The organism is Aequorivita sinensis, from assembly GCF_006346335.1.
GTDB lineage: Bacteria > Bacteroidota > Bacteroidia > Flavobacteriales > Flavobacteriaceae > Aequorivita > Aequorivita sinensis.
In genome coordinates this window covers 1-57,671 of record NZ_VDMC01000014.1, presented here as the reverse complement: position 1 = coordinate 57,671, position 57,671 = coordinate 1, and the positions used below count along the sequence as shown (strand labels likewise).

The following is a 57,671-nucleotide window of genomic DNA, read 5'->3' as shown; positions in this document are numbered from 1 at the left end:
CCTAAAGCAATCGCTCCACCATTTACGTTTACAATTTCCTTGTCTAAATCTAATCCGCGTATTACTGCTAATGACTGTGAAGCAAAGGCTTCGTTTAATTCGATTAGCGCTAACTGATCTTGTTTTAGCCCCGCTTGTTTCAGTGCTTTTGGGATAGCGTATAATGGCCCGATACCCATAATACTAGGTTCTACACCAACAGCCGCATAGCTTACCATTCTTGCAATTGGCTCAAGGTTTAATTCTTTCACCATTTCTTCGCTCATAACTACTGCAAAAGCAGCACCATCACTCATCTGCGATGAGTTACCAGCTGTTACACTACCGCCATTGGCAAATACAGGACGTAGTTTTGATAGAGCTTCTATATTAGTTCCTTTTCTAGGTCCTTCATCTTTATTTACAGTATACGATTCAGTAACTTTTTTCCCGTTTTCGTTTACATAAGTGTGTTCTACTTCAATAGGAACAATCTGATCTTGAAAACGATTTTCATCTTGTGCTTTTAAAGCACGCATCTGACTCGTGTATGCAAATTCATCTTGGTCTTCGCGCGAAACGTTGTATTTTTTAGCCACAGCTTCTGCTGTTAGTCCCATATTCCAGTAATAGTCTTCCTTACCTTCTTTCGCAACTTGATAATCTGGAACAGGCTTATATCCTCCCATTGGGATATAGCTCATGCTTTCTGCACCACCAGCGATGATACAATCTGCCATTCCATTCTGGATTTTAGCAGCGGCAATAGAGATAGTTTCTAATCCCGAGGCGCAGTATCTGTTTACTGTCATTCCAGGAATGTCCACTATATCCAATCCCATTAACGAAACTAACCGACCTACGTTAAGGCCTTGTTCGGCTTCTGGCATTGCGTTACCAACAATTACGTCGTCAATTCGCTTTTTGTCGAGTTGCGGTAATTCGTTCATAATATACTTAATGGTCTCCGCCGCCAATTCGTCTGGACGCTTAAAGCGGAATACCCCACGAGGCGCTTTCCCCACCGCGGTTCTGTATGCTTTTACTATATATGCTGTTTTCATAATAGATTTTAGATTTTAGACATGAGATATAAGAATCTTTAAATTTTCTTTGAAAATTTCTTTATCAAAGTATAATTCATTTTTTGTATCTCAATTAATTCATTTAAAATAGGTTTTACTGTATTTTCTGAAACTAATTCAAGCCGGTGGGAAAGAACTAGTTGTGTAAACAATTCATTTGATGATCCATTTGCAATACCCAAAAAGTTTTTAAACTCTCCATCAGTATTTCTTCCTGCTCCTTCAGCTATATTGGATGGTACGGAAATCGCACTTCGTCTAACTTGACTTGTTAAGCCATATTTCTCTTCTTTAGGAAATTTAGTTGTTATCCGATAAGTTTGTTCCGCTATATCCATCGATTTTTGCCAGATTTTTAACTCTTGAAAATTGTGCATGACACTTAGATTTGAAGATTAGACATGTGATTTAAGATTCTAATAAAAATAACTATTTAGTTGATATTTAATTACTTTGTCTCAAGTCTCAAGTCTCAAGTCTCAAGTCTCAAGTCTCACATCTCACTTCTCAAGTCTAGTTTCTAATTTCTAAGCGGCTTCCCCTTCTGAATCATGTGCTGCAATCTTTCTAGGGTTTTTCTTTCTCCGGTTAAACTTAAGAATGCTTCTCTTTCAAGGTCTAGTAAGTATTGCTCGCTTACATAGCTCGCTTCACTTAAATCGCCACCTGCCATAACGTATGCCAATTTGTTTGCAATCTTCTTATCGTGCTCACTAATGTATTTTCCAGCGTACATTTGGTCGGTTCCAACAAGGAACATTCCCATGGCTTGCTTTCCGAGTACTTTAATATCTGTTCTTGGAATTGGCTTAGTATATCCTTGATCAGCCATAAAACGTGCCGTTGCTTTTGCTGCCGCAATTTGTCGGCTTTGGTTTACAACTACAATGTCTTTTCCTTTCTGAAGAATTCCAGTATCAAACGCTTCATAAGCCGAAGTGGATACTTTTGCCATTCCGATAGTCAAGAAATAATCCTGAAGTCGGTTAAGCTCAACATCTCCCTTATGGAATGTATCACTTGCTCTAAGCGCCATTTCTTTAGAACCTCCACCGCCAGGAATCACCCCAACGCCAAATTCTACTAAACCAATATAACTCTCTGCAGCTGCAACAACTTTATCGGCGTGAAGTGTAAATTCACATCCACCCCCTAAAGTCATTCCGTGCGGTGCCACTACTACTGGAATAGAAGAGTAACGAAGGCGCATGCTTGTATCTTGGAAATACTTAACAGCAGCATTCAATTCGTCGTATTCTTGTTCTACAGCCATCATAAAGATCATCCCGATATTCGCCCCAACAGAGAAGTTTTTCCCTTGATTGGCAATCACCAAACCGTCGAAATCTTTTTCAGCAATGTCTATGGCTTTATTAATTCCTGCTAATACATCGCCTCCTACAGCATTCATTTTACTAGTGAATTCCACATTTAAGATACCATCGCCAAGATCTTCAACTACAACCCCGCTATTTTTGAAAACTTCTGAGGTCTTACGAATGTTGTCTAGAATAATAAATGAATCCTGTCCAGGTACTTTTAAGTGTTTTTTCTGAGGGATATCGTAGTAATATGTATTCCCTTCTTTTACGGTATAGAAAGAATCTACCCCAGCTTCAAGCATTTCGTTTACCCAAGCTGCTGGTTCTTTTCCTAAATCTTTAATTAATTCAATTCCTTTTTTAACACCTACGGCATCCCAAATTTCGAAAGGACCATTGTCCCATCCAAAACCTGCTTTCATAGCATCGTCAATCTTGTAAAGTTCGTCGGTGATTTCAGGAATTCTTTTTGAAACATAAGCAAACATTGCTGCGAAGTTCTTACGGTAGAATTCGCCAGCTTTATCTTCCCCTGCAATAAGAATTGGGAAACGATCGGTTACAGTACCAACCGATTTCGTTTTTTCTAGAGTTGCAAATGATGCTTTTTTACTCTTTCTGTACTCTAAAGTGTCTAGGTCTAACGAAAGAATTTCACTATTTCCTTTTTCGTCTTTTACTTTTTTATAGAAACCTTGTCCGCTTTTACTTCCAAGCCATTTCTTTTCCATCATGGTATCGATAAAACCTGGAATTTGGAAGATTCCGTGTTCTTCGTCTTCCGGGGCATTCTCGTGAATACCTTTAGCTACGTGTACTAAAGTATCAAGACCAACAACGTCAACAGTTCTAAAAGTAGCCGATTTTGGACGACCAATTACTGGACCGGTTAGTTTATCAACCTCTTCAACAGTAAGTCCCATTTCCTTCACTTGGTGGAAAAGACTTTGAATTCCGAAGATTCCAATTCTGTTTCCAATAAATGCAGGAGTGTCTTTAGCTACTACAGTAGTTTTTCCAAGGAACTTTTCACCGTAACCATTTAAGAATTCTAATACTTCAGGTGAAGTTTTAGGTCCTGGGATGATTTCAAAAAGTTTTAAGTAACGTGGTGGATTAAAGAAGTGCGTTCCGCAGAAATGCTTTTGGAAATCTTCACTACGTCCTTCGCTCATAAACTTAATAGGAATACCAGAAGTGTTTGAAGTAATAAGGGTTCCTGGTTTTCTGTGCTTATCTAGATTTTCGAAAACTTGTTTCTTGATATCAAGACGTTCTACTACTACTTCAATAATCCAATCGGCAGTTTTTACCTTAGCAATATCATCTTCTAAGTTTCCTGTAGTAATACGTTTAGCAAAATCTTTGTGATAGAGTGGGGCAGGGTTGCTTTTAATAGCTTTTTGTAAATCTGTGTTTACAATTCTGTTTCTTACCACCTTATCTTCTAGAGTAAGCCCTTTTTTCTTTTCGGCATCATTAAGCTCACGCGGAACAATATCGAGCAATAGCACCTCTACACCAATATTGGCGAAATGGCATGCTATACCGCTTCCCATAATTCCGGAACCGATTACCGCTACTTTGTTAATTCTTCTTTTTGACATCTCTTTATATTATGAGTTATGAATTATGATTTCTGAATTAAGAAAATTGAAGTCCTAATTCGGAATTATTTATTTTTTTTGATTTTAAACTGAATCATAAACCTTTTTGGAGCTGATTAAGTCGTTAATTGTTTTTGCTACTTTCCTAAAAGTCTGTAAATCTTCTTCTGAAACATTTTCTCTTACAGCTTTATCAAAGCCAAAGACTACATCTTTTGAAAAACTTCGCATTTCTTTACCAAATGGCGTTAGATGAATTAAAACCCCACGTCCATCTTCTGGATTTGGTTTTCGTTCAATTAGTCCTTTTGATTCCATTGCTTTTAAAGTGCGTGACAGACTTGTAGCTTCCATTCCCATCTTTGGCCCTAAAGCAGTACTAGGTGTGCCATTCTCAGGATCTATACTAATTAAAGCAAACCCGGTTGCCATAGTACTCCCTTTTTTTCCTGCTTCCTCATTGTACATTTTAGTAACATTCATCCAAGTGGAACGCAAAACATAATCTATGGTTTTCTCTTTTGTTTTTTCTTGCATTGAGGATATTGAAAAAAGTATAATACCAAAGATACAAAAAATTTATTATGCACGCATAGTAAATTTAATAGTTTTTTTATAATAAGTTGGGAGTGAGAGCCTCGGTATAGTTTTGTAGCTTAAAATGTATCAATTTCATTCATAAAATGACAGCTGCAAAATCCCTCGGGAGCCATTTTAGGGTTTTTAAACGCTTAGCCTAGGTATGATTATTTATAAAAAAGTACTTATATATAAGTGAGTCAAAAATCAAAAAAAAATTTTACCAATACTTTTTCGGGTCCGATATTTAATAATCACATAGACAGGATTCAATTCAATTGAAATTATTCGGTGAAAACATTATAGCTGCATTAGTGTGTTAAGATTTAACAAAGAGCTAAAAAGGGTTTGGACAAATGATATAACTTTGAATCTTGATTATTAAATGGATATTTATAGACTTTAAGTGTTAACGCAAATAGATTAAGAATTATGAAAAAAATAGTATACGTATTCATGCTTTCAGCAATTATCTATAGTTGTAAAGACAATTCTAAAAAGGATGAAATTCAAAAGCCTTCTACTGTAACTCTTGAAGAAAGCGTAGAAAACTTAACAGATAGTATTCAAGTAAAAAACATTCAGATAGGCTCGGATACTTTAAACGATAAAAATAAGTTTCACTTGTCTTATCCAAGTACGGTGTATGGTTTCATCAATAAAAATGAAGAGGAATTTGCGCAGTCGTATTTAACAGAATTTAAAGACGCAGCTAAGGATGTAAATGAAAACGCAGTAGCAGGACTAGATTTTGGTCAGCATTTTGAAATTATAGAAAGCACACCTTCTATTATCGCTTTTTTAATTGAGCGTTACACTTCATACGGAAACAATTATAATTCTCAATACTTCACTCATATATATGATATAAAAGAAAAAAAGAAACTTGAATTCTCAACTATCTTTTCTCCAAAGGATAATTTTGATAAACTAGCTGAAGTTGTTAAATCGAAAACAAGTGAGATTTTAAGAGAGAAAATAAGATCAATGCAAGAGCTTACCGATGATGATAAAAAAGTACTTTGGAAAAATAGCCAAGAAATGATTGGCGAGGGTACAAAAGCAAACGATAAAAATTATCACGCTTTTAGTTGGGATAAATCGGGAAACTTGACAATATATTTTGATAAGTATCAGGTTGCTTCGGGAAATCATGGAAATATTGAAATTAAACTTGCTCCAGAAACATATAAACACTTAGTAGCTAAAAAGTATCAGTATATTTTTCACATTCAACCGCAAACACAAGAAGAAGATACATCCACTACATCAATTGATACCGACCAATCTTCTCCAAAAACATATAAGATTGATTGCAGTAAGGAGCCTTGTATAGCAATTACTTTTGACGACGGACCAGCAACGCACACAACGCAACTTTTAGATATTCTTAAAAAGCACGATGTGAAGGCTACGTTTTTCGTTTTGGGAAAATCGGCAAAAGTTCAAAAAAACACTTTATTAAGAGCTTATAAGGAAGGACATCAGATAGGAAATCACAGTTGGGACCATAAGGATTTAAAAAAACTGTCTGATGAAGAAATAGTAAACCAAATAATTAAAACCAATGATGTGATTTTAAATATCACAGGAGAAGAAGTAGATGTTATGCGTCCTCCTTACGGTTCGTTTAACGACATTGTAAAAACCAAAGCGAATATGCCAATCATCTTGTGGAACTTAGACCCACTAGATTGGAAAGACCGCAATGCCGAAACTGTCGCACAAAGAATAAGTGAAGCCGATATAAATGGAATTGTTTTAGCTCACGATATTCATAAAACAACCGTTGAAGCAATGCCAGAAGTAATTTCTAATCTTAAATCAAAAGGATATCACCTAGTTACTATAGACAACCTTTTTGCAGGGAAAGAACTTGTAAATGGTAAAACCTATAGCCGAAGACAATAATTAATTATTAATCTTTTTTTGAGTAATTCAGTTTTCCATCCACTATTCTTGCGGGAGCCGTGTAGGGATGTTCAGTAGCTTTGTTTTCGCTCATTATATGTAGTACTTCCCATCCATCAACTTTTAAGATGTCGGAAATTAATGAGCGGTGACAGCTCCACCAAACAGCTTCGGCACACATTATTGCTGTCTGCTTTTCTGCGGCAATTTCTTTTAAAGTGTTAAGAGCTTGTTTAAAATCTTCGGTTGCCATATAATCTGCATATCCCTTAAAAGAATCTAATCGCCAAGCATCGTTTTTGGAATTGGAATTTGGTTTTCTACGTCCGCCTAAATCAATGAGATGCGTGTATTCTATGTTGTTTTCGGGAAGTGATTTTTCTAAATTGTCCTTATTAAATTGTGGAAATTTTCGAGAACCAGGATAATGCCGAACATCGACGAGAGATTTTATTTTGAAGGATTGCAACAATTTTAAAAATTCGTCGAAGGTTCGGGTGGAATGTCCGATGGTCCAAATAGTTTCCATTTATTGGATAAATTTCTTTTAAAGATAAGAAATCAAAAAGGCCCAAAGACGGAATAATGTTGGTTTAACGCAACTTTAATTGCTTACAAATTTTAATCCTACTATTGAAAATATCAAGGTTGAAATGAAAAATACGCGCCAAAATGTAGCCGGTTCATTAAAATAAAAGATACCAATTAAAACAGTGCCCACCGCGCCAATGCCGGTCCAAACTGCATAAGCCGTACCGATGGGAAGGGTTTTTGAAGCTTTTATAAGCAAAAACATGCTGATTGCCAGACAAACCAAAAACCCGCCGAACCAGAGTTTAGATTCCAAACCTGTGGTTTCTTTAACCTTTCCCAGGCAAGCTGCGAAGCCTATTTCAAAAAGACCGCCAAGTATTAGTAGGAGCCAGTTCATTTCTAGGTTTTGATTAGCTGTTTTGTAATGGAAGTTTTTTCAGAAGTAATTTTTACGAAATAGATGCCGGAAGATAATTCAGAAATTGAATAATTGTTTTCATTCAAAACCATTTGTTTAACGGTTCTACCTTGGCTGTCAATGATTTCAATAATGCCCTCTTTTAAACCTGAAATTTCAAAAGTGTTGTTGGCTGGGTTTGGGTAGATTTTAATCTGTGAAATTTGGTTTTCTTCCGTGCCGAGAGCGCAGGCGGATTCTACTTCTTCACGTGTTTCACAACCTGGATTATTAAAGAAAATATTTGTATTCGCAGGGTTTATGTCCAAGAAATCACAAACACTTTTAACAGCGCATTCTGAAAGCAGATCATTATTGTTAATGTTCAGATTTGTAATCGTAGTAGCATCAATGTTCCTTATTCCTTCAATATTGGAAAGTTGGAAATTTGAAGTCATATTTAAAATTCCGTTTATTGAAATCAATCCTTCCAACCCGGCTAAGGACGTGATTGCGAAATTGCTTCCAAAATAAAAATCCCCGTTTACGGTAGTAAGATTTGCCAAACTGCTAATGTTTATTAAATTATTATTTGAAGAAATAAGACAAGATCCGTCAATTGTGGCGAGCAATTCAAGGCCAATCAATGATTCCAATGCCGGATTTTCTGAAATTGAAAGTTCCCAGCCAACCGAATTTAGATTATTTAAACCATCGAGGTTTAATAGAGAACCGTTTCTCGCAATGAGCAATCTTCCCCCAATAGAAACCAAGCTTTCCAAACCATTTAAATTTTCTAAGGCATCATTATTTTCTATATAAACCTCATCAAAAACAGTTGTGATATTTTCCAACCCGTTAAATGAAAGTAAATTATCATTATTTATTACGTCTAAAGTGTTGTTGATTACAGTAAGATTGCTCAGTGCTGTAATATTTTCAAGATTGATATTATATTCTATACGTAAACGACTACCTATAGATGAAAGGTTTTCCAATCCGTGAAAACTAGTCAAATCATCGTTTCCAGCAATTTTTAAAAAACCTCCAATAGTATGAAGATTATCCAACCCCGATAAATCTATTAAATTATCGGATTCTTGTATTAACAAATTTCCCTGTATTTCCTCAATTTGTAACAGCCCATTTAAATTGGTAATGTCGCTGAAACCATTTAATTCCACCCATCCTCCAATGGTAGTACAACCGGGATAATTTGTGGCAAAATTGTCTATAGACGCCTGATTGTTAAAAAAAACACCATTTGGCAAACAAGACTGCGCCTTCAAAGATGCCGATGAAATAAATATCAGGTTTAAGAAAATTGCTATTTTAAAAAAAGTCGTTAATGGTAATTGTAATTTCATAATTTGTTTTTTTAAGATGCCGCAATATATTGTTTTGTGTTAATTATTCCCATAAATCCTCTCATACAAATCCTTATACTGCGCTTTAATAACTTTACGCTTCATCTTCATTGTTGGCGTTAATTGTCCGTCTTCTATGCTCCATACATCAGGAGTCATTTCGAATCTTTTCACTCTTTCCCACTTCCCAAAACGCTCATTAAAAAGATCTACTTCTTCTTGAATACGAGCAATTACTTCTTTGTTATTTACCAACTCCTTATTGTCTGCTGGAAGGTTGTGATTTTTAAGTTTTCCCCATTCTCGAATAAAATCAAAGTCGGGCTGGATTAAGGCTGCAGGCATTTTTTCACCTTCACCAATCACCATTATTTGTTCAATGAAACGAGATTGTTTCATTTCGTTTTCAATAATTTGTGGAGCGATATATTTCCCACCACTCGTTTTAAACATTTCCTTTTTACGGTCGGTAATCTTAAGGAATCCTTCGCTATCAATTTCGCCTATATCTCCAGTGTGGAAGTACCCGCCTTCCATTACTTTTTCAGTTTCTTCTTCATTTTTAAAATACCCTAACATTACTTGAGGACCTTTAACTAGAATCTCACCGTCTTCTGCGATTTTTACTTCAGTTTCTCTTAATGGTCTCCCAACGGTTCCTATTTTAAAACCTTTATTTCGCATATCGTTTACTGCTACCACGGGAGAAGTTTCGGTAAGTCCGTAACCCTCCATTACTGGAATTTGAGCAGCGTTAAATACACGTGCAAGTCTTGGTTGTAATGGAGCACTACCTGAAGCAATAGCCTTTATATTACCTCCTAAAGCCTCCCTCCATTTGCTGAAGATTAACTTGTTTGCAAGTTTAAGTTGTGATTCGTACCACCAGCCATTCTCGCCGTATGGTTCATATTTTAACCCTAGGTCTATAGCCCAGAAGAATAATTTCTTTTTAATTCCAGTTAGTTCAGTTCCTTTGGTGTAAATTTTATCGTAAACTTTTTCAAGTACACGAGGAACAGCCGTCATTACCTCCGGTTTTACTTCATTTAAATTCTCACTAATCGTTTCAAGCGATTCAGCAAAATATAGCTCTACACCACAATACTGATACATATAGTGTAACATTCTTTCGTAAACGTGACATACGGGTAAAAAGCTAAGTCCTTTAGATTTTCCCATTACAATAGGAAGACGCTCCGAACTAAATTTAGCGTTACTCGCAATATTTTTGTGAGAAAGCATTACACCTTTAGGTTTTCCTGTAGTTCCAGATGTATATATTAAGGTGGCAAGATCATTTTCGTCAATTGACGCTTTTCTTTTATCTAATTCATCTTGATTGCTTTCATCTTTTCCGGCTTCAAGTACTTCCGACCAATTTTTTGCTCCTTTAATGTCATTAAAAGTATAGACTTCTTTCAGTTTAGGAACATTGTTTTTTATGGCCATCACTTTGTTGTATACCTCTTCATCTGAAACAAAACAATAAACAGATTCACTATGATTTAAAACGTATTCATATTCGTCTTCAGAAATAGTTGGGTAAATTGGAACATCTTGCGCCCCGGTTTGCATAATACCGATATCGCATATATTCCACTCTGTTCTGTTGGTAGAAGAAATAAGCGCAACCTTGTCATTTGGTTGAACTCCCATTTTTATTAAAGCACGGCTTATAGCATTTGCTTTATCGATATATTCTTGTGTAGAAGTTGATTTCCATACTCCATTATACTTAGTAACAAGTGCATTTTCTTGAGGGTATTGTTTAAGTTGATAATATGGGAAATCAAAAAGTCTTTTTGGATCAGTCATAGTGTAGAATTATTGTATGTGCAAAATAGTGAAATTATTCGATATTCCATATTTACTATTTTCAAAGTAAATATAATTATAAAAAAAAATCTATAAATCGAAGCAGTTGGTTTATTACTATCTTAGCGGATTCTTTGTTTGCTAAGTTATTTCAAATTTTTACAACAAAAAAACTGAATCTATTATAATAATAATCGCCGAGATAATTTAACGAACTACGATTGATATCTCACAAATTCTAATTTATTGAACTATGAAGCTTTTTAAATATTTAGCTCTTAATTTATTTTGTTTAACCCTTTTTATTTCCTGCGATAATGCTCAAGAAAAAGTTTCTGAAGACAAGGAATTTAAAGTCGATTTCGAAACGTACACTCTAGATAACGGTTTACAAGTTATCTTTCATATAGACCGTTCAGACCCTGTGGTGGCAGTAGCCTTAACAAGTCACGTAGGTTCAGCTAGAGAAATTGAAGGTAGAACTGGTTTTGCACATTTATTCGAGCATTTACTTTTCTTAGAATCAGAAAACCTAGGAAAAGGCGGACTTGATAAATTGAGTGCTCGTATTGGAGGTTCTGGCGCAAATGGTTCTACTAGTAGAGATAGAACAAATTATTTCCAAACCGTGCCTAAAGATGCTTTAGAAAAAATGATATGGGCGGAGGCAGATAAATTGGGTTTCTTTATTAATACCGTTACCGAAGAGGTTTTAGCGAAAGAAAAGCAGGTAGTAAAAAATGAAAAACGTCAAAGAGTAGACAATGCACCTTATGGTCATAACTTTTATGTAATCCATAAAAATTTATACCCAAAAGGACATCCTTACAGTTGGGAGGTAATTGGTTCCTTAGAAGATTTGCAGAATGCAACCCTTCAGGATGTTAAGGATTTCTATAATCGTTGGTATGTTCCTAACAACGTGAACCTAACCATTGCTGGGGATTTTGATGTAGCTAAAGCTAAAGAGTGGGTAAACAAATATTTTGGAGAAATTAAACGTGGCGGAGATATTCCTAAAATGGAAAAGCAACCTGTTACGCTATCTCAAACTAAAAAGTTGTACTACGAAGATAACTTTGCCCGTGTACCTCAATTAACGCTTACTTGGCCAGGGGTTTACCAATATCATCCAGATTCGTATGCCTTAGAGGTTTTGGCGACCTATTTGGCAAAAGGTAAAAAAGCTCCTTTATACCAAACGCTAGTTGAAGATAAGAAGCTAACCGACGAAGTGGATACTTACCAATACAACTCTGAAATTGCGGGTCAGTTTATGATGCAGGTTACAGCATTTCCAGATACTAGCCTGCAAGAGGTTTTAAATGGAATAGAAGAAGGATTAAAAAAGTTTGAAGCTGAAGGGATTTCTGAAGCCGATTTAAATAGAATTAAAGCAGGGCAGGAAACTGCTTTTTATCAAGGACTTTCAAGTGTATTAGGAAAGGGATTCCAGTTAGCTCAATATGAAATATTTGCAGGAGACCCTGGATTTGTAAATCAAGATGTGAAAAACATTCTTGCAGTTACGCCTGATGATGTAATGCGTGTTTACAACCAATATATTAAAGGTAAGAATTATGTGGCAACAAGCTTTGTTCCTAAAAATCAGAAGGCTCTAGCTATAACAGATTCTAAATTAGCAGATGTAGTGGAAGAGCCAATTGTTGAAGGTGCTGAAGAAAGTTTTGATTCAAGCGTAGTTGCGGAATATGAAAAAACACCTTCAAGCTTTGACAGAAGTGTGGAGCCTCCTTATGGTGAAAGTCCAGATGTGAAAGTTCCAGAAGTATGGAAAGACGAATTGTCTTCAGGTATTAAATTATTTAGAATAGAAAACAATGAAGTGCCTTTGGTGCAGTACAGAATTCAACTTGATGGCGGAATGCTTTTAGAAAATTCAGAAAAAATTGGTGTTTCAAATTTACTAGCAAGTCTCATGACTCAAGGAACTGCTACTAAAACTCCTGAAGAGCTAGAAAATGCAATTGAAAGTCTCGGGGCAACTATAAATACTGTAGCTACAAAAGAAGCTATTATGATTTATGGAAATACATTGGCTAAGAATTATGATAAAACGATGAGTCTTATTGAAGAAGTTCTACTTCAGTCAAGATGGGATGAAAAGGAATTTGAACTTCAAAAGCAAAGTGTTCTAAGTCAAATTGAACGTCAAAAAGCCAATCCAAATAGTATTGCAGGTATTGAATTTGACAAGTTGATTTATGGTGAAAGCAATATCTTATCGCACGATAATTTTGGAACTAAGGAATCTGTAGAGGCTATTACTTTAGATGATTTAAAAACATATTACAACACATATTTCTCGCCAAACATTACTAAATTTCACATAGTGGGTGCTGTGTCACAAGCTGAGGTTTCACGCTCGCTAACGTCATTAAATGATAAGTGGGCATCAAAAGAAGTATCGTTTCCTGAAATAGCTGAAATTAAACACCCTGAAACTTCAAAAATTTATTTTTATGATTTCCCAGGAGCGAAACAATCTGTTCTTAATTTTGGTTACCCAGCTATAGCTGCTACACACGCAGATTTTTATCCTGCTAGCCTTATGAATTACCGATTAGGCGGTGGTGGTTTTGCGTCGCAACTTACTCAAGAATTACGCGAAGGTAAGGGTTACACTTATGGTGTTCGCTCTGGATTTACAGGTTCAAGTATTGAAGGGACGTTTATGATAAGCAGTGGTGTTCGCTCTAACGTTACCTATGAGTCTACAGCCTTAATAAAAGAGATTTTAGAAAACTATGGAAAGAATTTCAATGAAAATGATTTGGAAATTACCAAAGGCTATATGCTAAAAAGCGGAGCAAGAGCTTTTGAAACATTAAATAGCAAGCTGTCTATGCTTTCAAATATTAGCAACTACAACTACCCAGTTGATTATGCAAAACAACGCGAAGCAACTGTAAAAGCGTTGACAGTAGAAGAAGTTAAAGCATTAGCAGAAAAATACATTCGTCCAGATAGAATGATATATGTAATAGTTGGCGATGCAGCAACTCAATTGGTTAAACTAGACCAACTAGGATTAGGAAAACCAGTGCTTTTGAATAAGTAATTATAAATTGAAAACTACGAGAAAATAACTTGTAGTTACTTTTATAAATGAAAAAACCGTTTACAAATTTTATGTAAACGGTTTTTTATTATTTATAGAATAAATCTATTTCTTTTCAATCCATTTTCTTGCATTAACTAAGGCTTCAACCCAAGGAGAAACTTTGTCATCCTTTCTATCTTGTGGGTAATATGCCCAGTTCCAAGGGAAAGTAGAACGCTCTAAGTGAGGCATCATTACTAAATGGCGACCTGTTTTATCAGTCATCATAGCAGTGTTGAAATCACTTCCGTTTGGATTTGATGGCAATTTATCATAACCGTATTTTGCAACAATATTGTAGTGGCTTTCCTCTTTTGGGAAACTGAATTTTCCTTCCCCGTGAGCCGACCAAATTCCTAATGTGCTTCCTGCCATTGAAGATAACATCACAGAATTATTCTCCTGAATTTTTACCGAAGTAAACACACATTCAAATTTATTGGTATCGTTATGAAGCATTTTTGGTTTTTCTTCATCTTCAGGATTAAGTAATCCTAACTCCACAAATAACTGGCATCCGTTACAAACACCTAAGGATAATGTATCGTCTTTAGCAAAGAAATTCTTTAATGCTTTATTCGCTTTTTCGTTGTAAAGGAAAGCTCCAGCCCAACCTTTAGCACTTCCTAAAACATCACTGTTACTAAATCCACCAACAGCAACTAAGAATTTTATATCCTCAAGATCTTCACGACCTTCAATAAGATCGGTCATATGCACATCTTTTACATCAAATCCTGCCAAGTGCATCATATAAGCCATTTCGCGCTCACTGTTACTTCCTTTTTCACGGATTACAGCTGCCTTGGGTCTCGACTGCGCTCCACCTGACATTGTCTCCTCGAGCGCAGTCGAGAGGTTGCCTGTGAAATTCTTTGGAAATTCGAAAGTTAATGGCTGATTTTTAAAATTGTCAAAACGTTCTTTAGCTAGTTCTGAACCGCTTTGATTTCTGTCTAATAAATATGAAGTTTCGTACCAAGCATCACGCATTTCAGGAATGCTGAATGAAAGTTCTTCACTGTTATTTTTAATGGTTAGGGTTTCATTAGTTGTAACAGTTCCAATCTTTTTGAAATCGATATTGTTTTCAGATAGAAGTTTTTCAACTGAAGTATCTTCCGAAGCTTGAATTACAAGTCCTGCGTTTTCAGCAAAAAGAACTTTTACCATATCACTTTCACCTAAGTTTGAAAGATCTAAATCTGCTCCAAGATTAACGTTGGCAAAGCACATTTCTAATAAAGTAGTAATCAATCCACCTGACGCAACATCGTGTCCAGCAAGAATTTCACCTTCTTTAATGAGTTCTTGTAACGTATTGAAAACGGTTTTTACGTATTCAGCACTTTTTACATTTGGCGCTTCGTTTCCGATAGCGTTTAAAATTTGTCCAAAAGAAGATCCGCCTAGTTTAAAGTTGTCTTGAGAAACATTGATATAGTAAATACTACCACCACCGTTCTGAAGAACAGGCTCAATTACTTTTTGAATATCGTTACAGTTTCCTGCAGCAGAAATAATTACAGTTCCTGGAGAAATAACCTCTTCGTTTTTGTATTTCTGCTTCATTGAAAGTGAATCTTTTCCGGTTGGAACATTGATTCCTAAATCAATTGAAAAATCTGAAACAGCTTTAACAGCTTCGTATAGTCTTGCGTCTTCACCTTCGTTATTACAAGGCCACATCCAGTTGGCTGAAAGTGAAACACTTTTTAAACCATCTTTTAATGGAGCCCAAACAATATTGGTTAGAGACTCGGTAATAGCATTGCGCGATCCTGCAGCAGGGTCTATTAAGGCTGTTAACGGAGAATGCCCAATAGAAGTGGCTACACCCTCTTTACCTTGATAATCTAAAGCCATTACACCGCAGTTGTTTAATGGTAATTGTAATTGTCCTACGGTTTGTTGTTTTGCAACACGACCAGTTACACAACGGTCAACTTTATTGGTAAGCCAATCTTTACAAGCTACAGCTTCTAATTGAAGAACTTGTGTAACGTACTCTTTTATTTTTGAAGCTTCGTAAACAGAGTTTTTATAGTTTCTATTTACGGTTTTGTCTTTCATTATTGTTTTTGGTGAGCTACCAAACATGTCTTCAAGCGCAAAATCCATAGGTTTTTCGCCGTCTTTGTTTTCAAAACAGAAACGTTGGTCGCCTGTAACTTTCCCTACTTCGTACATATGAGAACGTTCGCGGTCTGCAACTCTTTTAAGGTTTTGAATGTCTTTATCACCAATAACTAAGCCCATTCGCTCCTGGCTTTCATTCCCCATTATTTCTTTGTCGGATAGGGTAGGGTCGCCAATAGGAAGTTTGCTTATTTCTATACGTCCTCCAGTTTCTTCAACTAATTCACTTAAACAGTTTAAGTGTCCACCTGCACCGTGATCGTGAATAGAAACAATTGGATTGTGGTCGCTTTCTACCATTGCTCGAATGGCATTGGCAGCGCGTTTTTGCATTTCTGGGTTACTACGTTGAATTGCGTTAAGTTCAATTCCGCTGCTAAATTCACCTGTATCTGCCGATGAAACTGCAGCACCACCCATTCCAATTCGGTAGTTATCACCACCTAAAATTACAATATTATCACCTTCTTGAGGCTTGTCTTTTATTGCTTGACTTGCTTTTCCGTAACCGATACCACCAGCAAGCATAATTACTTTATCAAAACCTAATTTACGAGCGTCTTCTTCGTGTTCGAAAGTAAGAACAGATCCAGCGATTAATGGCTGACCGAATTTGTTTCCAAAATCGGAAGCTCCATTACTAGCTTTAATTAAAATATCTAAAGGCGTTTGGTAAAGCCAATCGCGTTCTTTCATTCCTTTTTCCCAAGGTCTGTTCTGAGCGGAGTCGAAGGGCTCTTTGTTTAATCGTGAATATGAAGTCATATAAACCGCTGTTCCAGCAAGCGGTAAAGAACCTTTTCCTCCTGCCAAACGATCGCGAATTTCACCTCCACTACCAGTTGCAGCACCGTTAAAAGGCTCTACTGTAGTTGGGAAGTTGTGCGTTTCAGCTTTTAATGAAATCACACTGTCGAAATCTTTTTCTTCGTACCAATCTGGCTTATCTGCACTTTTTGGAGCCCATTGTTTTACCTTAGGTCCTTTTACAAAAGCTACGTTATCTTTATAAGCCGAAACAATATCGTTCGGATTTTCTGATGAGGTCTTTTTAATAAGTTTGAATAGAGAAGAAGGCATTTCTTTTCCATCTATTTCAAATACACCGTTGAAAATTTTATGACGGCAATGCTCACTATTTACTTGGCTGAAACCAAAAACCTCACTATCGGTAAGCTTTCTACCTATCTTTTTTGATAAGTTTTCTAGGTATTCAACTTCTTCAGCATTTAGCGCTAACCCTTCTTTTTCATTGTATTCAGAAATATTTTCAATTTCTAAAATTGGTTCAGGTTGCACGTTAATATCAAAAAGCTCTTGATTTAGTTCCTGAAATTTTTGAGAAATCATAGGGTCGAAAGCCTCTTTTACAACTGAACTGTTGTGAAATTCCTCTATGCGAATTACGCCTTCAATCCCCATATTTTGAGTGATTTCAACGGCATTAGTACTCCAAGGAGTAATCATAGCTGCGCGAGGACCAATAAAAAAATCCGACGTGTTTGTATACAGGACGGATTCCTCTAGCTTAGCCTGATTGCCAAAAAGCCATTCCAGCTTTTTAGTATTTTCTTCTGAAATTATTCCGTGGGTTTGAACTGCAAAAACAGTGTTTTCTACGTTACCAAAAAAGTGAATCATCTATTTTTATTTTGAAGCTGCAAAGTTAACTATTTTAAAGGATAATCTATTTATCTAAAAAGCTTCAAAATGCTCTAATTATCATTTTTAATTAACAACAATTCGATTTTTTGAAGTTCTAGAGGTGTAAAACAGAAAAGAGCAGGCTTTTGCCTGCTCTTTTCTTATATAAAATCAATCTTTTTTATGCCTTCTTTTGTAATAAAGAAATGTAAAAACCATCATAACCACTTTTGCTAGGCAAGATTCTCTCTTCATTTAATAAGGTAAAATCCTTACCAGCTTCACTAGCTAAAAATGCTTTCACTTGTAATTCATTTTCTGAAGGCAAGATAGAGCAAGTAGCATAAACTAAATCACCACCTGGTTTTACCATTCTAGAGTAGCTTTCTAATAAATCCTTTTGAGTAGCTCTAATCTTATCTAAAAATTCAGGCTGAAGTTTCCACTTAGCATCAGGGTTTCTTCTTAAAACTCCTAATCCAGAGCAAGGAGCGTCAATTAAAACCTTATCGGCCTTTTCTATCAACTTCTTTATAACTTTAGTGGAATCAATTACTCGAGTTTCAATATTAAAAATATCGTTTCTTCGAGCTCTACGCTTGAGTTCGTTAAGTTTATTCTCGTAAATATCCATTGCAATTAGCTGGCCTTTATTTTCCATCATTGTCGCAATATGAAGGCTTTTTCCGCCCGCCCCTGCACAAGCGTCAATAACGCGCATTCCAGGTTTTGGGTCTAGCATAGCAGCTACTTTTTGTGAAGAAGCATCTTGTACTTCAAACAAACCGTTTTTAAAAGCATCTGTAATAAATACGTTTGAACGCTCTTTAAGTTTTAAAGCATCTGGGTAACCTTTTATTGTTTCAGTTTCAATTTCAAGGTCCGATAACTCATTTTGTAACGCTTCAACTGTAGTTTTTAAAGTATTTACGCGTAAAACAACGTCGGCTTGTTTGTTTAAGGCTGCAATTTCCTTATCCCATTTCTTTCCTAATTCTTTTTCACCTAACTCATCCATCCAATCTGGAATAGATTCACGGTATTTTCTAATTTTAGAAAGTTCGTCAAATCTTCCTTTTATACGACGGGTAGGAGTATCTTCAAATTGTTTCCATTCTGGAATTTTAATTCCGTTTAAGGTTGCCCAAACAGTAAATAATCTAAATAGGTTAGGACGGTCAAAAGGTTCGCGTACTTCAGCAATTTCTGAATATAGGCGTTTCCACCTTACAATATCGTAAGTGGTTTCTGCAATAAATGCTCTGTCTCGCGCACCCCAACGTTTATCACGTTTTAAGGTGCTTCTCAATACTTTATCGGCTTGTTTATTTTCGTTGAAAATAAGATGAAGTGAATCAATAGTAGCGAATACTAGGTTTCGGTGTAATTTCATTTAATAGGGTATTCAATTTATATAACACAAAACCAGATTAATTAATAAAATTACTCCTGAAATTTGTGCTTGACTTCAAGGCTTTCAATCAGTTGAAAACTTTTGCGAGTGCAAAGGTATCTCTTTGAAACTGAAATTGAAACTTAAATCGAAATCAAAAAAAATATTTTATAAATTATTTTTTACAATTTACAACCAATAGACTTAAAAGTTGAAAGATATTTTCAATTTATCTGATGTTCCTAAGCATTTATAAATAGGTTATGATATTTGGTATTTTAGAATGTTTACTTTTGCCAAAAATTTTAAAAATGCGATTTCTTTTTATCCTATTAGCTGCTTTTACATTAGTTTCTTGTAACTCTAAACCTGAAGTAGAATTTAATTCTGTTGAAATTACACCAGTTTTTATTGACAGTTTGAGTATTCGCGCTATTCAACCCTTAGATGAAAACAGAGTTTGGTTTGCGGCAGATCAAGGAAAAGTTGGATTTATTGACGGCGACACTCCAAAGCTAGCTGTAATTAAATACGAAGATACCTTACTTCACTTTAGATCTATAGCAACTACAAACGAAGCGGTTTTTGTCTTGAGTATAGCTAATCCTGCAGTGCTTTATAAAATTGGTTTTGACGGAAAAGAGGCAACTAACATAGAGGAGGTTTATTCAGAGAAAAACGAGAATGTATTCTACGACTCGATGAAGTTTTGGAATGATATGGAAGGGATTGCAATTGGCGACCCTACAGCAGACTGTATGTCTGTAATAATTACCCGCGATGGTGGAAATACATGGCAAAAGTTACCTTGTGAAAACCTTCCAAAAGTAGAAAAAGGCGAAGCAGCATTTGCGGCAAGTAATAGTAATATTGCCATTTATGGAGACAATGCATGGGTGGCAACAGGTGGCAAAAAAGCCCGAATTATGCATACTTCTGATAAGGGAAAAACTTGGGAAGTATATAAAACACCAATTATTCAAGGACGAGCGATGACTGGGATTTACTCTGTTGACTTCTTAGATGAGAAGAACGGCGTTATTTTCGGTGGGAATTGGGAAGACAAAGAGTTTAATGAAGGGAATAAGGCTATAACTAAAGATGGTGGTAAAACTTGGAAATTGATGGCAAATGGAAAGGAGCCGGGGTATCGCTCTTCTGTAAAATATATACCTGGCACAAAAGGGCAAGGGCTCGTTGCGGTAGGCTCACCCGGAATTTCGTTTAGCGGTGATGGCGGTAAAAACTGGAAGGAACTATCAAAAATTGGTTTTTTCGCAATTGAATTTGTTAACGATAGTGTAGCTTTCGCTTCAGGCAATAAAAGAATTTCTAAATTAGTGTTTAAAAAGTAACGTCATAAATTCTTCACTTTTTTGCTTAATTTCCAGAATACTTATAATGCATTGATACTCTGAGCTAATGAAGGTTTGAGTTTGGAAAGTCTTTATAGCTATTAACACATGCTTAGTACTAATTTAAGAATAATTTAGGGCATTATATATATCATTTCAAAATATAGGCCGTTCTAGATGTTATAAGTCAAACTAATTCTAAAACCTAAACTTATGAATTTGATTAAAAATTTTAAAAAACCTTTATTCGCCATTGCTTTAGCGGGCGCATTTACAGCGTGTTCAGACGATGACGATTCATTGTCTGTTGAAGATGGAAATGGAAAGCTAGGTATTTACGCTTCAGCTAACTATTCTCCAAACGCAGGTAAAAACACTGTTTTGGATGGTCCAGTAGTTGAACTGTCTAAGTTCTTAATTAATTTAGAAGAAATTGAGTTGGAGTACGACGATATCATCGGCGATGACAACTTCTATAATAGTGAAGAAGAGATTGAATTAAAAGGTCCTTTTGAGCTGGATTTGTTATCCCCAACTCCAGTGGTAATTACTGTAGTAGATGCACCTAATGGTCGTCTTGAAGAAATTGAATTCGAATTTGATAAAAACGAAAATCCAGATAGCGAAATTTATGAGCAGAGTATAAAAATGGAAGGAACTATAGACGGTGTTCCATTTGTATTCTGGCACGATTTTGAAGAAGAACTAGAAGTAGAGTTCGACGAAGGAGAAACTAATACTGTTATATCAAACGATCAGAATAGTGTTGTTATTAATTTCGACTTAAATAGTGTTTTTGATGCTACCACAGGTGTAGATCTTTCCAACGCAGTTGATGGAAATGGTGATGGGATTATTGAAATTAGCCCTAACGATGAAGATGGAAACCGCGATATTGCCGAAGCAATGAAAGAACATATAAAAGATAAAATTGACTTACTTGACGATTAATCTAGTAAACAATTGATACCACTTTTATTACCGGCTCCAATTTGGAGCCGGTTTTTTTTTAATCATTATCACTTTCATAAAAAATTTAGGTTTTCTATCGTAGTTTACTAATTTTTTATTTTTTATTTAAAAATTTCATTTTTAAAAATGACATGAAATTTTTTATACAAATTTAATGGTCTAATAATTTGATTGTTTGTTCATTATCGCAATTATCAAATAGAAAAACCGGACTATTTAATCTTTTAAAACTCTTCAAAAGCCCTTAATTAGCCCGTAAATCCTAAAGTCTTCATTTTGGATTCTGATATATTAATGACATATTTGGTGAAATTTTAATAATTAAACCAATATAATGAAGAACAAATTACTTAAAAAAGGGTCAATTTTATTAGCGTTGATGATTTCATTCGCTATGACCCAAACAATGAATGCCCAATACTGTGTTCCAGAAGGAACAAACTCTGATCGATTTATCGATAATTTTTCAACTACAAATGGAGTTGACAATATTTCAAACCTAGGCAGTGGATTTTCAACTGACGGTTATGGCGATTTTTTTGATACTCATACCTTATCACAAACTGCAGGTGGTTCAGTTGATTTTTCTGTAGATATTGAAGACGAAACTGCTGGATTTAGAATTTGGGTTGATTGGAATCAAGATGGAGTTTTTGATATAGCTAACGAAGTAGCATACACATCATCATCATACGATACAAGCCATTCAGGAACTATTAGCGTACCTGCTAATGCCTTAGAAGGTGAAACTAGAATGAGAGTTGTAAGCCATTGGTTAAGTTCATCTGGCGATACTGACCCATGTGTAACAGGCTTCACTTATGGTGAATTTGAAGACTATAAGTTTATAGTAACAGGTCTAACTGCTTGTACAGGAACACCTGATGGAGGGGTTGCATCTGTAGATCCAACATCTGGAAACCCAGGTTCTACGTATACTGTATCAGCGCAAAACTATACAGTTGCCGGTGAAATGACGTACTTATGGCAGTCTAATACAAACAACGCAGGTTGGGAGGATCACGGTACAGCATCTGCTTTTTATGAAGATTTTTCTGCAACAGCGTCTAGTGAGGTAGGAGATATTACAGAATGGAGATTAGAAGTAACTTGTACTGCATCTGGAGAAACTTCTTACTCTGATGTATCGACTTTCTCAACAGAAATTTCATACTGTGGCGCTAATAGTAGCACAGTTGAAGCAATTTCTAAAGTTGTTTTTGCAGGAATCGATAACGATTCGCCAGTGTCTAGTACTGAAGGATATGAAGATTTTACTGCTATTGTAGCACAAGTTGAAGCTGGTGGAACATATAGTTTTGCAGCCGAAGGTAATACAGGTGGAAATTTCACAAATTATTTTTCTGTGTGGATTGACTGGAACCAAAATGGTGAGTTTGAAACAAGCGAATTTGTAGAAATAGGTTCAATTGTAAATTCGGATGGAACAGATGGACAACAAGCAGTTAATGATATTGTTGTTCCTAGTGATGCGGTTGAAGGTGAAACTCGCATGCGTATCAGAAAAAACTTTAATACTCCTTCTTCAAGCCCATGTGGAACAAATACATATGGTCAAGTAGAAGATTATACGGTAAACGTTGTTGGTGCTGCGCCATTCCCAAGCCCTTATTGCGAAATTGAAGATGCTGCTGATGTAATTGTTGAAGAAATTACTAAAGTTGAATTTGCAGGAACAACTATTACAAACGAAGATACAACCTCTGTGTTAGTAGATAAAACTGATATTGTTGTGAATGTTACAGCAGGTGAAACTTATACACTTAGTGTAGAAGGTAATACTTATGGTGACTTTGAAACCAATATTGTTGCATTTATAGACTGGAATCAAAATGATATATTAGACGATTCAGGTGAAATTTATGAATTGGGAACTTTACAAAACTCGACTGGTGACGATGGAATTTCAGTGAGTATGGACATTTTAGTTCCTTCAGATGCTGTAGTTGGAGCTACAAGAGTTAGAATTACAAAAACTTATTTTGACGATCTTTCCGACGCAATTGTTACTCCTTGTGGTATTCAATTTGATCCATTCGGAATGGGAATTGAATCAGGTTATGGACAAGCTTTAGATTTCTCATTAGAAGTTGAAGAAGCTAGTACCGTAGATTGTTCAGGAACACCTGAAGCTGGTATCGCAACGGTTACTCCAGAAGAGGGTGAGGTTGATACTGAATACACTGTTGCTGCTGCTGGATTTACAACTGGAACCGGATTGGAATACCAATGGCAATCTAATACTGACGGCGCTGGATGGGTAAATGAAGGAGCTGCATCTGATACTTTCGCTACATATTTAGCAACTGCACCTTCAGTTAGTGGAGTTACTGTTGAGTGGAGATTAGAGGTTACTTGTACTTTATCGTCTGAAACAGCATATTCTGAAATTGCAACGTTTACCACAATAGAGACTTCGCTTTATTGTATTCCTACATTGGATTGTAGTGATGGTGATAATATTGTAAACGTAACTTTCCAAGAGATAGATAATACTACAGACTGTAGTGCTGGCGGATATGGCGATTACACTTCAATGGCTGCAACAGTTGAGGCTGGTGGTACTTATCCAATTTCTGTAACTGTTGGTGATGGATGGGATGTTGAATCGGCTTCAGTTTGGATTGATTTTGATAACAGTGGAAGTTTTGATGAAAATGAATTCTTTTACATTGGAACAGGAAGCGGAGAAACCCTAACCGAGAATATTGCTATTCCTGCAGATGCTGTAGATGGAAACTACAGAATGAGAGTTCGTGTGGCAGCAGTTCCAGATACAGATGCTACTTGGGATATGTCTTGTGATGAGGATCAAGGATACGGTGAAACTGAAGATTATACAGTTACTGTTGATGGTGTAGCAGGAATTAATGACTACACAAGTTCTAATTTCACATACTTCCCTAACCCAATGGAAAATGAGTTAAACATTACTTCAAATAAAAACATTGAATCTATTTCAGTGTATAACTTATTAGGACAAGTTGTGATGAACAATGTAAACTTTGCAGCTGGTAAAGTGGATGTTTCTTCACTTTCTACAGGTACTTTCTTATTCCGTGTTACTTTTGAAGACGGAGTAGTTGAAAACTTTAAAGTTTTAAAGAAGTAGGAAATACTTTTTAAAATGTATTTTATAAAGCTGCCCTATGTAGGGCAGCTTTTTTTTTTTTTTAAATATTAAATTATCCTATATAATTCCTTTCTTATTATTTCTAAATATTCCAATTGTTCCACGTATATATAATGAATATATTTGGTAATATATTAACAATAAAACCTAAACAATGAATATTAAACTACTGAAAAAACAATCATTAATTTTATTTTTAGCTTTTTTATTGTCTATTTCGTATAATGGTTATGGGCAGGCTCTAGATAATTCTTTAGACTCAAACAAAACGGTAATTCTAGACTGTGGACAAGGGGATGACAGCAATAATTTTGAGAATGGAAAAGAAATAGCAGGTGCAGAAATTATTAGGCATGCAGACGACTTTGACGTTGCTCCAAACAGCACTTTAAATATCCGTTCTGTAGAGTTAAATATAATAACGCTCCAACCTATCAATACTTTAGACTTAACATTTTATAACGATGACAATGGTTCTCCTGGTAGTACAGTTTTGGAAACAATTACTGGTCTTGAGCCATATGCACAAGTGCCTATAGGATTTGCATTTAACGCCTATAGTGTTTATACAGTTATGGTAGAAGTTGATTTAACTTTTGAAGGAGGTGCTTCGGGAGCTAAATATTGGATGGAACCAGTAGGTCAAAATAGCAGCATTGAGGTTTATTGGGAGGTTAATACCTAAGGAACTTTAGGGAAACCAATACACGGTAGAGCTGGAGGTCCATGGATTGAAAGTACAGATGGAGCGCAAGGAGTTTTTAAATTGCACTGCGAGGTTGCTACCCCACCACCATTCGAGTGTATGTTTGATATTAATGGTTGGGTAGAGCCAATTACTAGAGTTGTAATGGCCGATGTCGATAATACATCGTCTGCAACCAGTACTGTGCCATTAGAAGATTTTACTAGCACAGTAATTAATGCTGAAGTAGGAGCTTCAATCGATGTTGCACTAGAAGGAAATACTGAAGGACCTTACGATAACTTTTTTACTGTTTTTATAAATACAGCTGGAACAGGAGAGGAGTGGAGTACGTTTGAAGCTTTTGAGATCGGTTCTATTAATGGATCTACGGGGACAGATGGACAGCAAGCAACTGCAACAATTACTTTGCCTAATAGTTTGGAAGAAGGGGAATATCTGTTACGAGTAGTAAAGAATTTTGATATTTCACCATTAGACCCTTGCGTGAATTACGCTTATGGACAAGCTGAAGACTATACCCTGAATATAGGTGGAACCGTTGGAGTTAATGATTTCTCAAATGTAAAATTTACTTATTACCCTAATCCAATGGGGGATGAATTAAAATTAAATTCTAAAGAAAATATTGAGACTATCTCAGCTTTTAACCTACTAGGGCAAGAGGTGTTAAGCAATCATAAGATTTCAAATAGTAAAGTAAATGTTTCCGAGCTTACGGCTGGAACTTATATTTTCAAGATTACTTTTGAAAACGGAATTACCGAGAACTTTAAAGTTGTGAAGGAGTAATTTCTATTTAAATGCTTTTATTAATTTAAGCTGCCCGAGTTAAAGGGCAGCTTTTTTATTGAATGAGTTTGGAAATATAAAACACCTAATAGCCGATTATTGTAATAACACCGAATTCTTCATATTAAAAGCTAAACTGATATAAGTGTTGTTGTTGAATTCAAACTCATCTATAATTAACCAGCCTAATTTTTTAGTGTGTGCTTTTATTGAAATTATATTCACTTTATTAATAAAGGTAATAGAGATAGGATACTTCTTATAAAACTCTATTCTCATCTCTTCAAAGAGCTGATTGAGTAAGCCAGTTCCTCTGTATTTTTTATCAATACAGATAGGTCCGTATTGGAAAGTGTTTTCGGTGGTGATTTTGTTTTCATTGAATGAAAGTTGAGGCAATCGGGCAATCATTAGCTTGAAAATATCCCATTGCTCAAAATACTTCCAACTTCCAGCGAAAGCATAAGCTACAACTTCGTTAGTTTCATTTTCTGCGATAAATAATCCGTTAAGACTGATTATTTCTTCCAATTGAGAAGTTGTAAATGGAGTTGTTACAAAACCTTGTTTCCGTTCGTCTTCACTTAAATTGCGATATAAATATTTCTCTTGAAGTAAAAGAACGCCTTCAATGTCCTGCTTATAAGCCAATCTCGTATTTATCACAATTTCAAAATTTAGAATGAGAACTACTATCCAGCTATTTCTTCTTCTTTTTTATTGTTCGGCAACACAGTTTGAAGAATTACAGCAATAGTCATTACAATAACACACCCAACTAAGTTAAGCCATAAATAAGGCATCAAATCGATATACCAGAAGTAGATTATTATTATTTGAGTAATTAGCGCTGCAATGAAAACTGCTTTGCTACGCACATATTTTATGAAGAAGGCTAGTAGGAATATTCCTAAGACGTTTCCATAGAAAATAGATCCGATAATATTTACCAACTGAATAAGGTTGTCAAACAAATTGGCTGTACAGGCTACACCAATAGCAATTACTCCCCAAAGAAGCGTAAAGCCTCGCGAAGCTGCAACGTAGTGCTTTTCACGTTTCCCTGGTACATTTCTTTTGTAAAGGTCTATAGTAGTTGTACTTCCTAAAGCATTCAGCTCTGAAGCAGTCGATGACATTGCCGCACTTAAAATTACAGCAAGCAATAAACCAATAAGTCCGCGTGGAAGGTTTGTTAAAATAAAATGTATGAAAACGTAATCCTTATCGTTAGTTTCAGCATTAGGATTTGCTTTCTTTATAAGTGATACCGATTGATCGCGAAGTTTTTGTTCACTCTTGTTTAAGTCTTTTATCTTTTGTGCGATGCTTTGTTTTTCAGCATCTGTATCTGCTTTTGCATAATTTAATTGAGCTGAGTTTAATTGTAAATCAAGCGCACTTTTTTCCGCCTCTAAAGCAGTGTATTCATTTGAATACTTCGATTGTTTTACATCTTTAACTGCGGAGGGATTAAAGTGAAGGGGAGAGCTATTGAATTGATAAAACACAAAAACCATTATACCTACAAGCAGAATAAAAAACTGCATTGGTACCTTTAGCATCCCATTCATAATTAGGCCCATTTGGCTTTGCTTAACACTTTTTCCAGAAAGATATCGCTGCACCTGACTTTGATCTGTACCAAAGTAGGAGAGGGCTAAAAAGGAACCTCCAATAATTCCACTCCAAAATGTGTAACGATTATCAAAATCGAATGAAAAATCAAGAATGTCCATTTTTCCGTTGGTACCTGCAATTTCTAATGCTTTGGTAAATGTAATGTCTAGTGGAAGGTAGTTTAGGATTAGAAGAAAAGCAATCAGCATTCCGAAGAAAATCACAGCCATTTGTTGCTTTTGAGTAACACTTACGGCCTTGGTTCCACCACTTACCGTATAGATTATAACTAATACTCCAATTATAACATTTAAGTAAATAAGGTTCCATCCAAGAACAGCGGAAAGAATAATAGAAGGGGCAAAAATAGTAATTCCACACGCCAAACCTCGTTGTATCAAAAACAGAATTGCCGTTAAAGTTCGAGTTTTTTTGTCGAAACGACTTTCAAGGTATTCGTAGGCTGTATAAACGTTGAGCTTGTGATAAATAGGAATAAATACTAAGCAAATAATTACCATAGCTATTGGCAATCCAAAATAGAATTGCACAAAGCCCATCCCGTCGTGAAAAGCTTGACCTGGAGTAGAAAGAAAAGTAATCGCACTGGCTTGTGTAGCCATTACACTTAACCCTATTGTCCACCAATGAGCGTTGTTTCCACCTTTTAAATAATCACCCGTATCTTTTTGCTGGCGCGATTTCCATGTGCCATAAAGCACGATAAATACTAGGGTTCCGATTAAAACAATCCAATCTATCTGCTGCATTTAGGCGAAGTTTTGCATTAGTAAATAAAACAAATAGATGTATACAGCATTCAAAAGAAGTACTATTGTAAAACTTCTATTCCAAACAAATTTTTGTTTTTCCTCATTCATAATTTTATAAATTACTTTCCTATTGATAACATATTAGCAAACAATCTAAAAGCTCCTGGAACACCTGCAGGAAGTTCTCTGAAAAAACTTAAACCTGTATAAATATAGTGTCCTTTGCCATATTTGGCAACCAAGAGTGAGCCTTTTGTTTGAGCTTCCCCACTATCTTTCATACCCAGAATTGGTGTAAATTCTTTTGCCCATTCATCAGGGAAATACAAACCGCGTTCTTGTACCCAACCTTCAAAATCTGCTTGAGTGATTTTGTTTGGGCTGTTCATTACTGGGTGTTTTGGTGATAGAAACTTTACATCAGAAAACTCATCAGTAACTCTGTCTCTTGAAAGTTTTAAGGAGTAAGGTGCAAGATCTTGAGTAACCAAGGCGTGGCTTGTGTTGTATTGTACAATCATTGTTCCACCGTTTTTAACGTATTTGTTCAAAATAGGTTGTGCAAAAGCTAATTCTGAAACTACGTTATAAGCGCGTATTCCAACTACAATTGCATCAAAATCTTTTAATGATTGTTCTGAAATGTTTGAAGGATTTATAGTTGTAACTGAATACCCAATTTGCTTCAGGCTTTCTGGAATTGCATCGCCAGCTCCGTTTATATATCCAATACTCTGTCCTTTCTTTTGAATATCAATTTTCGCAACCTTTGCTTCCGAAGGTAATAGTACACTTTGATAAGGAATATGGTCATAATCGATAAGCACTAACTCCCTATTAAAAGTTTCATTTTCAGCATTTATAATTGTTTGTAAATACCCTTCACTTTGATTATTTGGTGGAGTAACTTTAAAACTAAAAGCTTTTGTTTCACCTTTTCGGCTCAGCTCAAAGTTTTGCTTACTTGGTTCAATTTTCCAGCCTTCAGGATGTTTTAAACTTACATTCCCTGAAATATTATCTTTTCCAGCTCTAACAATTACCGAAACATTTCTTGAACTATTATCTGCGAAAATTAAAACCTTCTCAGGAATTGAAGCGGTAACCTTTGGTAGAATTTCAAGAGGACAATACACTTCTCCTTTTACGGGGTCGTTGAATTTATATATGATATCCTTAGTAAATGGAATTACAGTATTTCCAAATTGAAGTTCAAAAATTAACTGTTCAAATACAGGGGTTTCTCCAAGGCCAATTAATTTCTTTGGTGCAGCATACATGCCCACTGTTCCTTTTTCATTTAACCAATAGGGTGAGGAGTAAGGTGGGGTGTTTTTTTCTGAATGAAGGGTAAGTTCAATATTTTTTTTGTTGTTAAATGGAAGCGATTCGGTAGTATTCCAAAGTACTTTTCCATTAGCATTTTTAATCGATTTTAACGCCACATTATTTCCTCCTCGATTAACTGCTTCAACTGTTACATTAAAGTTGTCGTTAGGATTGATTGTGTTTTCTTCGGAAACTGCTTCCAAGAAAATTCCACCACAATCTAAAATGAGTTGCTTTAGTTGTGCTAATTTTATTGCTTTCCAATGCTTATCTTTTAGGTTTGACACAAGTGGATAGGCTTCCAATAATTGCGGAAGCATTTGTGAAGGATTTTCAAAGTTGAAGTTTTTTTCTAAAGGCTTTAGTATAGCAGCAATTTCATTTCCTCCTTCAAGTCTCGACCAATTAGTGTTTATTCCTTCAAAAAGATTGTTATCTGAAGGCTTTGAACCTTTAAGAATTTCCAAATATTCAGTTTCAGAACCGCGAGAGCCCGTACTTCCGAATCCTTGCGATTTGTGCATACTTCTACTCAACGAGGCTATTTCACCATTGGATAATCCGAGAGAAGGAAAGTAATTACCAATTTCTACTTTTACGTGATCTGATTTATCTGCTTTTTCAAATTTTTCTTTACTTCCATAAAACCAATACGATGTATTAAAAAACAAACGTTGAGGTTTCCATACTCCGTGTTCTTTTGCAGATTCAGGGAATTTTGTTGCATCATTTGCCAAATCGAAACTTTCTAAACTCAGCATGGCCGAAGCTGTGTGATGTCCGTGTGTGCTACCAGGGCTACGATGGTCGAAACGGTTTACAATAATGTCTGGTTTAAACTTTCGGATGGTCATTACTACATCGCTTAAAACATCCTCTTTTTTCCAAAACTCAAATGTCTCATCTGGATTCTTGCTATACCCAAAGTCATTGGCGCGAGTAAAAAATTGCTGTCCGCCATCAGTTTTACGAGCTTCAAGAAGTTCTTGCGTACGAATAACGCCAAGTAATTCCCTAAGCTCTGGGCCTATTAGATTTTGCCCGCCATCACCTCTTGTTATTGAAAGATAGGCAGTATTTGCGTGAACATCATTTACCAAATACGAAATAAGCCTTGTGTTTTCATCATCGGGGTGTGCAGCAATATATAATGCCGACCCTACAAAATTTAGTTTTTGGAGGTTGTGATATATTTCGGATGCGGTTGGTTTTTTCGGGGCTTGAGCAGTAGCAGCTAGTGTAAATAATAAAAGCAGAAAGCTATAAATCGATGTTTTTTGCATAAAAATAGTACTGTTTTATTCGATAATTTTTCAAAGATACCTATTTGAGAAAACTATATGGGAGGCAACTCTTCCTTATTTTTCTCGAGATTTTGTAAGTGCTCTTGAATTTCTTCTGGGCGAATAATACTCACACCTTTCTGAAGCATCATACTATTTGGGTAGGTAATAATTTCATTATCTGGGGTATGTAGGATAATATGAAACGTTTTAATATCCTCAATTGTTCCTTCGCAAGGGGCTTCCTTATCGTGAATTTTTATATAATCCCCGATTTTATATGGGAAAGTAAAAAACATAATCACCCCACTTGTAATATTGCTAAGTATAGACCATTGAGCAAAAAACGCAATCCCGATAACGGCAAAAACCGACGACATTACTAATCCTAAGTTTTCAAAATCAAGTCCCCAAATAATAAAAAACCCTAAAGCACCTAAGCAATATACAGAGTAATCTATGTGCTTCATGATAAGTCCTGTGCGGTGCTCCAAACGTTCAATTTTATCGGTGAAATTTCTAACCGTTCTTTTTAAAATTATTCTTATCAAGATCAGTACAGCTATTAAAATGATAGATTCTAATAGCTCTGGGTATATTTCTTTAAGGTTTATCATATTAGTATGTTTTCAATCCCAATGAATCGCGAAGGTGCAAAAACTCATTTTTGTTTTCTTTCCAATAAGCGCTTTGTAAACGCTTAGATTTTATGGCAGTTGTTTTAAGATGACTAGTGTCATTAGTTTTTTGAGCATTTACCTCTTCCCATTTTTCAATTTCATATGGAAAATTACTTTGAAAAAATAGCGTTAATTCTCTTTGTAAATCAGGATAATTTAAGGTGTAAATTGAAATAGAATCTCCTTGCTTTAAACTTGCTGTAGCCTTGTAGGCTTTTACTTCTTTATGATAAAATCTCAAGTATTCAAATGAAGGGATTAGCATTATATTACCCGTAGGTAATTCTTCTGGATTGATACGGATGAGGTTCCAAAGCTCATTTTCTAACCAAGTTTTGGGTAAACTAAAGTTTTTATCGCCTTCATCAGCAAAGTAAGAGTGGCTTTTAATTTCGTACTCATTTCTATTATTGAGTTGCATATAAACATGCCCACACCATTCCTGCACACTATTACTGATCTTTATTGCATTTTCTTGGATGGAAATAGGACTAAATGTGCTTGTCATTACAGAATAAGGATAAATACCAGTATTGAAGTTCTTAGTTTGATTTAATTTTAATACTGAAATATTTTCTTTGGAAACGTTATCTGCTTTTACTTGTTCCTTGGGTAAGAAATTTTCTGAAACAAAAATGTTTACCGCTTTCCCTTTTCTAATTTCACCGTAGCGTTCTTGTGATAAATTGTACGAAGTAATTTCTGCCTTTCCGCTGTACCAATAATCTTTAAACTCTTGCGAAACGTTTCTGTAGGTAACATCTTTTTCCTTAGTGTTCTTTTTTTTATTTTCAGAGAATTCTTTTTTTTCTTCGGAAGAATTACAACTAAATAAAAATAGAGATAGGAAAAGTACTGCAAGAAGTCTGAAGAGATACATGGGCGAAGGTTTTACGTAAAAATAGCAAAAAATCAGCGCTCGGCAATCTCGGTTAACGTTTTATAAACAAGGCGGGTAGGTAATCCCATTACATTAAAATAGCAACCTTCAATTTTCTCGATTCCTATATATCCAATCCATTCCTGAATTCCATAGCTTCCCGCTTTGTCAAAGGGTTTGTAAGTTTTAATATAATAGTCAATTTCCTCTTCAGTGAGCGTTTTAAACCAAACCTTTGTAGTGTCGTTTACCGTTATTTGAAACTCTTTGGATGTAAAACAAACCGATGTTATAACCTCGTGAAATTTGCCGCTTAAGCTTTTAAGCATTTCTTTGGCTTCTCGACTATCTTTTGGTTTGCCAAGAGCACTGTTTTCCTTCCAAACAATAGTGTCGCTAGTAATTAAAATATCGTTTGTTTCAAGTGATTTAAATGCAGATGCTTTAAGCTGAGAGAGGAAATCTGTGATCTCTTCTCGATTTAAATCTGAATTGTATTTTTCATCAACCTCTTTTACTTGAATGGAATAATCTACATTCAAATCTTTAAAAAAAGCTTGTCTTCGTGGCGAGCCTGAAGCAAGGATGATATTGTAGTTTTTTAATTTTTCTTTTAGCATTTTTAATTCAAGGTTTCTCTGTGTTGTGGTTTTATAGATGTAGATGATGTTAAGACCACTAATTCAAAATTTAAATTGTTTACTCCAAAACTACATATTGAAAAAGCGGAATTGAGCAAATTCCCAAAAACATTACAACTTTTAATACTTTAGAAAGTAATGCGTAATGTTTTACTGTTTTTGCGTCCCAAATCTTAACACAGAAAAAGAGTAGGGGACCTACAATTGCAAAAAGGAAGTAAAGTGATAAAATTTGATAATTATAAAGGTATTCGTACATATAATAAATAATCCCGAAAACCATCAAGGCCGCTAATACAAAAACAATTCTACTTGTTCTTTTTCTACCAATAGCAATTGGCAGGGTGTTAATACCTCCTTTTTTATCACCGTTTATATCTTGTAAATCCTTAACTATCTCACGAATAAAATTAAGTGCTAGCGCAAAAAATGAAAAGTAAAAGACAACTTTAAAAACCGCCGATTGTATTTCTTTGTTTTCGATTGTAATTGCAGGTAACAAATCAAAAAGCGTTACCACCATAAGACTCATTGCAACTAAAAAGGAGACTACTAAATTTCCTATAAGAATAATTCCTTTTAAATAAGAAGAATACAAATAAAGCAAGGCAGAGAAAACAATGAAAAGCGCAGCAAAACCTGGTTTACCGATGCTGTTAGAAAGATAAAACCCTATTCCTACACCTATAACATTTAGGGCGATAAATAGGTTGTTCGCGGTTTGTTCCGAAATCTTTTTACCGATTAAAACTTTCTGTGGCTTGTTGATTCTATCAATTTCAACATCATAAATATCATTGATGATATTTCCGGCTGCAGCAATGCAAAGTGTTGCTATTACAAGCAAAGCAAAATTGAAATCACTTAGTGTAATATCAACTTCAAAAGGTATAAAAAGCCCATACCTAATAAGTATTTGCACCAAGGCGATAAAAAACAGGTTTTGGTAACGAACTAGCTTAAGGTAATTCAAGAGTTAGATTTTAAATTCAGCAATTTTTTTAGGTGTCAATCTTCAACTTAAATTAATCGTATTTAGCACTAACTTTTTCAGTCACTAGCCATTTTCCGTGTACTTTTAGCACTTGCTCAATAACATCTCGAACGCATCCTTTTCCACCGTTTTTATGTGAAACGTATTTAGAGATGTTTTTTATTTCCGGTACTGCATCTTGTGGGCATGAAGGCAAACCAACTTCTTGCATTACTTCATAATCCGGTAAATCGTCACCCATATAGAGAATGTTATCTTTCTTTAAATTATGAGTTTTTAAGTAGTTTTCTAAAATTTCAGTTTTATTATGAGCTCCAAGAAAAACATCTTTTATTCCTAGATTTTGAAGTCTAACTCTCACGCCTTCATTAGATCCACCAGAAATAACACATACATTAAAACCCTTGTCTACAGCAGTTTTAAGTGCGTAGCCATCTTTCACATTCATTGTGCGAAACATTTCACCTTGGGTGTTAACTTGGATGCTTCCGTCGGTAAGAACACCATCTACGTCAAAAATAAAAGTGTTTATGTTTTTTAAATATTCTTTATAACTCATTTTCTTATTTTTCTATGAATACTCTGTTTCTTATTTAAAATTATTCTTTAAGGCATCAGTAAAAAGTTCGTAAACTTTTCTATAGTTACTGTCATCCAACAAATTTAAGTGTTTTTCAATGGTTTTAACGTCATTTCGTTTTGCTGGACCTGTTTGTGCCTCTTTTGGGGATAGGGTTTCAATTTTTAATGCTGTTTCCTGAATTAAAGGCTTAAGCAAATCAAATGGAAGTTTTTCCTTATTTAATATATCACCACCTATATGATATAGGTAATTGGTAAAATTATTTACAAAAACTGCTGCTAAATGTAGTTTAGCCCTTTCCTCGGAAGAAATTTCTGTAACATTTTCAGAAATGGTTTCTCCCAACTTTTGAAGTATTTCCAAATCTGAAGCGTTTTCGGCTTCTATACATATTGGGATATTCTTAGAACTAACTTCTCGTTGTTTCGAAAAGGTTTGTAGTGGATAAAAAATTCCACGTCTGTTGTTTTTAGAAAGTACATTCATAGCTGCACCGCCTGAAGTGTGTACAACCAATTTATTTCGAAGGACCAAGGTTTCAGAGAAAGATGAAATAGCATCGTCTGGAATTCCAATAATATAGACATCGGCTTCTTCAATTTCCGAAATTTTATCAGTAAATGAAATTGATTGAGAAGAAGAATCTAAGTCGATTTTACTTCTGTTAAAAACTTGTTTTACAGTTGCTTGACTGCTGTTTTTAAAAGCTTTGAATAAGTGGCTGTTTACGTTGCCAAAGCCTAAAAGAATCACATTTATCATAACGCGAAGTTAGCCTTTTTATAAATTTCAAAATTAATTTTATGATTAATTATACTCTCCATAAAAAGTTGAATAATAAATTTTAAGTTTCTAGTTTCTAGTTTCTAGTCTCTAGTCTCACCTATACACTTTATGCCTGATAATTTTCACTTCACCATCTTGTTCAAGTTGCTTGATGGCTCGAATTACGGTTTCAACGCGTTGACCCGTTAAATCTGCAATTTGCTGTCGAGTGAGTTCTACTTGAAATAATTCCTCGCTTCCATATTTCTTTTTTAGAAAATCTATCAACGTCAAAATGCGATGTTCTGGAGAGTGAACAGATATTTCTTTTAAAATTGTGGCTTTATAGTACAGCCGTTTAGCTAAAGCTTTGGTGAATTTTAAATTGATTTCAGGATTGTGGGTGAGTAATTCAAACAATTTTGTTTTCGACAGTTTGTAATACTCTGTTTGTTTTACTGCTGCCGCTGAAGCGGGATACTTAAAATCTGCAAATAAAGGGGGCTCTGCAAAGCTTTCACCATTGTAAAAAAATCCTTGAACAAATTCCTTCCCGTCATCGTTTACATTAAACATTTTCACTTCTCCAGTTTTTATCTGAAAATAGAAATCTGCACGAGTATTTTCGTTTAAAATAATCTCTGAAGCGGCAATGTTTTCTAGTGTTGCTTCATAATCTAATAATAATTCTTCAGGAATCATCTCTTTATGATTTGCCTCATAAAATAAGGCTTGGTTCGCTTTGTAAATTTACTCCAAATTATACAAAACCCTAATATTATGAGACATCTATCTATAAAAGAAATGCAGCACGAATTTTCAAAGGACTATTATATGTATATTCCCTTAACCATCATTCTAAATAGTTGCGTGGGTTCTATCGCGGCGATGGCAATTTTGGCTCAAGGTACAAGTTTGTTGTCGGGAATAGAACTTACTATTGTGGTCTCCCTTTGTATGGGCTATAACGCAGCACTTTTGGCGGGCACAAATAAAAAATTCGCCTTTTGGCTATTAACAGTAAGTATGGTTGTGAACATATTGCTGATTTTGATAACTTTGCTGTAAAAACAATGAAAAAGAAAATTGAATCTCGGGAAGATGTATCCATACTTGTAAATACTTTTTATTCGAAAGTCAGGAAAAACGAACTTCTCGGACCTATTTTCAATGGAATTATAAAGGATTGGCCTTCACATCTGGAACTACTTACAGATTTTTGGGAGACCAATCTTTTCTTTCAACGAAAATACTTCGGAAACCCAATGCATGCTCACGTTGAAGTTGATAAGAAAGTGGGCGGTACAATCAACGAACTTCATTTTGGAACGTGGATTAATCTATGGCACGAAACCATAAATGAACTTTTTGAAGGCGAAACAGCCGAAATAGCCAAAAATAGAGCTAGAAATATGGGGACATTTCTGAATTTAAACATATTCAATTCTCGAAATAATTAACTTCAATAATTACTGAGTTTAATAGGTAAAAATCAATGTGTTTAACGAAAACATTGAATTAAATTCAAGTATTTATAACATTAAATAAACGTGTGTTTTAGCAGTGTAAGTACTATGTGTTTTTAATAGATTAAATGAACGCAATTACTTATTTTTGCAGCAAAATTTATCGAAATGCAAAAAAAGATTGCTTCCGTCCTTTTCTCTACCAAATTAACAGCAGTTTTATTTATCGTTTACGCCATTGCAATGGCAGCGGGTACATTTATGGATGCAGACTCCCAAAGTCCGCCAACACCATATACTCGTGAGCTTATTTACAATGCCTGGTGGTTTGAAGCTATTATGGTATTGTTTGCCATAAACTTCGTAGGAAATATTTTCAGATATAATCTTCATAAACCTAAAATGTGGGCTACTTTATTGCTTCACGTTTCTCTAATTTTAGTTATAGTTGGAGCTGCTGTAACAAGATATATCGGCTTTGAAGGGGTGATGCATATTCGTGAAGGCCAGACAGAAAATTCTATTCTTTCTGAAGAAACCTACCTAGACGTATTTATCGATGGAGATTATATGGTTAATGGTGTAGCGCAACGCCGTAAAGTAAAACCAAAAAAACTTCGTCTTTCTGAAAAGTTAAATAACAACTTCACAATAAACACTGATTATAACGGCAAGGATGTTACAATCAGGTATAAGAATTTCATCAAAGGCGCTAAGCAAGATTTAAGAGAAACTGAAGATGGCGAAGAATATATAAAGATAGTTGAGTCTGGAGATGGAGAACGTCACGAACACTGGGCTAAAGTGGGTGATGTTTCTAATATTCACAACATTCTTTTTGCTATTAATAAACCTACTGATGGGGCGATAAATATTACTTTTTCTGAAGATGGAAATCACACAATTTCTAGTCCATTTGCCGGAAACTTTATGCGAATGGCAGACCAAATGGAAGGGGAGGTTGTAGCCGACAGCGTTCAACCGTTTAATATGCGATCGCTTTACCGTATGGCAGGAACATCATTTGTAATTCCTGATCCAATTACTAAAGGTGAATTTGGAATGGTTAAAGCTCCTGCTGACGAACCTAGCAACCAAGATGCACTTATTCTTGAAGTTTCTACTGTTAATGAAACCAAAACAGTAGAGCTACTTGGAGGAAGAGGAACTTCGCCAAATCCAAACGAAGTGCATATCGATGGCTTAAAAGTTTATATGTCTTACGGCTCTGAAAGCATTGAACTTCCATTTTCTATAACACTAAACGATTTTATTGCTGAAAAATATCCTGGAACTGAAAAAGGATATTCTTCATTTATGAGTAAGGTTACTGTTATCAATGAGGATAAAACACATTTTGACGCCGATATCTTTATGAATAACGTACTAGACCATGAAGGTTACCGTTTTTTCCAATCTGGATTCGATCCTGATGAAGGAGGAACAATTCTTTCTGTAAACCACGACTGGTGGGGAACTTGGATTACATACATCGGTTACTTCTTACTATACGTTGGGTTAATGGCAATTCTTTTTACTAAACACAGTCGTTTTGGTAAGCTTGAAAAAACGCTTACTAAAATTAAAAAGAAGAAGAAAAACATGATTACTGTTTTGGTGCTACTACTTTCTTTTAGTGGTATGGCACAACACAGTGAGCACTCAACGCATAAACCTGTTGATAAAGCAAAGATAGATTCGTTAATCGTTGCTAATGCTGTAAGTAAAGAACACGCAGCCGAATTTGGACACTTGATTATTCAGGACAATGGGCGAATGAAGCCTATCAACACTTTCTCAAGTGAATTATTAAGAAAAATAAGCCGAAGCGACCACTATCAAGGATTGGATGCTAACCAGGTGTTTATTTCGATGACGGAATTTCCTAGACTTTGGGTTGAAGTGCCTTTAATTGCGCTTAAACGCGGAAACGATAGTATCCGTCACGTAGCTGGAGTTTCTGAAGATCAAAAAAATATTTCGCTATTAGATCTTTTTGACGACAAAGGAAATTACAAGTTAGAACCATTTTTAGCGGCTGCAACAAGCACTAATACTCCTAACCAATACCAAAAGGATTTTATAAAAGCTCACGAAAATTTTTCGCTTTTAAACTCAGCCTTAAGTGGAGGGATTTTAAAAATCTTTCCAATTCCAAATGATGAGAGTAAGAAATGGGTTTCATACCCAGAATTGAATGAAGCCAACCTAACAGGAATGGACTCGTTGTATGCTAAAAACATACTTCCGTTGTATTTTGATAGCCTTAAAAAAGCACGTGAAAATGGTGATTACTCCAAATCTGATGAATTATTAGAGAGTATTACCAATTTTCAGAAAAAATACAGCGCAGATATAATGCCTTCTGAAAATAAACTGAGAGCAGAAACTTTTTACAATAAAGTTGATATTTTCAATCGCTTGTACAAATACTTCGCAGTATTTGGAATTATAATGATTGTATTCATTGTAGCTCAGCTTATAAAAGATCGAAAAGTGCTTAGAGTTTTAATAAGATCTACAAAAGTTATTATGTGGGTTTTATTTATAGCAATGACGCTAGGGCTTGCTTTACGCTGGTATGTGAGTGGACATGCACCTTGGAGTGATGCTTATGAGTCTGTGATTTATGTAGCATGGGCAACAATTTTCTTTGGACTTTCTTTTGGAAACCGAAGTGATTTAACCGTAGCAGCTACATCGTTTGCGGGTGCAATTATTCTATGGGTTGCACACCAGAGTTGGTTAGACCCTTCTATTGCAAACCTACAACCGGTACTTGACAGTTATTGGTTAATGATTCACGTAGCAGTAATCGTAATGAGTTATGGTCCATTTACACTCGGAATGATGCTAGCAGTAGTTTCTATGTTCCTTATGATTTTCACTACCAAGAAAAATTTTAAGCGAATGGAATTAAACATTACCGAGCTTACAGTAGTGACGGAGTTAGCGCTAACTGTTGGATTGGTTCTACTTACCATCGGAAACTTTTTAGGTGGACAGTGGGCTAACGAAAGCTGGGGTAGATACTGGGGCTGGGATCCAAAAGAAACTTGGGCACTTATTAGTATTATGGTTTATGCTTTCGTAATCCACGCTAGGTTAGTACCAGGATTACGCGGAAAATGGACATTCAACATGTTGGCGTTGTTTTCATACGCTTCAATTATGATGACGTATTTCGGAGTAAACTTCTACTTAAGTGGTCTTCACTCTTACGCTAGTGGTGATGCACCTGCAACACCAACGTTTGTATGGTGGATTACTTTATTTGCAGTAGTATTAAGTGCGGTGTCTTACTTTAGATACAAGAAGTTTTATATTAAGAAAAAGAAAAAATCCAAACGAGTTGAATAGAGGTTTGTTGTAGAGAATTGAGGTTATTTCCTATAAGAAAGAATAAAGATTAAAAATTAGTCGTGTCCGACTAGGATGTAAGACCGCTGCGCTGAAAGATATAAGACGTAAGACTCACTCCTTAATAGGTTGAAAATTAGAAAAAGTTGATTAAACATACTTATTAATTTATAAATTTCAATGCCAAATTTAATAGCAAGCGGTCATTTGGTAAAAATGTTTGAATCACTTGTAATTTTTGACACTGCAGAGTTTCTTATTATTTTAGTCGGACACTAATGATTAAAAAACCATCTTAGAAGCAGGATTAAAAAGGAAACAAGAGTCAAGACTTTTTGCGTTATCAATTTAAATTAAAACCTAATAAAGAAACTCAGTGTTTTAAAAGTAATTAAAGCGGTCAATGGTAACAATGGATGTTTAAAGCCTCTGGAAAACAGACTATTTAAATAATAGATGCGGCTAATTCGCTATTCACCATTAACAAATAACTCATAATTTAAAACCCAATCGCTGCATCATCTCCACGGTGGTCTGCACCGCCTTGTAATTTGCCGTTTTCTAATCTTAAAATTGCATCAACTTTTCCAATAATTGGATCAGTTTCGAGGTTTTCAGGATATCCTTTTTGTTTTAACTCCTCAATGATTTCACGAGGGAATCTTTCAAATTCATATCTAACAGCATCTGGTAACCATTGATGATGGAAACGAGGGGCATCAACGGCTTCTTGCATATTCATATTAAACTCATAAACATTTAAAATTGTTTGTGCTACCGAAGTGATAATTGTAGAACCTCCAGGCGTACCAACTACCATAAATAGTTCACCATTTTTTTCAACAATTGTTGGTGTCATAGAGCTTAACATTCGTTTTTGAGGGGCTATAGCATTAGCTTCGCCTCCTACGAGTCCGTACACATTAGGTGCTCCTGGTTTTGCACTAAAATCGTCCATTTCATTGTTTAGGAAAAAGCCTAGTTCACTAGCATAAAGTTTAGAACCATAAGCTGAATTTAATGTTGTAGTAGCCGAAACTGCATTTCCAAAGGAGTCTACAATAGAATAATGTGTGGTTTCTGTACTTTCATACCCCATAATTACTCCTGGTTTTACTTCTGAAGAAGGCGTAGCAGCATCAAAAGAAAAACTTTGCATTCGCTGTGATAAATAGGCGTCATTGAGAAGTGAATCTGTTGGAATTTCTACAAAGTCGGGATCACCAAGGTAAAAACTTCTGTCGGCATACGCACGACGTTCGGCTTCAGCTAGCACCTGAATGTATTTTGCACTGTTGTGCCCATAGTTAGAAAGAGGAAAGGGTTCAACCATTTTTAAAATTTGTGATAAACAAATTCCACCGCTGGATGGAGGTGCCATCGAAATCACTTTTAAATCTTTATAGTTAAAAACAATTGGCTCACGCCACTGTGATTCGTAGGCTGCCAGATCTTCTAGCGTTATAATTCCTCCTTTTTCATTTAAAAAGGAAACTAATTTTTTAGCTGTTTCTCCTTCATAAAACTCAGAACGTCCATTTTGCGCAATTAACGTTAAGGTGTTTGCTAAAGCTGCGTTTTTAAGTGTGTCACCTTTCTTATATGTTTCAGTAAAAAGATTTTTTTCACCGCTAACTTCTTCAAATATGGTTTTGTAATGTTCCAACCTTTCTGCCTGTTGTTCGGTAATAATATATCCGTTTTTAGCAAGGTCGATAACAGGTTTTAAAATTACTTCCATTGGTAAACTTCCCAACTTTTCATGTACTGCAAACATTCCTGCTACTGTACCAGGCACGCCCACAGCAAGCGCTCCAACAGAGCTTTTTTCGGGTATAAAGTTTCCTTCTTCGTCTAAATACATGTTTTTTGTAGCGGCAATAGGAGCTTTTTCACGATAGTCTAAAGACCCTATTTCACCGTATTCGCTGCGGTAAACCATAAACCCACCGCCACCTAAATTACCAGCATAGGGGAAACAAATAGCTAATGCCATTTCGGTAGCAATCATAGCATCAAAAGCATTTCCGCCCATTTTTAGGATTTCTGTGCCAATGCGAGAAGCTTCTTCTCTAGCTGAAACTACCATTGCACTATCAGCTACTACAGTTTCTTTGCTTTCGGTTTTTGGTTTTTCGTAGCTGTTTTGGGTGGTAACTTTTTCTTTGCAGGCAAATAGTAATAAAACAATTAAAATTAATGAGTAATGTTTCATAATTCGATAAGTTTTTGGTTAGCATGAATTATTAATTCATCAAAAAATGAGGTAAATTCAGATTCAAATTCTTCGTAATATTCTTCGAGTTCCACTACTGCTAAGTTCATTTTTGCAACTCCTTTAGTGCGTACATTCATTTGGGCTAGTATCTTTCCTATACCTTCAACAGTAGCGTAGCTCAGCAACCAGTTATCAGCTATCATATACGGCATCATTCGCTGAATTCTAGCGGGAAGTATGGTGAAGTTATTACGAAGCAACTCATAAAATTCTTCAACATATTCATCCAAAGGTTGATCGGAATATTTTTTCCAATTTTTTGCAAGATAATGGTCGTAAAGTATATCTACAATTACGCCACTATAATGGCTGTAGTTTTTGTGAAGTCTCTTGGTGCTTTTATGAACAGTGGGGTGAGAATCGGTAAAGGAATCGATCTCGCGATGCAATAAAATACCTTTTGCAATTTTAGGGGGGTATTTAAGGTAACGCTTTCCTTTTATGCCATCTGCAATAAAATTGCCAATTGTAATTTCGTCGTCATCTCCGGAGAGATATATATGTGCTAAAAAATTCATTCAATAAATATATGTATTTTTGATCTGTAAATACTGAAAATTGAAGAGGTTACCCAATTTAGACCCGTTGCGGTTTTTTCTAGCATCCCTTGTGTTGCTGTTTCACTTGCCTCAACTTTCCGCTAACCAGGGACTTCCTTATTTTGATGGGCTTCCTATATTTCATCGTGGTTTGGAGGCCGTTTATATGTTTTTTGTACTTAGCGGGTTTTTAATCATTAGAATTATTTACCGCGCCAAAATTCGGGGTACATTCTCTATTAGAGACTTTTACATTAAAAGAATTCTGCGAATATTTCCTTTGTATTATCTAGTTTTAGGTTTTGGATTTTTCTTTTACAATGTGATTTTACCCTATTTAAATATTTATTTTGAGATAAAATATACGTGGAAGGAAGCTCTATTATATAATGTTTTCTTTCTACCGAATGTATTCGCAAAAGTTTACGAACCCGGTGGAATTATTGAAATTCTATGGTCAATTGGGATTGAAGAACAGTTTTATTTATTCATAGCCCCTTTACTGTTTTTTATTAAAACCAAGTGGATTTTGCCAGTTCTAAGCGCTTTGCTGTTTGGGTATTTTATTCTATACTGGTCAAATGTTTTTGAAGTACTTCGCGATTATACTTTTGTGTTTTTCTACCTTTTCACAGGTGGAGTTATTGCTATACTTGAAGAAAAGAAAATGTTAGAGGTTTTTAAACGTAGAAAATTTTTTCCCCTGCTAGTTTGTTTGGCAACATTGCTGTTTTATTTTACCGATATATTTATGTTTGAACCTTTGTGGCTTCGTTCTTTAATAACCTGTTTGTTGTTCGGATTCTTTGTACATACCTTGGCATTCAACAATCGCGGAGTGGAAATGAATAATAAAATAATTAATCATTTAGGAAGTATTTCGTACGGAATATATATTTATCACGCCATAATTCTAAACGCTGTTGTATTTTTGTTTTTAGAACTAGAAATCCTTCAAAACCTTAATAAAAAATTAACCGTATTTTTGATGCTCCTGCTTACCTTCGCAGGAACTATTTTAATAGCTCATATATCGTATACTTACTTTGAGCTTTACTTTTTAAAATTGAAAAATAAATTTAGAAAATGACTTTAATTAAATCTATATCAGGTATACGCGGAACAATTGGCGGCCTACAGAGTGAAAACTTAACTCCAATCGATGCTGTAAAATACGCTGCTGCATACGGTAGTTGGGTAAAGAAACAACGCAACAAAGAAACACATAGAGTAGTGGTGGGTCGTGATGCCAGGATTTCTGGTGAAATGATTCAGCAATTGGTTATGAACACCTTAGTAGGGATGGGTATAACGGTAATAGACCTAGATCTTTCTACCACTCCTACAGTTGAAATGGCAGTAATGATGGAACACGCCGACGGTGGAATTATACTTACAGCTAGCCACAATCCAAAGCAATGGAATGCTCTTAAATTATTGAACAATAAAGGTGAGTTTTTGAACGCTGCAGCGGGACAAGAAATTCTTGATATTGCTGAAGGAGGAAATATAGAATTTGCAGAAGTTGATGACTTAGGCGAAATTCATAAAAACGATGCCTATATAGACTTACACATCGATGAAATTTTAGATTTACCTCTAGTAAATGTCGATGCTATTAAAGCTTGTAAGTTCAAAGTAGTGGTTGATGGTGTTAATTCAACAGGAGGAATAGCGATACCGTTATTATTAGAAGCTTTAGGAGTAGAGCCAGTAAAATTGTATTGTACTCCAAACGGTCAATTTCCTCACAACCCAGAGCCTTTAAAAGAGCATTTGGGCGATTTGATGAAAATGGTAGTAGATGAAAATGCCGATTTCGGAATTGTAGTAGATCCAGATGTAGATCGTTTAGCTTTTGTTGATGAAAAAGGTGAAATGTTTGGGGAAGAATACACTTTAGTAGCTGTTGCTGATTATGTTTTAAAACATACACCAGGAAACACTGTTAGCAATATGTCTTCGTCTAGAGCCTTACGCGATGTTACCGAAAAACACAATGGAACTTATACGGCTAGTGCAGTTGGGGAGGTGAATGTGGTTGAAATGATGAAAGAAACCAAGGCTGTAATTGGCGGTGAAGGTAATGGTGGAATAATTTATCCAGAATTGCATTACGGTCGTGATAGCTTGGTAGGAGTAGCTTTATTCTTAAGTCATTTGGCGGAACAAAAAATGGCTGTTAGCGAACTTCGTAAAACATACACCTCATATTTTATGAGTAAGAAGAAAATTGAGCTTACTCCAACATTGGATGTAGATGCAATTTTAAAAGCTATGGAAGCTAAGTATGCATCAGAAGATATCAATACCATAGATGGAGTTAAAATTGATTTCCCTGAAAATTGGGTACACTTACGTAAATCAAATACAGAGCCTATTATTAGAATATATACCGAAGCCAAATCGCAAGAAGAAGCAGATAGCTTAGCAGATAAGATTATTGCTGAAATTAAAGCAATAGCTAATATTTAGTAAACATCTTAGATTAAATATTAATGGCCCCAGTTGGGGCCATTATTTTATGAATTTAATTCCCTCAATTCAATATAAAGAAGATTCTTAATCAAGATGAATCGAGCATTTTAAGTTTATTTCTTTGTGAATGGAATAAGCGTAGGCAATTCTTTTTGATAGGTTTCATATTGTTTGCCAAGTGCTTTTTTTAAGTGTTTTCTTAGCCTCCCGAGTTTTCTAAAGTCCATTTCAGGTATTTTTCTTTTAGCTCTTTACCTTTTTCGTTTATTCTAACAATTGTGCTATTGTCTTGATAATTTTTTAGTGTAATAATAACCACCGGTTCCGGAGCCAATACATACGAAATAGTTTGACTATTTTCAATCTTGACTCCCTATATAGGATAATAACCATCACATTCAGGAATCTTCCATATTATCTCTTTTCCTAATTCTAACCTACTACTATTTTCTGAAATAAGGTACTTACTTATTACCTATGGCTTAACAATTTCATTAAAAATTTCTTCTAAGGATTTACTATATGCCCTCCCTATTCCAATTTTAAAATCAGCCCTTGTCAGAAAATGTTGAGGGGTAAGTTTCTTTTAATTTATTTCTTCAGGTTATGTTAAATTTCAATATTTGTAGATACAACCAATTTGTATCTATTATGAGATTTACTGCTATATTCCTTTTTATCTTTTTTATTGCTCTTGTAGAAAACACCCATGCACAATATATCAGTGGGGTATATCAAGGGGAACAGACTAGTGGAAATTATGGAGCTAAGGCAGTTAAAACTGTGCCGAATGACGGTTACATTATGGTAGGAAGTAACACGATGAGAATTCCTGAAAACAAAGATGAAGTTTATGTTCTTAGAATTTCAGACAGTCTCGAACCAAAATGGTCTAAGACCGTTAAGATAGAAGGAAAGGTGTGGGGGAATTCTGTAGAGCTTACACCAGATGGAGGGTTTATCATTGCAGGAACTTCGGAGGCTAAATTCACTGAAAAAAAATCTATTTATCTGTTGAAGTTAAGTTCCGCTGGAGAAATTGAATGGTCGAAAAATTTGAGTGAAATAGAAGGAAATCAAGAAGGTAATGCAATTAAAGCAACCGAAGATGATGGGTTTGTTATAGTTGGTTCTACTCAAATAGTAGGTGAAGGTAAAAATGTATATATCGTTAAGTTGGACAGTGAGGGAGAGGTTGAGTGGAGTAATAGTATTGGTGGGCTTGGAAATGATATAGCACATGCAGTTGATACCACCTTAGATGGACAAGGAGGCTATATAATAGCTGGAGAAACAGACTCTTTTGATGTAAATCAAGGTTCAGCCGATAGTTATATTGTTAAGTTAGATTCTTTAGGAAATCTTGAATGGTCTACGCTAATTACCCCTTTTCAATGGAGTAAAGCTTATGGCGTAGTTGCTATTCCTGGAGATGGATATGCCGTTGCAGGGAGACTATATCCAAATGGTTATATTGTGAAATTGGATGCCTATGGAAATTTAGAATGGAGCAATAAGTACGTTAATCAAACTCATTATTCAGGCTTTCACGATATTGACTTAATCGGTAATGGCAATTTGGTTGCTAGTGGAGTTGCGTCAGGAGGAGTGAGTTTTTTAATGGTAGAATCTAATGTAAATGGCGACTTTGTACAAGGAAATCAATATTTTGGGCAAGAGAAATTTGCAGCCTTCGCCTCAGCGCCAACCGATGATGGGGGCCTTATTACTGTTGGAACTAAAAATGCTAGATATAACGAGTGGGGGGATCGGGTTTTTTATGTAAAGCAAACACCATCTCTTCTTACTTGCGAATCTTTAATTCCAGTTTATTCTTATGACGATATACCTGGTGTTGCGAGACGTTCGGGAGGAGTTGTAACCAAAGGGGGAGCGAGTTTAACAGATGTGATGTCTATAGAAGGTGAAGGATTCGATATATTTCGTCGTTGTAATTCGTTAGGGAAGTTAGATCACTCTAAATTGGAGTTTTCTATATATCCCAATCCTGCATATGGTTTCTTTTTCATTAATTCAGAAGCTCTAATATACCGAATTGAAATAACAGCCCTAGATGGAAAGAAAATTTATTCGTCCGAAGTGCGGAACCACTCAGTTTCTGTTAGCACGCGAGATTTTTCAGCAGGTATGTATCTCGTAACTATTCATTCAGAAGCTGGAAGCAGCACAAAGAAAGTGATGGTTTCTAAATAAGGCATCGTACTCTCTACTTGTTGTATTTAGAATTTTGTTATTTGTCTGCCGCGTGGAAGTTTCATTTTAACCGAATAATATCTAGAAGTGCTATTTAGTATTATTTTGCTGTTTTCAGATGAATACTAAACCTGTACTTAAAAGCCATGAAAAGTCTAAGCACTACGGTTACTTATGGACTCGATTTGCTATTATCATTATGAAGGAGGATAAATAGAAATATGTATTTGTAATTTTGATGATGTTGATGCACCTAGGCATTAACCATTCCTTCGAAAACCTATTCTACAGGATTTTGAATTTAAATTAGAGCCTTAGATTCTAATATCATTTATTCACATTAAATTATTTCTTGATTTTCGCTAATATTTCTCTAAGTTCTGTTTCTTTCTGCGTTCCGGTTAGAAATTTTTTTCCATTCAGAAGTTCTATAGCTAAACCTCTATTTCCTTTAATGTTGTAGACAGTTCCATATTTTGTACCAAGCCGGATGCCCCATCCACCTACAAATCCGTAATTAACTACTTCAGCACTTTTTACATCTTTCCAATTTACTTTTTTCTTGACAAAGGGGAAGAAACTCATTCGGATTTCATTTTGGTCAATAATAGTTTTTAGTCGCATAAACCAAAACAAAGTAATTAAGCCAAAAATGAAAATAGAAAAAATAATGAGCCCTAAATCGGACATAGGATTATCACCAAATTTTTCCTCGATAATTAATTGTTTATAAATCCCTATAATGGGTAATACTCCTATTCCGATTAAAATTAACCAAAGCCACCATTGTGTGAATTTTTGTTCTTCTTTGAAAACGATCTTCATATTCAATTAACTAATAAGGTTAAAATAAAAACACTTAAGTTTATATAGAATTAAATGTAAGGAATTTTCGAATGAAAATGGGTGCTGTAAACCTTAAACTAACGCAGATAAAGCCTAAAATATTCTATCCAGCTAATTTTAATAAATGTCTTATGATTTTCTTTTTTCCAATTCTTGAACTGCTAATTTCAGAATTTTTATTTGTCCGTAAATATTATTCCACGGTTCAGCATTAATTTGAAAAGTTTCTGTTTTTTTTCCGAAAGAGTTTTTATACTTAACGACAAATCCTTTAAAGTGATCCAATTCAATAATTTCACTAGTTTTTAGTTTTAGTTCTTTTCTACCACCTAAAATGGAATAACTTATTAGGCTTATCTGATCTCCATTAACACCTATTTCAAGTAATATTTTCTGTTCCTTTATTGTTAAGTACATCGGATAAATTAATAATATCAACCAGGTATACCATTCAATTCGCTTAACGGTATTGAATAAATATATAATCAAGCCAACTGTTATAATATTGACCAGTAATCTCCAAAGTATTGATATTTTTAGGTTATGTATTAAATGGTCATTCATATCTAAATTCCTGAGTTTTAATTAGTGCCGAAGTATAGAATAAGGTGCATTTGAAGGATATTATTTGCATTTCTGTATTCCTTTCATTTTTCTAAGTTGCCGTTATTTAAATACTTAACATTATTTGTAAAATTAAAATCTGTTTTGTTATTATATACGTATCTGTTCAAATCTGTAAAATTAAAATCGGGAATTATCTGCTACATCGAGTATGCCTTTTAAACTTCATAAGTTTGTAATATGAAGTCCATATTGATCAAAATGCCGAATTAAATAAGCTTTTTCTTTTGGGGATTTGAAATAAAACGGAATAGAAAACTCGATGTAATCAGGATAAAGTTTACCCTTAAAATTAGTAAAAGAAGTTTCCCCATCTCTGAATTTGACTTTGAAACTAATATAGTTTTCTTCTTGCTTTAGCCATATACCTATGTCTTCATTAAACTCTCCTTTTTTAATAACGCCATAATTATATTGATGATTATAATCAACGGCTGTGTAAGTGATTTCTTTCGCGATTTGAGCCTCATTATTCTCCCACTCAAGAGGTGTAAAAGGGAAGGTCCATGCACCCACATAGGAATAATATCCACTGCTAAGCATTTCAAATGTTTTTTTAAAGAAGTTAGGATGTGAAAGTTTCTCTTCCTCCCAACTACCGGAAATATCTAGCTCGTCCGGCCATAGGTAATGTGCCAATTCGGGAATAAACTTCACACATTCTTGCTTTACTTCTCGTTCTCTTTTTTGCATCCGCAAGGACTTTTCATAATAAGGAGATTTCTTGTCCTTAATAACTGAATAGTCAAATAAACACAAATTCTTTTTTTCTTCTAAACAAGTGAATAAATAACCTCTATGATATTTTGATAAGGAGAAGTAGTTTTCCTTGTAAAAATAAAACACAGTAGTTTCAATAAAAGATTCTCTGATACCTGGACCTTTTTTAGTAACTAGTGCAAAGGAATAATCACCAGGCGGAGGAAACTTACCTTTTTCCCAAGTGGCTGGAGCGGTTAAAACAAAACTTCGTCTATTTTCTTGAAAGGGAGCTACAAACTTATTTTCCTCCTTTTTTGAGTTAGCCCAGAAACCACATTCCTCCCATATTTCTTGCATAGCTTTAATATCTTCGGGCTTGTCAGAATCCTTCAAAATACGCAGTAAATCGTATATATGGTTAGATTTTTTTAGCTTCTCTATTGTTGTTTTTGCCATTATTGAATGATTGAATATGCAAAAGTCTTGGCTTTAGTTCAAATCGGTTTACCTTTCTTAAACCGTTCTTTGTATGATTGGTGGCTTGTTGATGTAACCAATTTAACAAAAAAATCACAATTAGACATGAGTGAAGTGCACTGTGGAAAATAAAACCATGTGCCGTTAGCTATCGGGATTGGTAAGTAGGTGAGAACTAGCCATTAATTATACACATCTTAAGTTTGATTTTCTCTAAATCAGTTAACTTAGTGTTTTAGCTGTTTTTTTATTCCAGGCTATATATCCGAATAGACCAATGGCAACTATAATCATAATTGTTACTCCTAATTTTAATCCAAAAATTGGGTTGTCATAAAATCTGTCATTAAAAAATCCAGTACTGAAAATTAACATTGATGTTGGTATAAAGGCTAAGCTAATTAAAATTGCCAAATATTTTGGATTTGAATACTTTGTTAATGTGGAATAAAGAATTGGTGCAATATGGATTTCCGAAATGCCCATAAAAAGGATTGATAACAAATAGAGGATCATATGTTTTTCAGTAAAAACGTCTGGAATTGACATTAAAACAATAAGTGAAATAGCACCAAAAATAAAACCCAAAATTAATTTGAAGAATTGCGAAGTATAGAAATATGTCCATCCTATTATTGCAATTATACCTATTGGCAAAATGAGGAGGGAATTAATTGAGTGCCAATCATTTTTAAACATTTCAATAGTAATAACATCTCTAAATTGAACTTGTAAGTCTATAATCCTATAATACGAGATTTCATAAATTGCCCAGAAAAGTCCAACTACCATCAGAACGATGGAAATATTTATAATTCTTTTCTTAATAGTTAAATCGTGCTTAAATTCTTTTTCTACAACTTTTTCTTTGGTTCTAAGTATAGGAATTAAGGAGGATAACATTAATAAGCCACCGATTATAAAAGCATAATTATATCCGTATTTTTCTCCTATTAAGCCAATTAATAAAGTGCCAAGAAATGCCCCTAAATTTGTTGCCAAATAAAAAATCGAAAAACCCGAATCCAATTGTTTCTTATTGTTTAGATATGATTTCCCAAAATTTGAGATAATATTTGATGTGTAAAATCCGTTGCCAATAACTATCAAAAATAACCCAAGATATAATCCTAATGTTGATGGAATACAAAGACAAAAAGCCCCAATTGCCTGAATCATTCCTCCTATAAACAAAGCTTTTTTATTTCCAATAACCAGGTCCCCAAGAATGGCTCCAATAATTTTTGAAAGCATAAGGGAACCCGTGAACAACCCATAAATGCTTAACGCTTCTGTACTATTCATTTTTAGGACTTCTCCAGTCATATATATAATAATCAGTAATCTTAAACCATAGTAAGATGCTCTTTCCAAAATCAACGATATACTGTAGTACAAAGTTTCTATGGAATGTTTTTGTATTCGAATTCTTTCCATTCAGAGTTTTTTGTTGATAAATTCCGTGTTTGTATCTGGATTGTTACGTTTTTTAAGCTGGTAATTTAGCAAATACAAACCATTTAAAAATGAACAAAGTGAACTATAAGAAGTGAAAATCCGTGTGCCGATAGCTATCGGGATAAGTAAGTAGTTGAGAATTAGATATTAATTATATAGAATGTTATAGTACGTTATTCATTCACTATTCGTTCTTGTAATTTGGAATGAGCCTTTCTTCCCTGCTAAATTCTTTTATAATGGTTAGCAATTTTCTCACCTTGGTCAATAGTTTTATTTAATTCCCATTAAACACTATTCAATGAAGAAGGGCTTTAGATAATAGTCAAGTTAGTAGTTTAACAAAAAGTCTATTGGATATTAGTTAAAAGTATAATTATATGATGTTTTATTAGATGGAAAGGTTTTAGTATATGTAATTTTGTGAAATACCCTTTTTAACCCCTAAAAATTACTATCATGAAAAATACTTTACTCTTTTTTTTATTTATGCTTTTTGCATTTAAGGTTAGCGCCCAACTGCCAAAAGTTGCTTATATATATGCTGAAGCAGGTCCTGATGCTGCGCAGGCATGTGAAGACCTTGCGACTGACTTATTTGCCACAGGGCATTTCGAGATAGTAGACACATACAATGCTAGCGATAATATTGGAAATCAACCATCATTAGCACAAATAATGACCTATGATGCAGTTCTTATTCAAGGAAATTCTTCTTTTGCAGATGCTGTAGCTCTCGGTGATGATATGGCGGCCTTTGCTGCTTCTGGAGGAGGAGTTATACTTGCTTCTTATACCTTGGATGATTATGGTACACTTTTTAATTCGAAGTTACTAGGGGAATGGCAAAATGGAGGAGAATGGCATATTGTATTAAATCAACCTCTAGATTTTTTATTTACAGTTTGTGGTGATGGTATTGGGACAATATACGAAGCTGACCATCCTGTTGTAGCACATGCAAGTGAACTAGAATTCTCCGATTATCATGCAGGTGCATTTCCTTTAAACCCTCTTGTAACAGCGGATGCAGTACGTTTGTTAGATAGTGCTACCGGCAACCCAATTGCTTATGCATCAACAACTTTACCTAACAGGCTTGACCTCGGTATTTTTATGAGAAAACCTGCCGGATGTAGCTGGGATGGAATTTTTAATGTATCAAACTTTCTTGCAGATGCTTTTTACTATGTAATAGGTGAGGGGTTAAGTGTTAACGACAACAATATCGAGGATTTTACTTTTTCTCCCAATCCAGTAAATGATAAAATCGATCTTTTATCAGTAGAAAAAATCAATAACGTAGAGATTTACTCCGTATTAGGTAATAGGGTTTTTGAACAAAGTAATATGTCTACAGCATCGGCACAACTAGACCTTTCTAACTTGGTCGCTGGAATATATTTAATGAAAATTACTGTAAACGGACAAATTGGTACTTACAAGATTATTAAGAATTAACAGTAAGTCGATACTATTTTAGGTCACTAGTATCTGATTAAGATTTTTTAAAAGCGGGATTTTCTTTTAAGGATTCCCGCTTTGGTTTTTATTTTCATTTTAAGGTTGAAAATTTAAATTTCATATCAGATGATTTAAAGAATGAATAAGTGTATATGATTATCTACCTGGAATTTAAAATGTCATTTTTACACCTATTAATTTTAAATATAAAATCGCGATTTAAATGCTCCGAAACTTGCCTCGAAATCAATTCGTTTTTTTCTTTTAATTCTTAATGAGCTTGCCTAGGGGTAGTTTGCAAATTCAAAAATTATATTCCATTCTTCATCAGATTAAAAGTATTTTATCGGTTTCTTCTTAATTAACCACAACGGAAAAGGAGAAGTGACTAAATATTACTAAATTCTAAATTACCCCATAACCCAGATTTTTACAAGTACGATGTTAGGCAATGCTATTTTTATAATCTGCCAAAACACTTAATTGCTCCGTGTTCCCTGTTTTAATTTGATGGTCTCTGTCAAATTGAATTTCATTTTTTAATTGTATTGCTCTAGGGATTATGTTTTTAAATCTAACCGGTGGTATATTCAAGCTATTACGAGTCTCTTTATCAATAAGATAATTGGCGATGCTTCGGTGGATATAGCCCATATTCCTCTTAACGATATCCAGTTTTAATAGACTGATGGGCGTATTCTCATCCAAAAGTGAATTGGTCAGTATCATAGAATCTTCGTCGGGAGCGTTCTGATACTGTGTCCAAAATTTAAAGAATCCCAAAGCCTCCTCCTTATTATTTGGGATAATGTCCAAAGGTACCCCCAAGAGATAGGTTACATATTTCCACAAGTGGAATATTCCTTTTTCTTCCTCTTGGGAATATTTAAAATTGAGCTTTTTCAGACCAAAAAGATAGTAAACAGTAAAGGCAATATTAGTGGCTACCATATCAGCATAATTGATGGCGATACCATACTTCTCCCGATCCCAGTGCGGCATTTTTTCCTGAATCATTAACCGAGAAGCACTATGCACCAACCTCGTGCTCAAACACGCATTGAGGCGCCTGTTTTGGGAGTCTGCTGCCGTTCTTGAGACATTCACCCAAAAGTTCAGAGTATTATGAAGGCGGGTAACTGCACCTTTATCCAAAGAGCCTGTCGCAACAAGAGGTTTTGTAAGGTTTGCAAAATTATATCCGCCCAACAGAGCAAAGTTTCTTAAAACCAAAAGTCCTATTAAACCGCTTCGTTCAGATAATTCTGAACCTACTTTTATTAGTTTTTCATCTAACCAATCTGGTTTTTTTTCTAAGTTTTTCTTAAAATCGAGGTAATCTTGTGGTAGATTTTCGTCTGTGCCACTGTGTAAGGATTTCATAATGGTTTTGAAATCGTTATTTTTCATCCACTTTTTAACCAAAACATCTACTTCTTCATCATATTGATAGAAAAGATTTGAGTTATTTTGACTTGTAGGCACATCTTTTCCCGCCCATTCTATGAAATTTTTCCCATTGCCATCTTTCCAAAAATTCACATTTGTATTATTTAACTTCATTGTCATACGGTTTTTCTATACTATCGATTAACCATTTCACACGGCTTATTTTTGATTTTTAAAATTACTTAAATAAAATATAATAGCTAATACTGCCATTGAACCAAAAGCGATATGAAATGCGTAAGTCAAATTAAATTGACTAATTATCAATGCAATAATCAATGGGGAAACAAACTGACAGAAAAACAACATAGACGACATGGTGCCTATTATTTTTCCTCTATTTGAAACAGGAACATGTTTTATGAGCCATACATTGCCGTTTGGAAGCAATAGTCCAATTCCAAGACTCGAAATGGTTAAGCCTGAGATTATGCCAAAATAGCTTTTATTAAATGCCATTATAAAATAACCAATGGCCATTAATAAGAAGGCAAGACTAAAAAGTGATTTGAATGGGATTTGCTTTTTTATTTCTCCGTTCCTAAGCGATTGCATCGCGTGGTTTCTAAAGCTTTAATGTAGTAATATTTTAATTATTTTTTTTTCTTTATTCGATATCCGCTATTGCCTTTCTGTATTTAGGTCGGGTAGCTGGGCTTTTTATTGAACTGTAGGAGAGGACTCGTGCGGTAGCGGGGTAATTTGACATTAAAATTATCTTATTTTTTTACTCAATTTTTTCATTTTGAATGATAATTCAACTAAATCGGTTAGAAGCATATGAACAGCATCTTCACTTAAAACGCCGCGTTTAAGATCTTGAGGGATCTCCCCCCTCTTCTCAGCCATAACATCTTTCATATATTGAGATTCATAATATTTCTTTAATATCTCTAAATCTTCCAAAGATTCGGCAAGTTCATTCATTGCTTTATCAGATTTTTCAACGACGATTGTGAGTTCGTCTAATATGTTTTCCATTTTTGTAATACGGTCTATTATATTATTCATAGGTAGATGTTTTTTAATTTTTATTTTTATTTCACAAATCTGTGATTTTAAATTTGTTAAGTTATAGAATGCGCAGGTTTTTTTGGTAATGACTTATCCTAAAATATGGCTACAGGTTAAATTAGCAATTATTTTCGGTTTGACACAGACTTAAGCAATTACAATTAGATTCTAGCCTGCCCTGAGCGCAGGCGATTGGTAGTCGAATCTGCCGACACGAGTGTAACGAACTGGCAAAGCAAATTGCGGTTATAGCTTGTTAGGGAACGTTTTTATCCACGTGTTGCTTTATTTCGCTCAGTTCTTTTTCTTTATTTTCTTTTTCTTCTTCGATATTAAAATCATTTTGAAGACCGAGCCAGAATTTTGCAGAATTCCCAAAATATTTGCTTAATCGTAAAGCTGTGTCAGCCGTAATTCTTCGGTTTCCTTTAATAATTTCCGAAATTCTGGTTTGAGGTATTTTCAAGTCTTTGGAAAGTCGGTATGCGGTGATTTCCAACGGCTCAAGAAATTCGTAATTCAAGATTTGTCCAGGATGTACATTTGCTAACTTTTCCATTTTTATATTTTTTAATGATAATCAATTACCTGCTCGTCCGGCAGGCGGGTTTGCACTTCGTTTGCGTTTCCTTTATCCCAAATGAAAATAATCCGCCATTGTTTATAAATTCGAATACTGTAAAATTTGCTAAATTTTCCGGTCAGTTTTTCCAGTTGGTTGGATGGTGGAATTCTCTTATCGGAAATATCTTGCGATTTGTTCAATGTTCTTAATTTCCTCCCTCCAACGTTTTGAATATCAATCGGCATTTTCTTAACTCGGATTCCGTCCCAAATTTGTTCGGTTTCTTTTGAACCAAAGGATAATATCATACCTTTTTACGTTACTTACGTCAAAGGTGAGTATATTTTTGAATGTTTGCAGAATTTTTCTTCAAATGTGTACAAGTTTAGCGGCTATATGTCAGTTGCCAATCAAGGCGCACTGAGTTCTCTCGGCCATGATAAATATTATTCGTGAAAAAGAACTTCCGGCATGAATATATTTGGCAATTGCATTTATTCGCTGTTGTGTGCCGTTCAGTATTCTGTCAAGATCAGATTTTACTTTTATACCGTTCACAATCACATTTGTTTATTTTCGGCTTACGCTTATGTACGGGAACAATATGGTAGACTCATTAACTACTTGAGCAAAGGGCAGAAATTTTTTCAATTTCTTGTTTAGATTATTAATGAACATATTCATTTCTCTCACAATCAATTCATCATCTAGACCCGCATGATGCACAAATCCATCCCGATTTAAAATAGACATGCCATGATAATTAATTTTTATCAGTTCATTATCGAGTGCTATTTCTATCATTCTCATTGTTATACGAAAACTGTCACTGCTTTGAATGGTTGCAGGCAAGAAAGTTTCCCCCCTAGACGCATTCTCCACTTTTTTATATGCTGCTCTAATTTCTATAGCGGGGTTATTTGTTGCGTCATTATATAACCTACTTATTAAAACTGTAGGATTACCTATTTCGGTTTCAGGTATTTTTCTAGACAACCAATCATTCAGCATTTTTATTAAACTTCCTCTCATTATATATAGATTTTCGATTTAAAAGTAATAATAGCCGTTTCTTTGCGATGGCTACTATCACGGGAATGGCACACAACGTTACGTATATGAGCTGTGGCGTGTCTCGTCACGGACAATTGCAAACAGGTACTTGTCTGTGGAAATTCCGCAGGATTTTCCAAGTAGGCGAGGACAAGCCATTGCTTATACACATCTTAAGTTTGATTTTTACTAAATAAGTTAATTTTAAGTATTAATCAGAAAGAACAAAAGAGCGGAGTAAGGTTACTATATACGGTG

Annotated in this window: 47 protein-coding genes (1 of these 47 running past the window's edge); 15 read left to right on the top strand and 32 right to left on the bottom strand. The window is 34.9% G+C overall.

Annotated elements, in window-relative coordinates; genetic code table 11:
- The 4 genes from FHP04_RS12215 to FHP04_RS12200 all read right to left on the bottom strand — a co-directional run.
- A protein-coding gene (locus tag FHP04_RS12215) for an acetyl-CoA C-acyltransferase (protein WP_139856418.1) crosses the window boundary here: on the bottom strand, nt 1–1,043 show its 5' portion. Its footprint begins 148 nt before the window's first position; 1,043 of the gene's 1,191 nt are visible here — the first part of the coding sequence; its start codon is at nt 1,041–1,043; its stop codon lies beyond the left edge, outside the window.
- 38 nt (nt 1,044–1,081) lie between these two features.
- Nucleotides 1,082–1,441 carry a four helix bundle protein gene (locus FHP04_RS12210; protein ID WP_139856417.1) on the bottom strand — a complete coding sequence of 120 codons (360 nt, stop codon included), beginning with the start codon at nt 1,439–1,441 and terminating at the stop codon, nt 1,082–1,084.
- A gap of 143 nt (nt 1,442–1,584) precedes the next feature.
- Entirely contained in the window at nt 1,585–3,993 is a 2,409-nt protein-coding gene (locus FHP04_RS12205) for a 3-hydroxyacyl-CoA dehydrogenase/enoyl-CoA hydratase family protein (protein ID WP_139856416.1), read from the bottom strand.
- Nucleotides 3,994–4,077: 84 nt separating this feature from the next.
- Nucleotides 4,078–4,530, bottom strand: coding sequence for a MarR family winged helix-turn-helix transcriptional regulator (locus tag FHP04_RS12200; RefSeq protein ID WP_139856415.1), 453 nt, complete (start codon nt 4,528–4,530; stop codon nt 4,078–4,080).
- Nucleotides 4,531–5,004: 474 nt separating this feature from the next.
- Here FHP04_RS12200 and FHP04_RS12195 point away from each other — a divergent pair, with 474 nt between their 5' ends.
- The gene (locus tag FHP04_RS12195; protein ID WP_139856414.1) at nt 5,005–6,483 is read left to right on the top strand and encodes a polysaccharide deacetylase family protein; all 1,479 of its coding nucleotides are present in this window, start codon (nt 5,005–5,007) and stop codon (nt 6,481–6,483) included.
- A gap of 7 nt (nt 6,484–6,490) precedes the next feature.
- Here the strand turns inward: FHP04_RS12195 and FHP04_RS12190 are convergent, their stop codons facing one another.
- The 4 genes from FHP04_RS12190 to FHP04_RS12175 form a co-directional block, all read right to left on the bottom strand.
- The gene (locus FHP04_RS12190; protein WP_139856413.1) at nt 6,491–7,012 is read right to left on the bottom strand and encodes a DUF488 domain-containing protein; all 522 of its coding nucleotides are present in this window, start codon (nt 7,010–7,012) and stop codon (nt 6,491–6,493) included.
- Between the two features lie 75 nt (nt 7,013–7,087).
- On the bottom strand, nt 7,088–7,414 hold the full coding sequence (locus tag FHP04_RS12185; RefSeq protein WP_139856412.1) for a DMT family transporter: 327 nt from the start codon (nt 7,412–7,414) through the stop codon (nt 7,088–7,090).
- A gap of 2 nt (nt 7,415–7,416) precedes the next feature.
- Complete coding sequence (locus FHP04_RS12180) at nt 7,417–8,781, bottom strand: T9SS type A sorting domain-containing protein (protein WP_139856411.1); 1,365 nt, start codon at nt 8,779–8,781, stop codon at nt 7,417–7,419.
- Nucleotides 8,782–8,820: 39 nt separating this feature from the next.
- Nucleotides 8,821–10,599 carry an AMP-dependent synthetase/ligase gene (locus tag FHP04_RS12175; protein WP_139856410.1) on the bottom strand — a complete coding sequence of 593 codons (1,779 nt, stop codon included), beginning with the start codon at nt 10,597–10,599 and terminating at the stop codon, nt 8,821–8,823.
- Between the two features lie 253 nt (nt 10,600–10,852).
- On the opposite strand from FHP04_RS12175, the gene FHP04_RS12170 reads away from it, so the two are divergent.
- A complete protein-coding gene (locus tag FHP04_RS12170) occupies nt 10,853–13,681 on the top strand; it encodes a M16 family metallopeptidase (protein ID WP_139856409.1) in 2,829 nt (942 codons plus the stop codon).
- A 105-nt stretch (nt 13,682–13,786) separates the two neighbouring features.
- On the opposite strand, the gene purL is transcribed toward FHP04_RS12170, so the two are convergent.
- Both purL and FHP04_RS12160 read right to left on the bottom strand, forming a co-directional pair.
- Nucleotides 13,787–17,503, bottom strand: a complete 3,717-nt coding sequence (purL, locus tag FHP04_RS12165) for a phosphoribosylformylglycinamidine synthase (RefSeq protein WP_139856408.1) — start codon at nt 17,501–17,503, stop codon at nt 13,787–13,789.
- A 184-nt stretch (nt 17,504–17,687) separates the two neighbouring features.
- Nucleotides 17,688–18,899 carry an RsmB/NOP family class I SAM-dependent RNA methyltransferase gene (locus FHP04_RS12160; RefSeq protein ID WP_139856407.1) on the bottom strand — a complete coding sequence of 404 codons (1,212 nt, stop codon included), beginning with the start codon at nt 18,897–18,899 and terminating at the stop codon, nt 17,688–17,690.
- A gap of 311 nt (nt 18,900–19,210) precedes the next feature.
- On the opposite strand from FHP04_RS12160, the gene FHP04_RS12155 reads away from it, so the two are divergent.
- The 5 genes from FHP04_RS12155 (at nt 19,211) to FHP04_RS12135 (ending at nt 25,878) form a co-directional block, all read left to right on the top strand.
- Nucleotides 19,211–20,254 (top strand): WD40/YVTN/BNR-like repeat-containing protein, encoded by a 1,044-nt coding sequence (locus FHP04_RS12155; protein ID WP_139856406.1) that lies wholly within the window; start codon nt 19,211–19,213, stop codon nt 20,252–20,254.
- Between the two features lie 213 nt (nt 20,255–20,467).
- A complete protein-coding gene (locus FHP04_RS12150; RefSeq protein WP_139856405.1) occupies nt 20,468–21,205 on the top strand; it encodes a hypothetical protein in 738 nt (245 codons plus the stop codon).
- A 355-nt stretch (nt 21,206–21,560) separates the two neighbouring features.
- Nucleotides 21,561–24,359 (top strand): GEVED domain-containing protein, encoded by a 2,799-nt coding sequence (locus tag FHP04_RS12145; protein ID WP_139856404.1) that lies wholly within the window; start codon nt 21,561–21,563, stop codon nt 24,357–24,359.
- A gap of 175 nt (nt 24,360–24,534) precedes the next feature.
- Nucleotides 24,535–25,065, top strand: coding sequence for a hypothetical protein (locus tag FHP04_RS12140; protein WP_139856403.1), 531 nt, complete (start codon nt 24,535–24,537; stop codon nt 25,063–25,065).
- 120 nt (nt 25,066–25,185) lie between these two features.
- On the top strand, nt 25,186–25,878 hold the full coding sequence (locus tag FHP04_RS12135) for a T9SS type A sorting domain-containing protein (protein ID WP_139856402.1): 693 nt from the start codon (nt 25,186–25,188) through the stop codon (nt 25,876–25,878).
- A gap of 96 nt (nt 25,879–25,974) precedes the next feature.
- Here the strand turns inward: FHP04_RS12135 and FHP04_RS12130 are convergent, their stop codons facing one another.
- From FHP04_RS12130 to FHP04_RS12085, 10 genes are all read right to left on the bottom strand, one after another.
- Nucleotides 25,975–26,544 (bottom strand): GNAT family acetyltransferase, encoded by a 570-nt coding sequence (locus tag FHP04_RS12130; RefSeq protein WP_139856401.1) that lies wholly within the window; start codon nt 26,542–26,544, stop codon nt 25,975–25,977.
- 26 nt (nt 26,545–26,570) lie between these two features.
- On the bottom strand, nt 26,571–28,268 hold the full coding sequence (locus FHP04_RS12125) for a sodium:solute symporter (RefSeq protein WP_139856400.1): 1,698 nt from the start codon (nt 28,266–28,268) through the stop codon (nt 26,571–26,573).
- A 122-nt stretch (nt 28,269–28,390) separates the two neighbouring features.
- The gene (locus FHP04_RS12120; protein ID WP_139856399.1) at nt 28,391–30,883 is read right to left on the bottom strand and encodes a PIG-L family deacetylase; all 2,493 of its coding nucleotides are present in this window, start codon (nt 30,881–30,883) and stop codon (nt 28,391–28,393) included.
- A 53-nt stretch (nt 30,884–30,936) separates the two neighbouring features.
- Complete coding sequence (locus FHP04_RS12115) at nt 30,937–31,500, bottom strand: mechanosensitive ion channel domain-containing protein (RefSeq protein ID WP_139856398.1); 564 nt, start codon at nt 31,498–31,500, stop codon at nt 30,937–30,939.
- Between the two features lies 1 nt (nt 31,501).
- Nucleotides 31,502–32,443, bottom strand: a complete 942-nt coding sequence (locus FHP04_RS12110; RefSeq protein ID WP_139856397.1) for a septum formation inhibitor Maf — start codon at nt 32,441–32,443, stop codon at nt 31,502–31,504.
- A 32-nt stretch (nt 32,444–32,475) separates the two neighbouring features.
- The gene (locus FHP04_RS12105) at nt 32,476–33,063 is read right to left on the bottom strand and encodes a Maf-like protein (protein WP_139856396.1); all 588 of its coding nucleotides are present in this window, start codon (nt 33,061–33,063) and stop codon (nt 32,476–32,478) included.
- Nucleotides 33,064–33,142: 79 nt separating this feature from the next.
- On the bottom strand, nt 33,143–34,057 hold the full coding sequence (locus FHP04_RS12100; protein WP_139856395.1) for a geranylgeranylglycerol-phosphate geranylgeranyltransferase: 915 nt from the start codon (nt 34,055–34,057) through the stop codon (nt 33,143–33,145).
- A 52-nt stretch (nt 34,058–34,109) separates the two neighbouring features.
- Nucleotides 34,110–34,637 carry a KdsC family phosphatase gene (locus FHP04_RS12095; protein ID WP_139856394.1) on the bottom strand — a complete coding sequence of 176 codons (528 nt, stop codon included), beginning with the start codon at nt 34,635–34,637 and terminating at the stop codon, nt 34,110–34,112.
- Between the two features lie 30 nt (nt 34,638–34,667).
- Nucleotides 34,668–35,423 (bottom strand): Rossmann-like and DUF2520 domain-containing protein, encoded by a 756-nt coding sequence (locus FHP04_RS12090; RefSeq protein ID WP_139856393.1) that lies wholly within the window; start codon nt 35,421–35,423, stop codon nt 34,668–34,670.
- A 117-nt stretch (nt 35,424–35,540) separates the two neighbouring features.
- Nucleotides 35,541–36,128 (bottom strand): Crp/Fnr family transcriptional regulator, encoded by a 588-nt coding sequence (locus FHP04_RS12085; RefSeq protein WP_139856392.1) that lies wholly within the window; start codon nt 36,126–36,128, stop codon nt 35,541–35,543.
- A 78-nt stretch (nt 36,129–36,206) separates the two neighbouring features.
- On the opposite strand from FHP04_RS12085, the gene FHP04_RS12080 reads away from it, so the two are divergent.
- From FHP04_RS12080 to ccsA, 3 genes are all read left to right on the top strand, one after another.
- Complete coding sequence (locus tag FHP04_RS12080) at nt 36,207–36,494, top strand: hypothetical protein (protein ID WP_237608678.1); 288 nt, start codon at nt 36,207–36,209, stop codon at nt 36,492–36,494.
- 5 nt (nt 36,495–36,499) lie between these two features.
- Nucleotides 36,500–36,886 (top strand): group III truncated hemoglobin, encoded by a 387-nt coding sequence (locus tag FHP04_RS12075; protein ID WP_139856391.1) that lies wholly within the window; start codon nt 36,500–36,502, stop codon nt 36,884–36,886.
- Between the two features lie 174 nt (nt 36,887–37,060).
- Nucleotides 37,061–40,252, top strand: a complete 3,192-nt coding sequence (gene ccsA / locus FHP04_RS12070; RefSeq protein WP_139856390.1) for a cytochrome c biogenesis protein CcsA — start codon at nt 37,061–37,063, stop codon at nt 40,250–40,252.
- Nucleotides 40,253–40,751: 499 nt separating this feature from the next.
- Here the strand turns inward: ccsA and ggt are convergent, their stop codons facing one another.
- Nucleotides 40,752–42,467 (bottom strand): gamma-glutamyltransferase, encoded by a 1,716-nt coding sequence (gene ggt, locus FHP04_RS12065; RefSeq protein ID WP_139856389.1) that lies wholly within the window; start codon nt 42,465–42,467, stop codon nt 40,752–40,754.
- Complete coding sequence (locus FHP04_RS12060; RefSeq protein WP_139856388.1) at nt 42,464–43,048, bottom strand: acyl carrier protein phosphodiesterase; 585 nt, start codon at nt 43,046–43,048, stop codon at nt 42,464–42,466. Before FHP04_RS12060 ends, ggt begins: the two co-directional genes overlap by 4 nt.
- 40 nt (nt 43,049–43,088) lie before the next feature.
- Here FHP04_RS12060 and FHP04_RS12055 point away from each other — a divergent pair, with 40 nt between their 5' ends.
- From FHP04_RS12055 to FHP04_RS12045, 3 genes are all read left to right on the top strand, one after another.
- Nucleotides 43,089–44,159: an acyltransferase family protein gene (locus tag FHP04_RS12055; RefSeq protein ID WP_139856387.1), complete on the top strand. Its 1,071-nt coding sequence runs from the start codon at nt 43,089–43,091 to the stop codon at nt 44,157–44,159.
- Complete coding sequence (glmM, locus tag FHP04_RS12050; protein WP_139856386.1) at nt 44,156–45,544, top strand: phosphoglucosamine mutase; 1,389 nt, start codon at nt 44,156–44,158, stop codon at nt 45,542–45,544. Before FHP04_RS12055 ends, glmM begins: the two co-directional genes overlap by 4 nt.
- 654 nt (nt 45,545–46,198) lie before the next feature.
- Nucleotides 46,199–47,761: a T9SS type A sorting domain-containing protein gene (locus FHP04_RS12045; protein WP_158319144.1), complete on the top strand. Its 1,563-nt coding sequence runs from the start codon at nt 46,199–46,201 to the stop codon at nt 47,759–47,761.
- A 345-nt stretch (nt 47,762–48,106) separates the two neighbouring features.
- Here the strand turns inward: FHP04_RS12045 and FHP04_RS12040 are convergent, their stop codons facing one another.
- The 4 genes from FHP04_RS12040 to FHP04_RS12025 form a co-directional block, all read right to left on the bottom strand.
- Entirely contained in the window at nt 48,107–48,586 is a 480-nt protein-coding gene (locus FHP04_RS12040) for a phosphoethanolamine transferase domain-containing protein (protein ID WP_246051426.1), read from the bottom strand.
- A 150-nt stretch (nt 48,587–48,736) separates the two neighbouring features.
- Nucleotides 48,737–49,171 (bottom strand): hypothetical protein, encoded by a 435-nt coding sequence (locus FHP04_RS12035; protein ID WP_139856384.1) that lies wholly within the window; start codon nt 49,169–49,171, stop codon nt 48,737–48,739.
- Between the two features lie 225 nt (nt 49,172–49,396).
- The gene (locus FHP04_RS12030) at nt 49,397–50,389 is read right to left on the bottom strand and encodes a hypothetical protein (RefSeq protein ID WP_139856383.1); all 993 of its coding nucleotides are present in this window, start codon (nt 50,387–50,389) and stop codon (nt 49,397–49,399) included.
- A 243-nt stretch (nt 50,390–50,632) separates the two neighbouring features.
- Complete coding sequence (locus tag FHP04_RS12025; RefSeq protein WP_139856382.1) at nt 50,633–51,847, bottom strand: MFS transporter; 1,215 nt, start codon at nt 51,845–51,847, stop codon at nt 50,633–50,635.
- A gap of 480 nt (nt 51,848–52,327) precedes the next feature.
- Between FHP04_RS12025 and FHP04_RS12020 the strand changes: the two genes are divergently transcribed.
- A complete protein-coding gene (locus FHP04_RS12020) occupies nt 52,328–53,329 on the top strand; it encodes a T9SS type A sorting domain-containing protein (protein WP_139856381.1) in 1,002 nt (333 codons plus the stop codon).
- 447 nt (nt 53,330–53,776) lie between these two features.
- On the opposite strand, the gene FHP04_RS12015 is transcribed toward FHP04_RS12020, so the two are convergent.
- The 6 genes from FHP04_RS12015 to FHP04_RS11990 all read right to left on the bottom strand — a co-directional run bounded on the left by FHP04_RS12015 (nt 53,777) and on the right by FHP04_RS11990 (nt 57,392).
- Complete coding sequence (locus FHP04_RS12015) at nt 53,777–54,895, bottom strand: oxygenase MpaB family protein (RefSeq protein WP_158319143.1); 1,119 nt, start codon at nt 54,893–54,895, stop codon at nt 53,777–53,779.
- A 45-nt stretch (nt 54,896–54,940) separates the two neighbouring features.
- Nucleotides 54,941–55,336, bottom strand: coding sequence for an MFS transporter (locus FHP04_RS12010; RefSeq protein ID WP_139856379.1), 396 nt, complete (start codon nt 55,334–55,336; stop codon nt 54,941–54,943).
- A 159-nt stretch (nt 55,337–55,495) separates the two neighbouring features.
- Entirely contained in the window at nt 55,496–55,792 is a 297-nt protein-coding gene (locus FHP04_RS12005) for a DUF4298 domain-containing protein (RefSeq protein WP_139856378.1), read from the bottom strand.
- Between the two features lie 259 nt (nt 55,793–56,051).
- The gene (locus tag FHP04_RS12000) at nt 56,052–56,354 is read right to left on the bottom strand and encodes a HigA family addiction module antitoxin (protein ID WP_139856377.1); all 303 of its coding nucleotides are present in this window, start codon (nt 56,352–56,354) and stop codon (nt 56,052–56,054) included.
- An 11-nt stretch (nt 56,355–56,365) separates the two neighbouring features.
- Complete coding sequence (locus FHP04_RS11995; RefSeq protein WP_139856376.1) at nt 56,366–56,668, bottom strand: type II toxin-antitoxin system RelE/ParE family toxin; 303 nt, start codon at nt 56,666–56,668, stop codon at nt 56,366–56,368.
- A 262-nt stretch (nt 56,669–56,930) separates the two neighbouring features.
- Complete coding sequence (locus FHP04_RS11990; RefSeq protein ID WP_139856375.1) at nt 56,931–57,392, bottom strand: hypothetical protein; 462 nt, start codon at nt 57,390–57,392, stop codon at nt 56,931–56,933.
- Between the two features lie 47 nt (nt 57,393–57,439).
- Here FHP04_RS11990 and FHP04_RS14520 point away from each other — a divergent pair, with 47 nt between their 5' ends.
- The gene (locus tag FHP04_RS14520; protein WP_158319142.1) at nt 57,440–57,610 is read left to right on the top strand and encodes a hypothetical protein; all 171 of its coding nucleotides are present in this window, start codon (nt 57,440–57,442) and stop codon (nt 57,608–57,610) included.
- Nucleotides 57,611–57,671 lie beyond the last annotated feature (61 nt).

Excerpts from the sequence above, each read along its gene's own strand:
- FHP04_RS12210 (WP_139856417.1), bottom strand. The coding sequence starts at position 1,441 with ATGCACAATTTTCAAGAGTTAAAAATCTGGCAAAAATCGATGGATATA.
- FHP04_RS12205 (WP_139856416.1), bottom strand. The coding sequence starts at position 3,993 with ATGTCAAAAAGAAGAATTAACAAAGTAGCGGTAATCGGTTCCGGAATT.
- FHP04_RS12200 (WP_139856415.1), bottom strand. The coding sequence starts at position 4,530 with ATGCAAGAAAAAACAAAAGAGAAAACCATAGATTATGTTTTGCGTTCC.
- FHP04_RS12195 (WP_139856414.1), top strand. The coding sequence starts at position 5,005 with ATGAAAAAAATAGTATACGTATTCATGCTTTCAGCAATTATCTATAGT.
- FHP04_RS12190 (WP_139856413.1), bottom strand. The coding sequence starts at position 7,012 with ATGGAAACTATTTGGACCATCGGACATTCCACCCGAACCTTCGACGAA.
- FHP04_RS12185 (WP_139856412.1), bottom strand. The coding sequence starts at position 7,414 with ATGAACTGGCTCCTACTAATACTTGGCGGTCTTTTTGAAATAGGCTTC.
- FHP04_RS12180 (WP_139856411.1), bottom strand. The coding sequence starts at position 8,781 with ATGAAATTACAATTACCATTAACGACTTTTTTTAAAATAGCAATTTTC.
- FHP04_RS12175 (WP_139856410.1), bottom strand. The coding sequence starts at position 10,599 with ATGACTGATCCAAAAAGACTTTTTGATTTCCCATATTATCAACTTAAA.
- FHP04_RS12170 (WP_139856409.1), top strand. The coding sequence starts at position 10,853 with ATGAAGCTTTTTAAATATTTAGCTCTTAATTTATTTTGTTTAACCCTT.
- purL (WP_139856408.1), bottom strand. The coding sequence starts at position 17,503 with ATGATTCACTTTTTTGGTAACGTAGAAAACACTGTTTTTGCAGTTCAA.
- FHP04_RS12160 (WP_139856407.1), bottom strand. The coding sequence starts at position 18,899 with ATGAAATTACACCGAAACCTAGTATTCGCTACTATTGATTCACTTCAT.
- FHP04_RS12155 (WP_139856406.1), top strand. The coding sequence starts at position 19,211 with ATGCGATTTCTTTTTATCCTATTAGCTGCTTTTACATTAGTTTCTTGT.
- FHP04_RS12150 (WP_139856405.1), top strand. The coding sequence starts at position 20,468 with ATGAATTTGATTAAAAATTTTAAAAAACCTTTATTCGCCATTGCTTTA.
- FHP04_RS12145 (WP_139856404.1), top strand. The coding sequence starts at position 21,561 with ATGAAGAACAAATTACTTAAAAAAGGGTCAATTTTATTAGCGTTGATG.
- FHP04_RS12140 (WP_139856403.1), top strand. The coding sequence starts at position 24,535 with ATGAATATTAAACTACTGAAAAAACAATCATTAATTTTATTTTTAGCT.
- FHP04_RS12135 (WP_139856402.1), top strand. The coding sequence starts at position 25,186 with ATGTTTGATATTAATGGTTGGGTAGAGCCAATTACTAGAGTTGTAATG.
- FHP04_RS12125 (WP_139856400.1), bottom strand. The coding sequence starts at position 28,268 with ATGCAGCAGATAGATTGGATTGTTTTAATCGGAACCCTAGTATTTATC.
- FHP04_RS12120 (WP_139856399.1), bottom strand. The coding sequence starts at position 30,883 with ATGCAAAAAACATCGATTTATAGCTTTCTGCTTTTATTATTTACACTA.
- FHP04_RS12115 (WP_139856398.1), bottom strand. The coding sequence starts at position 31,500 with ATGATAAACCTTAAAGAAATATACCCAGAGCTATTAGAATCTATCATT.
- FHP04_RS12110 (WP_139856397.1), bottom strand. The coding sequence starts at position 32,443 with ATGTATCTCTTCAGACTTCTTGCAGTACTTTTCCTATCTCTATTTTTA.
- FHP04_RS12105 (WP_139856396.1), bottom strand. The coding sequence starts at position 33,063 with ATGCTAAAAGAAAAATTAAAAAACTACAATATCATCCTTGCTTCAGGC.
- FHP04_RS12095 (WP_139856394.1), bottom strand. The coding sequence starts at position 34,637 with ATGAGTTATAAAGAATATTTAAAAAACATAAACACTTTTATTTTTGAC.
- FHP04_RS12090 (WP_139856393.1), bottom strand. The coding sequence starts at position 35,423 with ATGATAAATGTGATTCTTTTAGGCTTTGGCAACGTAAACAGCCACTTA.
- FHP04_RS12085 (WP_139856392.1), bottom strand. The coding sequence starts at position 36,128 with ATGATTCCTGAAGAATTATTATTAGATTATGAAGCAACACTAGAAAAC.
- FHP04_RS12080 (WP_237608678.1), top strand. The coding sequence starts at position 36,207 with ATGAGACATCTATCTATAAAAGAAATGCAGCACGAATTTTCAAAGGAC.
- FHP04_RS12075 (WP_139856391.1), top strand. The coding sequence starts at position 36,500 with ATGAAAAAGAAAATTGAATCTCGGGAAGATGTATCCATACTTGTAAAT.
- ccsA (WP_139856390.1), top strand. The coding sequence starts at position 37,061 with ATGCAAAAAAAGATTGCTTCCGTCCTTTTCTCTACCAAATTAACAGCA.
- ggt (WP_139856389.1), bottom strand. The coding sequence starts at position 42,467 with ATGAAACATTACTCATTAATTTTAATTGTTTTATTACTATTTGCCTGC.
- FHP04_RS12060 (WP_139856388.1), bottom strand. The coding sequence starts at position 43,048 with ATGAATTTTTTAGCACATATATATCTCTCCGGAGATGACGACGAAATT.
- glmM (WP_139856386.1), top strand. The coding sequence starts at position 44,156 with ATGACTTTAATTAAATCTATATCAGGTATACGCGGAACAATTGGCGGC.
- FHP04_RS12045 (WP_158319144.1), top strand. The coding sequence starts at position 46,199 with ATGAGATTTACTGCTATATTCCTTTTTATCTTTTTTATTGCTCTTGTA.
- FHP04_RS12040 (WP_246051426.1), bottom strand. The coding sequence starts at position 48,586 with ATGAAGATCGTTTTCAAAGAAGAACAAAAATTCACACAATGGTGGCTT.
- FHP04_RS12035 (WP_139856384.1), bottom strand. The coding sequence starts at position 49,171 with ATGAATGACCATTTAATACATAACCTAAAAATATCAATACTTTGGAGA.
- FHP04_RS12030 (WP_139856383.1), bottom strand. The coding sequence starts at position 50,389 with ATGGCAAAAACAACAATAGAGAAGCTAAAAAAATCTAACCATATATAC.
- FHP04_RS12025 (WP_139856382.1), bottom strand. The coding sequence starts at position 51,847 with ATGGAAAGAATTCGAATACAAAAACATTCCATAGAAACTTTGTACTAC.
- FHP04_RS12020 (WP_139856381.1), top strand. The coding sequence starts at position 52,328 with ATGAAAAATACTTTACTCTTTTTTTTATTTATGCTTTTTGCATTTAAG.
- FHP04_RS12015 (WP_158319143.1), bottom strand. The coding sequence starts at position 54,895 with ATGAAGTTAAATAATACAAATGTGAATTTTTGGAAAGATGGCAATGGG.
- FHP04_RS12010 (WP_139856379.1), bottom strand. The coding sequence starts at position 55,336 with ATGCAATCGCTTAGGAACGGAGAAATAAAAAAGCAAATCCCATTCAAA.
- FHP04_RS12005 (WP_139856378.1), bottom strand. The coding sequence starts at position 55,792 with ATGAATAATATAATAGACCGTATTACAAAAATGGAAAACATATTAGAC.
- FHP04_RS12000 (WP_139856377.1), bottom strand. The coding sequence starts at position 56,354 with ATGGAAAAGTTAGCAAATGTACATCCTGGACAAATCTTGAATTACGAA.
- FHP04_RS11995 (WP_139856376.1), bottom strand. The coding sequence starts at position 56,668 with ATGATATTATCCTTTGGTTCAAAAGAAACCGAACAAATTTGGGACGGA.
- FHP04_RS11990 (WP_139856375.1), bottom strand. The coding sequence starts at position 57,392 with ATGAGAGGAAGTTTAATAAAAATGCTGAATGATTGGTTGTCTAGAAAA.
- FHP04_RS14520 (WP_158319142.1), top strand. The coding sequence starts at position 57,440 with ATGGCTACTATCACGGGAATGGCACACAACGTTACGTATATGAGCTGT.